At 66.3% G+C, this 57671-nt stretch carries 47 protein-coding genes, 3 tRNA genes and 2 pseudogenes (2 of these 52 cut by a window edge); 38 read left to right on the plus strand and 14 right to left on the minus strand.

All coding sequences use genetic code 11. The features are described from left to right. Positions 1–47, minus strand: partial view of a 2,5-didehydrogluconate reductase DkgB gene (dkgB, locus tag CAG41_RS21305; RefSeq protein WP_085577521.1) — the start only. Its footprint begins 757 nt before the window's first position; only the first 47 of its 804 coding nucleotides appear in the window; its start codon is at positions 45–47; its stop codon lies off the left edge, out of view. Positions 48–269: 222 nt separating this feature from the next. On the opposite strand from dkgB, the gene CAG41_RS21310 reads away from it, so the two are divergent. From CAG41_RS21310 to CAG41_RS21320, 3 genes are all read left to right on the plus strand, one after another. Then, on the plus strand, positions 270–1136 hold the full coding sequence (locus CAG41_RS21310; RefSeq protein ID WP_085577520.1) for a pirin family protein: 867 nt from the start codon (positions 270–272) through the stop codon (positions 1134–1136). 395 nt (positions 1137–1531) lie between these two features. Further along, positions 1532–2974 (plus strand): mechanosensitive ion channel family protein, encoded by a 1443-nt coding sequence (locus CAG41_RS21315; protein ID WP_085577519.1) that lies wholly within the window; start codon positions 1532–1534, stop codon positions 2972–2974. A 96-nt stretch (positions 2975–3070) separates the two neighbouring features. After that, on the plus strand, positions 3071–3511 hold the full coding sequence (locus tag CAG41_RS21320; RefSeq protein WP_085577518.1) for a carboxymuconolactone decarboxylase family protein: 441 nt from the start codon (positions 3071–3073) through the stop codon (positions 3509–3511). 76 nt (positions 3512–3587) lie between these two features. Here the strand turns inward: CAG41_RS21320 and CAG41_RS21325 are convergent, their stop codons facing one another. Then, the gene (locus tag CAG41_RS21325; RefSeq protein WP_085707451.1) at positions 3588–5180 is read right to left on the minus strand and encodes a DHA2 family efflux MFS transporter permease subunit; all 1593 of its coding nucleotides are present in this window, start codon (positions 5178–5180) and stop codon (positions 3588–3590) included. Then, the gene (locus CAG41_RS21330) at positions 5177–6298 is read right to left on the minus strand and encodes an HlyD family secretion protein (protein ID WP_085577516.1); all 1122 of its coding nucleotides are present in this window, start codon (positions 6296–6298) and stop codon (positions 5177–5179) included. The genes CAG41_RS21325 and CAG41_RS21330 overlap by 4 nt, the downstream gene beginning before the upstream one ends. A gap of 401 nt (positions 6299–6699) precedes the next feature. Here CAG41_RS21330 and CAG41_RS21335 point away from each other — a divergent pair, with 401 nt between their 5' ends. The 6 genes from CAG41_RS21335 to CAG41_RS21360 all read left to right on the plus strand — a co-directional run bounded on the left by CAG41_RS21335 (position 6700) and on the right by CAG41_RS21360 (position 18277). Continuing rightward, positions 6700–8427 carry a ShlB/FhaC/HecB family hemolysin secretion/activation protein gene (locus CAG41_RS21335; RefSeq protein WP_085707452.1) on the plus strand — a complete coding sequence of 576 codons (1728 nt, stop codon included), beginning with the start codon at positions 6700–6702 and terminating at the stop codon, positions 8425–8427. A gap of 98 nt (positions 8428–8525) precedes the next feature. Next, complete coding sequence (locus CAG41_RS21340; RefSeq protein WP_085707453.1) at positions 8526–13001, plus strand: hemagglutinin repeat-containing protein; 4476 nt, start codon at positions 8526–8528, stop codon at positions 12999–13001. A 307-nt stretch (positions 13002–13308) separates the two neighbouring features. Next, positions 13309–14136 carry a hypothetical protein gene (locus CAG41_RS21345; protein ID WP_085707454.1) on the plus strand — a complete coding sequence of 276 codons (828 nt, stop codon included), beginning with the start codon at positions 13309–13311 and terminating at the stop codon, positions 14134–14136. A gap of 94 nt (positions 14137–14230) precedes the next feature. Continuing rightward, entirely contained in the window at positions 14231–14731 is a 501-nt protein-coding gene (locus CAG41_RS21350) for a sigma-70 family RNA polymerase sigma factor (RefSeq protein WP_085577512.1), read from the plus strand. 40 nt (positions 14732–14771) lie between these two features. Next, complete coding sequence (locus tag CAG41_RS21355; RefSeq protein ID WP_085577511.1) at positions 14772–15755, plus strand: FecR family protein; 984 nt, start codon at positions 14772–14774, stop codon at positions 15753–15755. Positions 15756–15853: 98 nt separating this feature from the next. Continuing rightward, positions 15854–18277: a TonB-dependent receptor gene (locus CAG41_RS21360; RefSeq protein WP_085707455.1), complete on the plus strand. Its 2424-nt coding sequence runs from the start codon at positions 15854–15856 to the stop codon at positions 18275–18277. A 95-nt stretch (positions 18278–18372) separates the two neighbouring features. On the opposite strand, the gene CAG41_RS21365 is transcribed toward CAG41_RS21360, so the two are convergent. Next, positions 18373–19524, minus strand: a complete 1152-nt coding sequence (locus CAG41_RS21365) for an MFS transporter (protein ID WP_085631432.1) — start codon at positions 19522–19524, stop codon at positions 18373–18375. Between the two features lie 122 nt (positions 19525–19646). Between CAG41_RS21365 and CAG41_RS21370 the strand changes: the two genes are divergently transcribed. Continuing rightward, positions 19647–20636 carry a diaminopimelate epimerase gene (locus CAG41_RS21370; protein WP_085707456.1) on the plus strand — a complete coding sequence of 330 codons (990 nt, stop codon included), beginning with the start codon at positions 19647–19649 and terminating at the stop codon, positions 20634–20636. Positions 20637–20664: 28 nt separating this feature from the next. Here CAG41_RS21370 and CAG41_RS21375 read toward each other — a convergent pair whose 3' ends face one another. The 5 genes from CAG41_RS21375 to CAG41_RS21395 form a co-directional block, all read right to left on the minus strand. Continuing rightward, positions 20665–21321 carry a carboxymuconolactone decarboxylase family protein gene (locus CAG41_RS21375; protein WP_085707457.1) on the minus strand — a complete coding sequence of 219 codons (657 nt, stop codon included), beginning with the start codon at positions 21319–21321 and terminating at the stop codon, positions 20665–20667. Between the two features lie 112 nt (positions 21322–21433). Next, positions 21434–22669 (minus strand): cytosine deaminase, encoded by a 1236-nt coding sequence (codA, locus tag CAG41_RS21380; RefSeq protein ID WP_085577506.1) that lies wholly within the window; start codon positions 22667–22669, stop codon positions 21434–21436. Between the two features lie 74 nt (positions 22670–22743). Continuing rightward, positions 22744–23556 (minus strand): alpha/beta fold hydrolase, encoded by an 813-nt coding sequence (locus CAG41_RS21385; RefSeq protein WP_085631438.1) that lies wholly within the window; start codon positions 23554–23556, stop codon positions 22744–22746. 84 nt (positions 23557–23640) lie between these two features. Next, on the minus strand, positions 23641–23997 hold the full coding sequence (gene queD, locus CAG41_RS21390; RefSeq protein WP_085577504.1) for a 6-carboxytetrahydropterin synthase QueD: 357 nt from the start codon (positions 23995–23997) through the stop codon (positions 23641–23643). Between the two features lie 94 nt (positions 23998–24091). Continuing rightward, complete coding sequence (locus CAG41_RS21395; RefSeq protein ID WP_085577503.1) at positions 24092–25171, minus strand: hypothetical protein; 1080 nt, start codon at positions 25169–25171, stop codon at positions 24092–24094. Between the two features lie 250 nt (positions 25172–25421). On the opposite strand from CAG41_RS21395, the gene CAG41_RS21400 reads away from it, so the two are divergent. From CAG41_RS21400 to CAG41_RS21415, 4 genes are read left to right on the plus strand one after another with little or no spacing between them, the layout of a single operon-like run. Continuing rightward, positions 25422–25730 carry a PepSY domain-containing protein gene (locus CAG41_RS21400; protein WP_085577502.1) on the plus strand — a complete coding sequence of 103 codons (309 nt, stop codon included), beginning with the start codon at positions 25422–25424 and terminating at the stop codon, positions 25728–25730. Next, positions 25730–26050, plus strand: a complete 321-nt coding sequence (locus CAG41_RS21405) for a PepSY domain-containing protein (protein ID WP_085577501.1) — start codon at positions 25730–25732, stop codon at positions 26048–26050. Before CAG41_RS21400 ends, CAG41_RS21405 begins: the two co-directional genes overlap by 1 nt. Positions 26051–26053: 3 nt before the next feature. Beyond that, on the plus strand, positions 26054–26722 hold the full coding sequence (locus CAG41_RS21410) for a response regulator transcription factor (protein ID WP_085577500.1): 669 nt from the start codon (positions 26054–26056) through the stop codon (positions 26720–26722). Further along, positions 26719–28032 carry a sensor histidine kinase gene (locus tag CAG41_RS21415; RefSeq protein WP_085707458.1) on the plus strand — a complete coding sequence of 438 codons (1314 nt, stop codon included), beginning with the start codon at positions 26719–26721 and terminating at the stop codon, positions 28030–28032. The genes CAG41_RS21410 and CAG41_RS21415 overlap by 4 nt, the downstream gene beginning before the upstream one ends. 207 nt (positions 28033–28239) lie before the next feature. Here CAG41_RS21415 and CAG41_RS29225 read toward each other — a convergent pair whose 3' ends face one another. Both CAG41_RS29225 and CAG41_RS29230 read right to left on the minus strand, forming a co-directional pair. Next, positions 28240–28995, minus strand: a complete 756-nt coding sequence (locus CAG41_RS29225; protein WP_371856083.1) for a methyl-accepting chemotaxis protein — start codon at positions 28993–28995, stop codon at positions 28240–28242. Positions 28996–29097: 102 nt separating this feature from the next. After that, positions 29098–30387, minus strand: a pseudogene (locus CAG41_RS29230) (HAMP domain-containing protein); the annotation flags it as partial. A 397-nt stretch (positions 30388–30784) separates the two neighbouring features. Here CAG41_RS29230 and CAG41_RS21425 point away from each other — a divergent pair. The 3 genes and pseudogenes from CAG41_RS21425 to CAG41_RS29240 all read left to right on the plus strand — a co-directional run bounded on the left by CAG41_RS21425 (position 30785) and on the right by CAG41_RS29240 (position 33910). Next, entirely contained in the window at positions 30785–32104 is a 1320-nt protein-coding gene (locus CAG41_RS21425) for a Na+/H+ antiporter family protein (protein WP_085707459.1), read from the plus strand. A gap of 123 nt (positions 32105–32227) precedes the next feature. Beyond that, positions 32228–33052 (plus strand): annotated as a pseudogene (locus tag CAG41_RS29235) (cache domain-containing protein); the annotation flags it as partial. 102 nt (positions 33053–33154) lie between these two features. Beyond that, a complete protein-coding gene (locus CAG41_RS29240; protein ID WP_371916189.1) occupies positions 33155–33910 on the plus strand; it encodes a methyl-accepting chemotaxis protein in 756 nt (251 codons plus the stop codon). 152 nt (positions 33911–34062) lie between these two features. Here CAG41_RS29240 and CAG41_RS21435 read toward each other — a convergent pair whose 3' ends face one another. Both CAG41_RS21435 and CAG41_RS21440 read right to left on the minus strand, forming a co-directional pair. Further along, a complete protein-coding gene (locus tag CAG41_RS21435) occupies positions 34063–34335 on the minus strand; it encodes a hypothetical protein (protein WP_085631440.1) in 273 nt (90 codons plus the stop codon). Between the two features lie 38 nt (positions 34336–34373). Continuing rightward, positions 34374–34601: a DUF6555 family protein gene (locus CAG41_RS21440; protein WP_085577494.1), complete on the minus strand. Its 228-nt coding sequence runs from the start codon at positions 34599–34601 to the stop codon at positions 34374–34376. A 139-nt stretch (positions 34602–34740) separates the two neighbouring features. On the opposite strand from CAG41_RS21440, the gene CAG41_RS21445 reads away from it, so the two are divergent. The 21 genes from CAG41_RS21445 (at position 34741) to CAG41_RS21545 (ending at position 56675) form a co-directional block, all read left to right on the plus strand. Next, positions 34741–35520, plus strand: coding sequence for a helix-turn-helix domain-containing protein (locus CAG41_RS21445; protein WP_085577493.1), 780 nt, complete (start codon positions 34741–34743; stop codon positions 35518–35520). Between the two features lie 248 nt (positions 35521–35768). Next, positions 35769–35942: a DUF1427 family protein gene (locus CAG41_RS21450; protein WP_085577492.1), complete on the plus strand. Its 174-nt coding sequence runs from the start codon at positions 35769–35771 to the stop codon at positions 35940–35942. A 32-nt stretch (positions 35943–35974) separates the two neighbouring features. Further along, the gene (locus CAG41_RS21455; RefSeq protein ID WP_085577491.1) at positions 35975–36931 is read left to right on the plus strand and encodes a zinc-binding alcohol dehydrogenase family protein; all 957 of its coding nucleotides are present in this window, start codon (positions 35975–35977) and stop codon (positions 36929–36931) included. Positions 36932–37050: 119 nt separating this feature from the next. Then, positions 37051–38061: an aspartate-semialdehyde dehydrogenase gene (locus CAG41_RS21460; RefSeq protein WP_085631442.1), complete on the plus strand. Its 1011-nt coding sequence runs from the start codon at positions 37051–37053 to the stop codon at positions 38059–38061. Positions 38062–38269: 208 nt separating this feature from the next. After that, positions 38270–40930: a FimV/HubP family polar landmark protein gene (locus CAG41_RS21465; RefSeq protein WP_085638081.1), complete on the plus strand. Its 2661-nt coding sequence runs from the start codon at positions 38270–38272 to the stop codon at positions 40928–40930. Between the two features lie 352 nt (positions 40931–41282). Continuing rightward, positions 41283–42107, plus strand: coding sequence for a tRNA pseudouridine(38-40) synthase TruA (truA, locus tag CAG41_RS21470; RefSeq protein WP_085631446.1), 825 nt, complete (start codon positions 41283–41285; stop codon positions 42105–42107). 63 nt (positions 42108–42170) lie between these two features. Beyond that, on the plus strand, positions 42171–42803 hold the full coding sequence (locus CAG41_RS21475; protein WP_085707460.1) for a phosphoribosylanthranilate isomerase: 633 nt from the start codon (positions 42171–42173) through the stop codon (positions 42801–42803). A gap of 198 nt (positions 42804–43001) precedes the next feature. Beyond that, positions 43002–43922, plus strand: coding sequence for an acetyl-CoA carboxylase, carboxyltransferase subunit beta (accD, locus tag CAG41_RS21480; RefSeq protein ID WP_085577486.1), 921 nt, complete (start codon positions 43002–43004; stop codon positions 43920–43922). Further along, positions 43919–45226, plus strand: coding sequence for a bifunctional tetrahydrofolate synthase/dihydrofolate synthase (gene folC / locus CAG41_RS21485; protein WP_085577485.1), 1308 nt, complete (start codon positions 43919–43921; stop codon positions 45224–45226). The genes accD and folC overlap by 4 nt, the downstream gene beginning before the upstream one ends. After that, positions 45210–45887, plus strand: a complete 678-nt coding sequence (locus tag CAG41_RS21490) for an SPOR domain-containing protein (RefSeq protein WP_085577484.1) — start codon at positions 45210–45212, stop codon at positions 45885–45887. The genes folC and CAG41_RS21490 overlap by 17 nt, the downstream gene beginning before the upstream one ends. Positions 45888–45985: 98 nt before the next feature. After that, positions 45986–46546: a CvpA family protein gene (locus CAG41_RS21495; RefSeq protein ID WP_085577483.1), complete on the plus strand. Its 561-nt coding sequence runs from the start codon at positions 45986–45988 to the stop codon at positions 46544–46546. A gap of 41 nt (positions 46547–46587) precedes the next feature. After that, positions 46588–48093, plus strand: coding sequence for an amidophosphoribosyltransferase (gene purF, locus CAG41_RS21500; RefSeq protein ID WP_085577482.1), 1506 nt, complete (start codon positions 46588–46590; stop codon positions 48091–48093). 80 nt (positions 48094–48173) lie between these two features. Further along, positions 48174–49385, plus strand: a complete 1212-nt coding sequence (locus CAG41_RS21505; RefSeq protein ID WP_085577481.1) for an O-succinylhomoserine sulfhydrylase — start codon at positions 48174–48176, stop codon at positions 49383–49385. Positions 49386–49390: 5 nt separating this feature from the next. Next, the gene (locus tag CAG41_RS21510; protein ID WP_371856081.1) at positions 49391–50158 is read left to right on the plus strand and encodes an SDR family oxidoreductase; all 768 of its coding nucleotides are present in this window, start codon (positions 49391–49393) and stop codon (positions 50156–50158) included. Positions 50159–50287: 129 nt separating this feature from the next. Continuing rightward, positions 50288–50363, plus strand: a tRNA-Val gene (locus tag CAG41_RS21515). Positions 50364–50417: 54 nt separating this feature from the next. Further along, positions 50418–50494, plus strand: a tRNA-Asp gene (locus CAG41_RS21520). A 94-nt stretch (positions 50495–50588) separates the two neighbouring features. Beyond that, positions 50589–50665, plus strand: a tRNA-Asp gene (locus CAG41_RS21525). Between the two features lie 435 nt (positions 50666–51100). Further along, the gene (locus CAG41_RS21530) at positions 51101–53932 is read left to right on the plus strand and encodes a xanthine dehydrogenase family protein molybdopterin-binding subunit (RefSeq protein WP_085707461.1); all 2832 of its coding nucleotides are present in this window, start codon (positions 51101–51103) and stop codon (positions 53930–53932) included. Beyond that, a complete protein-coding gene (locus CAG41_RS21535) occupies positions 53925–54464 on the plus strand; it encodes a (2Fe-2S)-binding protein (protein ID WP_085656944.1) in 540 nt (179 codons plus the stop codon). The genes CAG41_RS21530 and CAG41_RS21535 overlap by 8 nt, the downstream gene beginning before the upstream one ends. 2 nt (positions 54465–54466) lie before the next feature. After that, complete coding sequence (locus CAG41_RS21540) at positions 54467–55702, plus strand: cytochrome c (protein ID WP_085577477.1); 1236 nt, start codon at positions 54467–54469, stop codon at positions 55700–55702. A gap of 1 nt (position 55703) precedes the next feature. After that, a complete protein-coding gene (locus CAG41_RS21545) occupies positions 55704–56675 on the plus strand; it encodes an XdhC family protein (RefSeq protein WP_085577476.1) in 972 nt (323 codons plus the stop codon). A 63-nt stretch (positions 56676–56738) separates the two neighbouring features. Here CAG41_RS21545 and CAG41_RS21550 read toward each other — a convergent pair whose 3' ends face one another. Further along, a protein-coding gene (locus CAG41_RS21550; RefSeq protein ID WP_085707462.1) for an FAD-binding oxidoreductase crosses the window boundary here: on the minus strand, positions 56739–57671 show its 3' portion. The gene runs 351 nt beyond the window's last position; the window shows 933 of its 1284 coding nt (coding positions 352–1284); the start codon falls outside the window, past its right edge — the gene reads right to left on this strand; its stop codon occupies positions 56739–56741.

The following is a 57671-nucleotide window of genomic DNA, read 5'->3' on the forward strand; positions in this document are numbered from 1 at the left end:
TGACCTTGCAGGCGAAACGTACCAAGACCGAAAGCGGGAACAGACATGCGTGACTCCAGGGTTGCGAAGGGAATGGGCGCAGTATCCGTGGCTGCCTGCCCGGGAAAAACCGCTGCCCCGGCAAAGCACTGTTGAGCGCAAGTCACGAATCGGCGGTGCGGGTACGCATTGTTCTACGTGTGGAACGATGAAGCTGCTTTTGCCTGACTAGTGCCGGATAGGTAGCGGATTTAACATCAATCCATTGAAACCACCTTTCGGGAGGCACCATGAAAGACCTCATCGGCATTTACACCAGTCCCCGTGGCCACTGGGTGGGCGACGGATTTCCGGTTCGCACGCTGTTTTCCTACGACAACCTGGCCCGGCACATCAGCCCGTTCCTGCTGCTCGATCACGCAGGTCCCGCCGAGTTCACGCCGACCCATGAGCGGCGCGGCGTCGGCCAGCATCCGCACCGCGGCTTCGAGACCGTGACCATCGTCTACGACGGTGAAGTGGAGCACCGGGACTCCACCGGCAGCGGCGGCAAGATCGGCCCCGGCGACGTGCAGTGGATGACGGCGGCGTCCGGGATCCTGCACGAGGAATTCCATTCCCGGGACTTCGCCCGCACCGGCGGCAGGATGGAAATGGTGCAGCTGTGGGTCAACCTGCCGGCCAAGGACAAGATGGCGGCGCCCGGTTACCAGACGATCCTCGACGGCGACATTCCCGACATCGAGCTCAAGGACGGCGCGGGCCGCCTGCGCTTGATCGCCGGCGAGTTCGACGGCCGCCAGGGCGCGGCGCGCACCTTCACGCCGGTGGACGTCTGGGACATCCGGCTGAACGCCGGGAAGACGCTGGACCTGGACCTGCACGAAGGGCGCAACACCGCCCTGGTGGTGTTGCGTGGTTCGGTGCAGATCAACGGACGGGAACAGGCCGCCGTCGGCCAGTTGGCGCTGTTCGAGCGCGATGGCCGGCAGGTGACGCTCAAGGCTGACGCCGACGCGGTGGTGCTGCTGCTCAGCGGCGAACCGATCGACGAGCCCATCGTCGGCCACGGCCCGTTCGTGATGAACAGCGAAGCGGAAATCCATCAGGCGTTCGCCGACTTCCAGTCGGGGCGGTTCGGCCGGATGCAGGACTGACCCCGGTTCGCCAACACCGCCATCGCCAGCAGGCTGGCTCCCACAAGGGATCCCCGGTGCCCGCAGGATTCCTGTACACCACAGAAACCTGTGGGAGTTGGCTTGCCAACGATTGGGCCATCACAGCCGACATCTCCGGTGGCTGACAGGCCGCCATCGCGGGCAAGCCCGCTCCCACAGGTATCTCAGGTGCCCGCAAAATCCCGGCACACCACAAGATCCTGTAGGAGCTTGCCTGCAAGCGATGAGGCCGGCATTGCCGACATCCCTGGTGCCTGACCCAGCGCCCTCGCCAGCAGGCTGGCGCCTACAGTTTCTATGGCGTGAATCAAATGCTCCTACACTGAACCGATCTGTGAGATCTTCTGCCGATTGGTCTCTGCCGGAGTTGTTTGATGCTGTCACTGCTCACCGATCATCCCTTGATTTGCGCGCTGATCCTGATCCTGGTCGATCTTGGGCTGTGGCGCCTGATCAGCTCCCACGGCAGCGGGTGGAAGCTGCTGGTGCGGGTGGTGATCTTCACGTTGTTCAGCATCCTGCTGTTCAACGAAGGCCTCAACCCGATGGAGACCGCGCCGTGGGCCGACAACGTGCCGCTGCACCTGGCGGCGACCGGCCTGCAGATCGGCTGGTGGCTGTTCGGCGCGCGCACCCTGACGGTGCTGATCGGCGCGGCGATGATGCAGCGGGTCGGGCACACCGGGCGGCTGCTGCAGGATCTGCTCGGGGCCGTGATCTTCCTGATCGCGGTCATCGCGGCGCTGGCCTACGTGCTCGACCTGCCGGTCAAGGGCGTGCTGGCGACGTCCGGCGCCTTGGCGATCATCGTCGGCCTGGCATTGCAGAGCACCCTCAGCGACGTGTTCTCCGGCATCGTGCTCAACACCACCAAACCCTACCAACTGGATGACTGGATCTCCATCGACGGCACCGAAGGCCGGGTCACCGACATCGACTGGCGCGCCACCCGCCTACAGACGTCCCAGGGCAGCATGGCGGTGATCCCCAACTCGCTGGCGGCCAAGGCCAAGATCATCAACTTCAGCCGGCCGAGCAACATGTTCGGGGTGTCCGTCAGCGTGCAGGTGAGCCCCCATTCGCGGCCCAACACGGTGCTTGAGGCGCTGGAACGGGCCGTGCAGGGGTGCCGCTTCCTGTTGGACGACCCGGCGCCCAGCGTGGCGATGAAGAACGCCACCAGCACCGGCGTGGAATACGAGATCGGCGGCTTCGTCGCGTCGATGAGCGAGAAGCGCTCGGTGCGCAACCAGCTGTTCGACCTGGCGTACCGGCATCTGCAGGCCTCCGGGGTCAACCTGCTGTCGAGCGTCGAACCTCTGGCGCCCGCCGACCTGTCGCGGCCCCGGGCCCTGCTGGAGAGTTCGCCGATCTTCTCCACCCTGCGCGAGGAAGAAAAGGACACGTTCAGCCAGAACATGACCCTGCAGACCTTCCGTGCCGGCGAGGTGATCCTGGAGGCGGGGCAGGTCAGCGACCATCTGCTGATCATCGAGTCCGGCGTGCTCTCGGTGACGCTGCTGCGCCACGGAACGCCGTTCGAGTCCGGGCGCATGGGGCCGGGCGAGGTGATCGGCGAGGCCGGCATCCTGAGCGACTCGGCCTTGCCGGCGACGTTCTCGGCCAAGACCTATTGCACGCTGTACCGCATCGAAAAGGCTTACCTCAAGCCCTGCCTGGATGCCCGCCACGACATCAGCGACGCCATGAAGGCGTTGCTGGATTTCCGTCTGCTCAAGGCCAAGAGCCTGACCCAGGAGGTGCCGGCGGTGGTGCCGAAGAAGGGGTTCCTGCACTGGCTGCGGCATCGTGCGTAAGGCAGTGGTCACCCGGACTTCTGCCGGATTGGCTATTTGTGCGCCGGGGCTGCGGGATTAACGTAGCCGCACATTCACTTGACCCGGAAACCTGCCATGAAAGCCCGCATCGATTTCTACACCGCTTCCCCCGACGCACTCAAAGCGATGATGGCCCTGGAAAGCGCCGTCTCCAAACTGCCGCTGGAAAAGAGCCTGATCGAACTGGTCAAACTGCGCGCTTCGCAGATCAACGGCTGTGCGTTCTGCATCGACATGCACACCAGCGATGCGATCAAGGGCGGCGAGACCCCGCGTCGGCTGTTCGCCGTGACCGCCTGGCGCGAGGCCCCGTTCTTCACCGACCGCGAGCGCGCCGCCCTGCTGTGGACCGAATCGCTGACCCAACTGAGCCTGACCCACGCACCGGACGAAGACTACGAAACCGTCAGCGCCCAGTTCTCGCCCAAGGAAATGGTCGACCTGACCGTGGCCATCAGCACCATCAACAGCTGGAACCGCCTGGCCGTCGGTTTCCGCAAGACCCCGCAGGCCTGATCCGACTGCCTTGACCCTGCCCGGCGGTGGCTTCACTGACGCCATCGCCAGCAGGCTGGCTCCTACAGGTATCCCTTCAATGTGCATCGGCACTCGGTGCGGGCGGCGGCAGCACCTTGCGCATCAAGGGCACCATCGCCGTGGCGAGGCCGAAGCACACCATGATCACCAGAAACGTGTCGCCATAGGTCTGCGTCTGCGCCTCACGGTAAGTCAGCAGCCACAATTGGCGCAGGCTGGCGGTCATGCCCGCGTCCCCGTGCTGCCCCCACGCGGCGAGGTTGCCGCCGACCTGGCCCAGCCATTGGTTCAGCGCTTCGTTGCGGCTGTTCAGGTGCTCCGCCAGCCGGGTGAAGTGCAGGTTGGTGCGGTCGTTGAGGATGGTCGCGCAGGCTGCGATGCCGATGGCGCCGCCCAGGTTGCGCATCAGGTTGAACAGGCCCGAGGCATGCTTGAGCCGTGCCGGCGCGAGGCCGCCCAACGTCAGCGTCACCGCCGGCGGCACCGCCAGTTGCTGGGCGATCCCGCGCAGCGCCTGCGGCAGCAGCAGTTCTGCGGCGCCCCAGTCGTGGGTGATCGGGCTGAACTCCCACATCGACAGCGCGAACAGGGCCAGGCCGGCCATCATGATCCAGCGCAGGTCGACGCGGTTGGCCAAAAAGGCGTACAGCGGAATCGCCATGATCTGGAACACGCCGGTGGAGAACACCGCCAGGCCGATGTCCAGCGCGCTGTAGCCGCGCACCCGGCCGAGGAACAGCGGCGTCAGGTAAATGGTGGCGAACAGGCCGATGCCGGTGACGAACGAAAAGAAGCAGCCCAGGGCGAAGTTGCGGTCCTTGAGCGCCCGCAGATCGACGATCGGATTGGCCACCCGCAAGGTGCGGCCGATGAAGGCCAGGCCGGCCAGGCCGCTGATCCACGCGGTGGTGAGGATGGTGCGGTCGCTGAACCAGTTCCAGCGCGGGCCTTCTTCGAGGGTGTACTCAAGGCAGCCGAGAAACAGCGCCAGCAGGATCATGCTCGGGTAGTCCGCGCCCTTGAGCAGCGACAGTTCCGGCCGGTCGATCTTCACCAGCATCGGCACCGCCACGGCGACGAAGATCCCCGGCAGCAGGTTGATGTAGAACAGCCAGTGCCAGGACGACAGGTCGGTGATCCAGCCGCCGATCACCGGGCCCAGCGTCGGCGCCAGCGAGGCCACGGCGCCGATGGTCGCGGCCGCGATGACCCGTTGCTTGCCGGTGAAGAAAAAGAACGCCGTGGTGAACACCAGCGGGATCATCGAACCGCCCAGGAAACCCTGCAGCGCCCGGAACGCGATCATGCTCTGGATGTTCCAGGCGATGCCGCACAGCAGGCTGGCGAGGGTGAAGCCGACCGCCGAGGCGCAGAACAGCCAGCGAGTGGAAAACACCCGGGACAGCCAGCCCGACAGCGGAATCACGATGATTTCGGCGATCAGGTAGCTGGTCTGCACCCACGCCGTCTCGTCGGTGCCGGCGGACAGCCCGCCGCCGATGTCGCGCAGGGAGGCCGAGACGATCTGGATGTCCAGCAGCGCGATGAACATGCCGATGCACATCGTGGCGAAGGCGAACACCTTGGTCGCCGTCGCCATGTCGGCGGCATTGAACGCGGGCGCGGGGACGGCCTGGGCGCGGCTCATGGTGCACTGGCCACGGCGGCGGTGTCGGGCCGGGCGCGGGTGTCGACCTCGGCGGTCACCGACAGCCCCGGCCGCAGGTGGCCGAGCACGCCGTCGGCGGGGTCGAGCAGGATCCGCACCGGCACCCGCTGGACGATCTTGGTGAAGTTGCCGGTGGCGTTCTCCGGCGGCAGCACGCTGAACTGCGAACCGGTGGCCGGGGCGAGGCTGTCGAGGCGACCGTGGAACTCCTGCCCGGACAGCACGTCGGCGCGGATGCTCACGCGCTGGCCGGGTTTCATCCGGGCCAGCTGGTCTTCCTTGAAGTTGGCGTCCACCCACAGGCCGCTGGCCGGCACCACCGACAACTGCTGCGAACCCGCCTGGGCATAGGCGCCGACCCGGGCGCGGCGGTTGCCGATCACGCCGTCCACCGGCGCACGCAGCTCGGTGTAGCCTAAGTTCAGTTGCGCCAGGTCGCGTTCGGCCTTCGCCTGCATCAACGCGGCGCGGGCCTGCTGCTTGCGGGTTTCGATGACCGAGAGCTGGCGCTGCGCGGCGAGCAGTTCGGCCTGGGCGCGAGCGCTCTGGGCCTGGGCGGTCTTGAAGGTGGCGTCGGCCCGTTGCGCGCTTTCCACCGAGACGGCGTTGCTGCTCACCAGCCGCTTGTAGCGTGCGTTGTCGTCCCGCGAGCGGGCGGTTTCGGCACCGGCGGCGTCGATGCCGGCGCGGGCCTGGCCGATCACGGCTTGCTGCAGTTGTTCGGTGGCGTCGAGGTTGGCCAGCAGCGCCTCTTCGGCGGCGACCGCACCTTCGGCCTTGGCCAGGCTGGCGCGGTAGTCCCGCGAGTCGAGACGGATCAATACGTCACCGGCCTTGACCGGTTGGTTGTCGCTGACCAGCACTTCTTCGATGTAGCCGGAGACCTTCGGCCCGATCACCGTGACGTCGCCGCCGATGTAGGCATCGTCGGTCTCTTCCAGGAATCGCCCGGCGCTCCACCAATGGGCGGCGTACAGTCCGGCGAACGCCAGGACGGCGATCCCGGCGGCGGGCAACAGCAGGCGCTTGAGCAGGGGCGATCGGGCGGCGCCGACCGGGACGGCGAGGTCGGGTTCGACGGTGGGCATGCTGGTCATGGGAATGTACCTGTGGAAGCGGGCTGTTATTACGCCTGTAATATGACGCAGGTAATATTTTGTGGCAATTCATTTCTGTCGCCGGCCGTCAGGTGGTCACCCGACCGGTTCGCCCCACGGGCAAACGCCTCAGGCAATGGAGCATGCCGCCGCCGCAATGACGAATCCCGTCAATCGCTCAACACCCTTTGAGCGCTGCTTCGAGCCCCGCATCAGGCCCTCAGGGAAACCCTGAGGGTACGCAGATCCCTCCGTGATTACGGTCGATGACGGCAAATCACTGAATTGTTTAAGAAATGTAACCACTGTAGGAAGCGTCTTGCATTTGCGTAGGAGGGCTCCGACTATCACGAACATTGATGAAGTGGCATTACGCCATTTGATGATTGCAAGGAAGTTGAGTGCCGTATTCGTTCCGCGCTGTTTCCCGTTGCCGTTCCCTGCGTCGCCCGTTGTTGTCGGCTTTTGTGTTGGGCGTGTGCGCCTTCCCGGCCGGGGCTGCCGAACCGGCGTCCGCCGGCCAGGAAGCGCTGCGTCAGCAGCAACAGCAACAGCGCGACCTGCAACAGCTGCAACTGGAACAACGGCGCCGGCAACTGGAACGTGGCGCGTTCGGCCCGGCGCCGGCCTCTACGGCCACCGCCCAACCCGTCACCCCCGACGAGCGCTGCTGGCCCCTGAGCGGCACGCGCATCGGCGGCGTCACCCTGATCGACAGGGACGCGCTCAATGCGCGGATCAAACCGCTGCTGGCGCCGTGCATGGGCGTCAACCAGATCAATCACCTGCTGGCGAACATCACCGCGATCTACGTCGAGCAGGGCTACATCGCCAGCCGTCCCTATTTGAGCAGTGCGCCGGCGGCGGGGCAGTCGCTGGACATCCTGGTCGACGAGGGCTACGTCGAATCCATCGAACTGGCCGACCAGAGCCTGCCGGTGTCGCTGGGCGGCGCCTTTCCCCACATGCTCGGCAAGCCGCTGAACCTGCGTGACCTGGAGCAAGGGCTGGACCAACTGAACCGCCTGCGGTCGGTGGACCTGACCGCCGACATCGCCCCCGGCAGCCAGCCCGGCGCTTCGCGGGTCGTCCTGCGTTCGCGCAGCGCCGGGCAATCGCGCTGGGCCCTGGGGCTGGGCGCCGACAACCTCGGCAGCGCCAGCACCGGGCGCGACCGCAACACCGTCAGCCTGAGCCTCGACAGCCCGCTGGAGCTCAACGACCTGTTGAGCCTCAGCGCCAGCGACACCCTCAACCGGGGTGACCGCTACAGCCGCAACGCCAGCCTGTACTACGCGATTCCCTACGGCTACTGGACCTACAGCGCGTTCGCCAGCCACGCCGAGTACCGGGCGCCGTTCAAGCTCAGCACGACGACCCTGTACAGCACCGGCATCACCGACCAGCTCAGCCTGCGCGCCGACCGCGTGCTCTGGCGCGACCAGAGCCACCAGCTCAGCGCCAACCTGCAACTGGCCCACAAGGACGTCGACAGTTACCTGGCGGACGCGCGCCTGGGCATCCAGAGCCCGACGCTGACCGTGGCCGAAGCCGGGCTCAACCTGTTCTGGCTCGACCGCGCGGTGTGGAACCTGGACGTCAACTATGCCCAGGGCCTGCGCTGGTTCGGTGCCGACGATGACGGCGCGCGCCAGGTCAGCAACCTGCCCAAGGCGCAGTTTCGCAAGTACCGCGCCGGTCTCAGCCAATGGCGCAACGGCCGGCTCGGCGATCAGGCCTGGCAATGGCAGAGCCAGCTCAACCTGCAATACAGCCCCGACCCGTTGCCGGCCATCGAACAGATGCTCGGCACCGACGATTCCGCCGTGCGCGGTTACCGGGTCGCCAGCGCGTCCGGCGCCAGCGGCGCGATCTGGCGCAACACCCTGCGCCTGCCGCTGGCCACGGGCGGGCCTGTGCAGGTCACCCCGCGCCTGGGGCTCGACCACGGCTGGATCAAGGCCGACCACGGCGCGCCGGGCCAACGCCTGAGCGGCGCCAGCGTCGGCCTCAATCTGGGCTGGAAGAGCCTGCAGGTGGACGTCGATTACCAGCGCAGCCTCAACACCCCCAGCGGTTTGCCCCATGAGCCCGACGCCTGGCTGATGCGGGTGGGGGTGCAGATATGAACAACGCAGTGAACCCACAGCCGACGGATCTGAGCGCGACAGCCCCGGCCAAGACCAAAACGCGCGACGTGATGCCGTACTTACATGGAGACGTTTTTATGCCAGCACACACCTTCGCATTCAACCTTTCGCCCCGGGGCCAATTGCGCTGGGCCATCGCCAGCCTGTTCCTGGCCGTCCACCTGCCCAGCGCCCTGGCCGGCGGCGTGGTGGTCGCCCCCGGCCCCGGCGGCACCGCGCAAGTGCAGACCCAGGGCGGAGTGCCCATCGTCAACATCGTCGCGCCCAACGGCTCGGGCCTGTCGCACAACCAGTTCCTGGACTACAACGTCGACCGCCAGGGCGTGGTGCTGAACAACGCCCTGCAGGCCGGGCAATCGCAGCTCGCCGGGCAACTGGCGGCCAACCCGCAACTGCAGGGCCAGGCCGCGAGCGTGATCCTCAACGAAGTGATCAGCCGCAACCCGTCGGCCATCAACGGCGCCCAGGAAATCTTCGGCCGCGCCGCCGATTACGTGCTGGCCAACCCCAACGGCATCTCGGTCAACGGCGGCAGTTTCATCAACGCACCGAACGCCAGCCTGGTGGTCGGCCGTCCGGAGCTGAACGACGGCAAGCTGCAATCGCTGAACACCCGCGACGCCAGCGGCCAGTTGCAGATCCAGGCCGGCGGCCTGCGCAACGGCGAAGGTTCGGTGAACCTGATCGCCCCGCGCATCGACAGCCAGGGCAACCTCAGCGCCCGTGACCAATTGAACGTCACCGTCGGACGCAACCAGGTGGATTACGCCAGCGGCCAGGTGAAGACCGTGGACCCGAGCGGCCACACCGCCGACCAGCGGATCGACGCCAGCCTGTTCGGCGCGATGCAGGCCGGGCGCATCAATATCGTCAGCACCGCCGAAGGCGCCGGCGTGAAGGTGGGGGCGGTGCAGGTGGCCGGGCGCGACGGCGTGCAGATCCGTTCGGCCGGCGACCTGAGCGTCAGCGGCCAGGCCGTCGCCGACAGCCTCGACGTGACCCGTGCCGGCATTCGCAGCAGCCAGGGCGATGTCGGCCTGCACAGCGGCAAGGACCTGACCCTGGCTGCCGCCGATGTCAGCGGCCGCGACGTGAAGGTCGACGCCAACCGCAACCTGACCCTCACCACCGTGGAAAGCCGCAAGCTCCAGGAACAGCGTGAGAACTGGAGCAACAACACCATCGGCATCACCTGGGAAACCTACGAACGCACCCGCACCGACAGCGATTCGCGCCAGCACGGCAGCCAGATCGTCGCCAGCCGCGATGCGCAACTGTCGTCCGGCAAGGACACCGAACTGAACGCCGCCAAGGTCGAAGCGACCGGTGACCTGAGCGTGCAGAGCGGCGGCGACCTGCGCCTGACGGCCGCCACCGAGCGCCACGTGCAGACCGACCAAGGCAAGCACCGCAAGCACCTGTGGAAGGCCGACTGGGACAGCAGCAGCGAGACCCAGCGCAGTGTCACCAGTCAATTGACGGGCGGCAACATCGCCCTGCAGACCGCCGCGCTGCTGCGCTCCGAAGGGGCAGAGCTGACCAGCCGGGGCGACCTGCAACTGGCCGGCAAACAAGTGGACATCACCACCGCCAGCCGCACCGACCGCAGCAGCGACAACCGCTACGCGGGCGATCTGGTGGGCGGCGGCTTCTTCGGCAAGACCGGCGACGCCGACAAGGGCCAGACCCGCCACCAGGGCAGCAAGGTCAACGCGAGCGGCAAACTGACGGTCAAGGCCGACGACGTGCGCATCAGCGCCAGTCAGGTGCGCGGCGGCACCGATGCCAGCGTGATCAGCGACAGCGGTTCGCTGATTGTCGATGGCGTGCAGGACACCTCCCACAGCAACAGCCACGACAAGGACAGCAAGTTCTTCGGCATCACCAAGGACGAGTCCCGGCAGAACGCCAAGGACAGCACCACGGTGCGCAGCGAACTGGTGTCCGACAGCAACCTCAAGCTCAAGAGCGCCAAGGACATCGAAGTCGCCGGCGCCTCGGTCAAGGCCGGTGGGGCGCTGACCGCCGACGCGGCGGGCGATGTGAACGTGAAGGCTGCGCAAGACACCCGCGAGCGCAGCGACAGCATCCAGACCCGCGGCTTCGACGCCTACGCCAAAGAGAACGCGCCGGACGCCGGGCAGTACCGCGCCGGCATTCATTACGAAGACAAGCAGAAGACCGTCACCGCCAACGATGTCAGCCAGCAGGGCGCAAGCCTCACCGGTGGCACCGTGCAGGTGAAGGCCGGCGGCGACCTGACGGTCAAGGGCGGCGAGGTGAAATCCACCGCAGGCGATACGACCCTCAGCGGCAAGAATGTGTCGCTGCTGGCGGAGCAGGACAGCCATCAGACCTCCACCGACACCGCCAACACCGGCGGCGGCTTCTACTACACCGGCGGCCTTGACCGCGCCGGCAGCGGCATCGACTTCGCCCGCGACACGGCGCACGACGCCACCCGCAAAACCACCGCGCAGACCACCGGCGTGCAGAGCAGCGGCGGCCTGACCATCAATGCCGGCACACTCGTCACCGAAGGCGCGCAGCTCAAGTCCGGCAACGGCCTGAACGTGGTCGCCAACGAGGTGGACAACCGTGCGGCCGGCAACACCTCCAGCAGCACCCACGACGAGAGCCACTGGTCGGCGGACATCGGCGCCAACGTCGAGTACAAGGACATCGCCCGGCCGGTCGTCGCAGCGGTCAAGGACGTGCTCGCCGGCAAGGTGCCGGACAAGGACGCCCTGAGCAACCTCGGGCAGCCGAACGTCGGCATCGATGTCGCAGTGGGCCACGCCAGCGCCGGCAAGACCGAGCAGGGCAGCACCGCCGTGGTCAGTCGCTTCGATGGCGCCACCGTGGACGTGAACGTCGCCGGCACGCTGAAGGACCAAGGCACCCAATACAACGCAAGCGCCGGCAAGGTGAACATCGGCGCGGACAAACTGGTGGCCGACGCGGCCGCCGATACCCGCAGCAGCAGCGACAAGGCGGTGGACGCCAAGGTCGATGTGCGCGTCTACACCAAGACCGGCGAAGACGTGAACGTCGCCGGCAGCGGCGCCGGCGGCAGCAGCCAGACTCGCAAGGACAGCGCCACGGCGGTGGTCGGCGGCTACGCTGGCAGCCAGGGCGTGAACATCAACGTGCGCGGCGACGCGCAGTTCGAGGGCAGCCGCTTCGACGGCGGCCAGGGCGGCGTCAGCGTCAAGACCGGCGGCGACCTGGCCCTGAACCAGGCCAACGACCGTCAGGGCAGCGACACTTCCAGCCTGCGCGGCAACGGCTCGCTGACCGTCGGCACCTTGCCGGGCACCGACGGCACCAACGTCGATCTCGGCGCCGGGTTCCAGCTCGACCACACCGGCAAGCAGGTCAACGACAGCCAGGCCCGTGTGGCGAGCGTCCAGGGCAACGGCCCTGTGCAGTTCACCAGCGGCGGCAACCAGGTCCAGCAAGGCGCGAAGATCGACAGCGCAGGCGCCATCGACCTGAAGGCCGGCGGCACCCTCGACCTGCAAGCGGCCACCGACACCCACGTCGCCACCGGCGGCAACCTCGGCGGCGGCCTGAAGGCGGGCGGCAGCAAGACCAGCAGCGAGAAGAGCCGCGATCAGGGTGGCAACCTCAGCGGCAACTTCAACATCGGCCGGGTGAACGAGAACACCCAGACCCTCAAGGGCGGCCAGCTTGACAGCCAGACCAGCATCGCCCTGAGCGGCGATTCGGTGCGCCAGCAAGGCACCCAGGTCGGCGCGCCGAGCGTGAGCCTCGACGCCGGCAAGGGCGGCATCGCGCTGGAATCCGCGCAGTCCAGCGACAGCCGCAACAACTGGAACGTCGCCCTGAACGCCGGCGGCAACCTCAGCCAAAGCACACCGACCGCCGCCGATGAGAAGGCCACCAGCGACCAAGGCTTCAACGCCGGGGCCAAGGTGGGCGTGGACTATGTTCAGGGCACCACGCAGCAGAACAGCCGGATCAAGGCCGATGCGGTGGTGTTGAACAGCGCGGGCGACGCCCGTCTGAGCGGTGCGCAGGTCGAGGGCAAGACCGTCGGCGGCAACGTTGCCGGTGACCTGACCGTCGAAAGCCGCCAGGACACGCAGAACCACGCCAAGGTCGATGTGGATCTGGGCCTGACCGGCAAGAAGAACCCGCCGAGCGACAAGAAGGAACTGGCCGGCACCGACTACAAGCCGACCCTCACCGCCCAGGGCGAATACGCCCACAAGGACAGCGTCGGCCAGGCGTCCGGCATCAGCGGCCAGCAAGGCGTGAACCTGAACGTCGGCGGCGCCACGCAACTGACCGGCGCGCGGGTCTCGGCGGCGGGCGGCCGGGTGCACCTGGGCGGCTCGCCGGTCGGCAAGACGGATCTGGACAACCGCGACTACGGGGTCAAGGCCGGCCTGACCCTGCCGCACAAGGCTGAAGAGAACGCACCGAAGGTCTCGGTTGAGAACGGCACGCTGAAAGCCGGCCCGGTCACCGTCAGCGGTCATTTCGACAGCCAGACGCTGCAGGCCGGCATCGACGAACGCGGCTGAAGCCCCCATGGTGGATGAGCCCTATCCACCGTCCAACCCTGCAGGAGCGAGCTTGCTCGCTCCTGCATTCTTCAGGCCTCAACCCAAACGACAAGCATGCCCCTGTGGGAGCGAGCCTGCTCGCGATGGCGTCGGACCAGTCACTGCAAAGGTGCCTGTTCCATCGCCATCGCGAGCAGGCTCGCTTCTACAGGGGGGCATGGTCTGGTCTGCGTCGATTTCTTCGCCCCCGCTGGAAAACCCGCAGGCCTGCAACTAGCGTGTGAGAACGGACGCTCACTGCAAGGGACTGACGGGGTGCAACGACATGGGCAAGAAGTTCGGCAACGGCTGGTGGATCGATGAAGGGGTGTTGATGTCCGACGAGCGCGCGACGGATCTCGAAGCCGCCGCCGGGCATTTTCCGGACGAATACGACCCGATGATCTTCCTTACCGGCGATGCCCACCGCGAGCCGCCGTTCCAATGGGCGGCGCAGGGCGTCTGGGCGAACTTCTTCGCACCGCTGATCGAAGACAACAAGATCGTCTGCCATGTCGAGCAGTACCCCAGGGCGGTCACCCGTGATTCGGTGCCGCCGCTGTTCGGCCCGGTGTTTGACCACGGCAAGGTGTTCGGCTGGGAGCATGCGGTGTTCCCGATCCTCGAAAACCTGATGAAGAACTACTACAACCGGGCGCAGGACTTTCCCGCCAACATCACCGTCGGGTTTGTCCGCGGTGCGTTGGGCGACAGCGCCAAGGTCGCGCAGATGGGTTTTCTGAAAACCGAGCATCAGGCGTTCGTGGACTTCGCCAAACCCTACGTCGAGGAAAAGACCGGCCTGAAGGCCATCTTCAGTTCCACCCCGTCGTCGACGACGCGGCTGTCGGCAACGGACGGCGCCAAGTTCAAGGAACTCTACTCGGCCTACGTGCGGGCCGGCATGGAGCTGCGCACGGGCATCCATCCTTACATCGCCCCCGCGATCCAGCGCCTGATCGACACCTACCGCGACCACATCCACCTGATCACCTGCGGTGACGCGCACCTGCTGGTCAATCCGCTTTATCAGTATCTGCATCCGCCGGAGGGGTGTTTCGGCATCGTCGATCCGGACCAGGGCAAAGGAACGGGCAAGATCAAGGCCAAATAGGGCGCATGCCGCCTCCCGTCGACAGGCCCAAGGAACGATTGCCGGGCGTAATACGAAACATTACTATTCACGCCACTTTCCTCAGCACGCCGCCATGATCCCCATGCTGCCCCGCAGACCCGGCTTTTTCGAGCATTACGAAGAGTTGATCGGCACCTGGACCCGTCGCCTGCGCAATCGTCAGCAGGCCGAGGACCTGGCGCACGACACCTTCGTGCGGGTGCTCGAAACCGATGCGGCGACAGTGCAGCAGCCACGGGCGTACCTGCACCAGACCGCACGCAACATCGCGGTGGACGGCTTTCGGCGTGAGGACCGACGGGGCGCCATGGAGTCGGAGGCGATCGATCTCAGTGAGTCGCCGACCGGCGACCCGGAGCATTACATGCATGCGATCCAGTTGGCCGATTCCATCGAGCGGGCGCTCGCGGAGCTGCCGGTCAACTGCCGGCGGATCTTCGTCTGGCAGAAGCTCGAAGGCCTGACCCAGGCGGAAATCGCCGAGCGCCTGGGGCTGTCCAGGAACATGGTGGAAAAGTATATGATCCGCACCCTGCGGCACCTGCGCGACCGTCTGGACGGGTTGCAGCCATGAGCGGGCGCCGTCATTCATCCCCGGCCAGACAGGACATTCCATGATGCAGACCCGTGATTGCGCGTGCGGGCAGGCAACGGTGCGCGATGAGGCGGCACGCTGGTTCGTGCGCCTGCAGGAGGCGGCCGTCAGCGTGGACGAGCGGCAGCGCTTCGACGCCTGGCTGAACGAACATGCCTCGCACCGCGACGAGTTCCTGTTGCTGCAAGGCGTGTGGACCGCCGCCGACCTGCTGCCGGCGCCACGCCTGAAGGCCTTGTGCGACGAGCCGCCGGCCCGCCGCGGGCGCCGGCCGGCGCTGCGCTATGCGGTGGCCGCCGGGGTGCTGGCGGTGGCGGTCGGGCTGGGGCTGTTCAGCGGGCTCACCCCACCGGCGGGCTACAGCGCCGAATTCGCGACGAAGACCGGCGAACGGCGGCATGTGGCGCTGCCTGACGGTTCGGTCGTCGACCTCGACAGCCGGAGTGCCTTGAAGGTGCGCTTTGAAAAGGATCGCCGCGTCGTCGAACTCACCGAAGGCGAGGCGATGTTCAGTGTCGAGCACGACACCTCGCGTCCGTTCGTGGTCGAGGCCGGCAGCGGCAAGGTCACGGTCACCGGCACCCGCTTCGACGTGCGCCGCGACCCGGCGCAGACCCGGGTCGCGGTGGAGCAGGGCACGGTCAAGGTGCAGGGCCGCAACGCGCCGGACAACGCCTTCGTCAGCCTGACCGCCGGCCTGGGCACCCATGTCGACGCCCAGGGCGCCGTCGCGCCGGCCTACGCGGTCAACCCGGCCGAGCTGACCGCCTGGCGCAGCGGCAAACTGGTGTTCAACAACGCCAGCCTGAGCGATGTGGCGGCGCAGGTGTCCCGTTACCGCGACAAGCCTCTGAAGGTCTCCGGCCCCGCCGTGGCCAACCTGCGCCTGACCAGCGTGTTCCGCACCGACAACACCGACGCCTTGCTCAAGGCCTTGCCGAACATCCTGCCGGTGGCCGTGCGCACGCTGGCCGACGGCAGCCAGGAAATAATTTCAAAATAAAATTCAGGTTTTTTTCGAGTTCATCGTCTTCCTGTTCAACTGCAACTGGTTTGCATTAACAGACGCATACACTTGCGATCCACAGGACTACGTTCGACGTGAAAAACACCAACGCCAACAACAAGAAATCCCCTTGGCTGCCGCTGGCCCTCGCGCTGGCGGTCAACGCTGCCGTGCCGCTGGCGTTCGCCGCCGATGTCATTCACATCCGCGCGCAGCCGCTGGGCCAGGCCCTGAGCGAATTGGGCCAGCAAACCTCGCTGCAAGTGTTTTTCAGTCCTGACCTGGTCGCCGGCAAACAGGCCCCGGCGGTGGACGGCAACCTCTCGCCGGAACAGGCCCTGCGCCAATTGCTGCAGGGCAGCGGCCTGGACTACCAGATCAACGAAGGCTCGGTGACGTTGTCACCGGCGCCGACGGCCGCCGCCAACGGTCCGCTGGAACTGGGCGTGACCGACATCAAGGTGGTCGGCGACTGGCTCGGCGACGCCGACGCCGCCGTGGTGCAGAACCACCCCGGCGCACGTACTGTGATCCGCCGCGAAGCGATGGTGGAGCAGGGCGCCATGAACGTCGGCGACGTGCTGCGCCGGGTGCCGGGCGTGCAGGTGCAGGAGGCCAACGGCACCGGCGGCAGCGACATCTCGCTGAACGTCGGCGTGCGCGGCCTGACCTCGCGCCTGTCGCCGCGCTCCACCGTGCTGATCGACGGCGTGCCGGCGGCCTTCGCCCCTTACGGCCAACCGCAGCTGTCGATGGCGCCGATCTCGTCGGGCAACCTCGACAGCATCGACGTGGTGCGCGGCGCCGGTTCCGTGCGCTACGGGCCGCAGAACGTCGGCGGCGTGATCAACTTCGTCACCCGCGCCATCCCCGAAAAGGCCACCGGTGAAATCGGCACGACGCTGGAGACCTCCCAGCACGGCGGCTGGAAACACATCGACACCGCCTTCCTGGGCGGTACCGCCGACAACGGCCTCGGCATGGCGCTGCTGTACTCCGGCGTCAACGGCAACGGTTACCGCGAGCGCAACAACGGCAACGACATCGACGACGTCATCCTCAAGACCCATTGGGCGCCGACCGAGCAGGACGATTTCAGCCTCAACTTCCACTACTACGACGCCAGCGCCGACATGCCCGGCGGCCTGACCCAGAAACAGTACGACGACAAGCCGTTCCAGTCCGACCGCGACTACGACGGCTTCAGCGGGCGGCGCAAGGACGTGTCGTTCAAGTGGATCCGCCAGATCGACGAGCGCACCCAGGCCGAAGTGCTGACCTACTATTCCGACAGCTTCCGCGGCAGCACCATCGCCGCCCGCGACCAGAAGACCCTCAGCTCGTTCCCGCGCTCCTACTACACGCTGGGCATCGAGCCGCGCGTGTCGCGGGTGTTCGACGTCGGCCCCACCACCCAGGAAGTCAGCGTCGGCTACCGCTACCTGAAAGAGGCCATGCACGAGCAGTCCAGCCGCCTGGCCCTGGTCAACAACCAGCCGGTGGTGACCAAGACCTCCGACGGCCACGTGTTCCAGGACCGCACCGGCGGCACCGAGGCCAATGCGGTGTACGTCGACAACAAGATCGACGTCGGCAACTGGACCGTGACGCCGGGCATCCGCTTCGAGCACATCAGCACCGACTGGCACGACCGCGCGGTGCTCGACACCGCCGGCAAGCGCGTGCCGGAGAAGAACCGCAGCATCGAAAGCAACGAGCCGCTGCCGGCCCTGAGCGTGATGTACCACCTGTCCGATGCGTGGAAGCTGTTCGCCAACTACGAGACCTCGTTCGGCAGCCTGCAGTACTTCCAGCTCGGCCAGGGTGGCTCGGGCGACCAGACCGCCAACGGCCTGAACCCGGAAAAGGCCAAGACCTACGAGATCGGCACCCGCTACAACGATGACGTGTGGGGCGGCGAGGTGACGCTGTTCTACATCGACTTCGACGACGAGCTGCAATACATCAGCAACGACGTGGGCTGGACCAACCTCGGCGCGACCAAGCACCAGGGCGTCGAAGCGTCCGTGCACTACGACATGGCCGCGCTGGACCCGCGCCTCGACGGCCTGACCGCCAACGCCGGCTTCACCTACACCCGGGCGACCTATGAAGGGGAGATCCCGGGCTTCAAGGGCCGAGACCTGCCGTTCTACTCGCGCCAGGTGGCCACCGTCGGCCTGCGTTACGACATCAACCGCTGGACCTACAACCTCGACGGTTTCGCCCAGTCCAAGCAGCGTTCGCCGGGCACCGGGGTCAACGCCGACGGCAGCTTCAGCGGCAACTACATCACCGAAGGCACGGCGGACGGGCAATACGGCGACATTCCGGGCTACGTGACCTGGAACGTGCGCGGCGGCTACGACTTCGGCGCGCAACTGTCGAACCTCAAGCTGGGCGCCGGGGTGAAGAACATCTTCGACAAGCAGTACTTCACCCGCTCCAGCGACAACAACTCGGGGATCTACGTGGGCACGCCGCATACGTTCTTCGTGCAGGCCAGCGTCGGCTTCTGACGACTCCCGCAGCGCCCCCGCTCCCCCTGTGGGAGCGGGCTTGTCCGCGATGACGGCGGCCCGTCCAGCACCTATGTGCCAGCCAGGCCGCTCGTTCAGACCTTCAGCACTTTGCCGCCGATCGCCACCGCCACCAGCAGCACCGCCATCAGACCGAAGGCGAAGCTCAGGCTGCTGCCGTGGGCGACGAACCCGATCACCGCAGGTCCCGCCAGAATCCCCGCATAGCCCAGGGTGGTGATGGCCGGCACCGCGATGCTTTCCGGCATCACCGTCTGCTTGCCCACCGCCGTGTACAGCACCGGCACGATGTTCGAGCAACCGGCCCCGACCAGCGCGTAACCGATCAGGGCCGCCTGCCAGGACGGCGCGAACGTGGCCAGGAACAGGCCCGCCGCCGCGGTCAGCCCGCCGACCAGGATCACTCGCGTCGCCCCCAGGCGCCGGACGATGCGGTCGCCGGTGAGGCGGCCTGCCGTCATGGTCAGGGCGAACGCGGCGTAGCCCAGGCCCGCGTAGGCCTTGTCGATGCCGCGTTCCTCGGCCAGGAACACCGCGCTCCAGTCCAGCGCAGCGCCTTCGGTGAGGAACACGATGAAGCACATGCCGCCGATGAACAGGACGATGCCGTGGGGCACCGCAAACGCCGGCCCCGAGCTTTCGCTGCCGTAGGGCAGCATGTGCGGCACGGCCTTGAACAGGGACGCGACCAGCAGCGCGACCACCACCAGCATCGCCGCCAGCGGCGACAGGCCGAGGCCCAGCAAGCCGCTGACCCCCGCCGCGCCGACGATGCCACCGAGGCTGAACAGGCCGTGGAACCCGGACATCATGTTTTTCCCGCTGGCCCGCTCGACGATCACCGCTTGCAGGTTCACCGTCGAGTCCACCGTGCCCAGCCCGGCGCCGAACATGAACAGCGTGGCGATCAGCGCCGGAACCGACGACACCGTCGCCAGCAACGGCAACGCCGCGCAGATCAGCAGCGTGCCGCCGGTGGCCACCTTGCGGCAGCCGAACCGGGTGGCCAGGATGCCCGCCAGCGGCATCGCCAGGATCGACCCCACCCCCAGGCACAGCAGCAACAGGCCCAGCGTGCCTTCGTCGAGCCCGGCCCGGGCCTTGGCGTACGGCACCAGCGGCGCCCACGCCGCGATGCCGAGGCCGGCGATGAAGAAGGCGATGCGGGTGGACATCTGTTGCAGGCGTCCGGGAACGAAAGCGGCTTGGGCGTTGAGGTCGGTCATGGGAATCCTTGGCAGAATCGTTACAGCAGGCGGACATCCTTGCACAGTGAGCCCGCAGGCGCGAGCAGGCGCGCGCCCACACGAGGTACAGTGGTGCCTTTGAACCATCCAGGGATCGACCGATGACGCCGCTTTACGATGCACGGGGCAACCTTTACGCCGTCGTTTCACCCAAGGCGCTGCGGGACGCCGGCGTGCCGTTGCCCGCCACGGCGCAAGATTGCGCGGCGTCGCGGCCGTCGTGGAGCCGCGCTGCGGTGGCGGCCTGCTGCGAGTGGCCCGACGGCGAGCGTCCGGCGGGGGCCAAGGCGCACCGCAGCGATGGTTTGCTGATCGGTCCGTTCCAGTCCGCGCCGCCGTTCGACCTGCTGATCGTCAACACCGACGGCTCGTTGGCCGAGCGCAGCGGCAACGGCCTGACGATCTTTTCCCAGGCGCTGCTCGAACAAGGCCTGATGCCGCAAGAGGGGGCGTTGCTGCGGGTGCACCATGACAAGCAGGACGCGGTCTCGCCTGTGGCCACCTCGGTCAAACCGGCGCAGGTCGAAGCCGTGCAAGGCTTCTGGCTGGACCTAGGCCGGCCAAGCTTCGGCCCGGCGGCGGTGGGCGCGCAAGGCGTCGAAACGGTGATGTTCGAGGGCCGCGAACTCAGCCGGGTCGAACCGCTGGCACGCCTCGATCCGGCCTGGGGCCGCAGCCAGTTCGTGCGCATCGGCAATCCCCATGGCGTCACGCTGGTGGCCGACGGGGCGCACCTGCCGGACAACGAACAACTGCGCGATGCGCCGCTGAACGAGCCCCTGACCCGGATCGCCTACGCCATGCCCGAAGGGGCCGGCCAACCCTGTCCGGCCGGGGTCAACCTGCAATGGGCGCAGCGCGGCGGCGAACAGCGTGTCATCGCACGGGTGTTCGAGCGCGGCGAAGGCCCCACGGCGTCCTCCGGCACCAGCGCCAGCGCGGTGGCGTGCGCGGCCTGGCGGGTCGGTTGGGTGAAGGCAGGGCAGGTGCAGGTGGTGATGCCCGGCGGCACGGCGCCGGTGCTGCTGGAGGCGTGCGGCGACGAGTTGACGGGCGTGCGCCTGTTCGGCACTGCGCACGCCCGGGCTTGATGCCGGCCCGGAAGAGTGGCCGGCCGTTTCAGTGGGCCTTGAACAAGGCGACGCTCACGACGGTTTCGCCTTCCACGTTCAGGTGAAGCAAGGCTTGCGGATCAGTGTCGATGCCGTCGAAGCACTCGACCACGACGGCGCTCGCTGAGGTGGCAAACAACGCCAGGCGTTCGGCCCGGCACAGATGACGCTTGACCGCCTCGCTGACCGGCATCGGCGGACGGCCCTCGCGCACCAACCCGCAGAATGCCAGGGCAACTTCGCGGGGAGGAGCGGGTGGAGGCGACGGCAGGCCCGCGTCGGCAAACAGGCGGTTGAGCTGGTCGGCGGCGCTCACTGCCCGGGGGAAACCGGCGAAGGCCGAGGCCTGCAAAAGCACCTCCGTCAGTTCGCCGGGCGCGAGGCCGGAGGCCAGGCCAGTCTTGAGGTGCACGCTCAACGGCGGCCCGACCATGCCGGACGCCACGATCGCCGCAAACGACACCGCTTCGCGCAAGCGGGGATCCAGGCCCGGCCGGGCGTGCAGGTGCCCGTACACCACGCCGACCGCCAGCTCACCCAAGGCGGGTGCGGTATGGAACAGTGCATCGAGGCGGGATCCGCCATCGGGCACCAGGTCGATGAATGTGTGGCGGCCTTCGCAGTAGAGCGTGGCCATGGGATCGGAAGGGGAGTGATGATTCATGTCGCGTCCTCACGTTCGAATGAGGATGGCAGCAGAGCAACTTCGCACAAATTACGGCATGACACGGCGTCCATCGGGAGATCGGCGCCGGGATGGCGCCGATCCCTGAACCTTAGACGAATTCCACCACCGGCATCTGCCGCTTCATCAGCACCTTGCCCCCGCGGATCGAATACAGCGGCAGGCCCTGGCTGCGGATCACTTCGTAGTCGCTGTCCGCCGACAGGATCAGCAGGTTCGCCGGCCGCCCAGGCTCCAGCCCGTAGCGTTCGCCCAGGTGCAGGGCCTTGGCGCTGTTGTCGGTCACCAGGTCCAGGGCGTTCTGCAGGTTGCGGTAGCCGAGCATGTGGCAGATGTGCAGCCCGGCCTCCAGCACCCGCAGGATGTTGCCGTTGCCCAGCGGATACCACGGATCGACGATCGAGTCCTGGCCGAAGCAGACGTTCATACCCGCCTCCAGCAGTTCGTTGACCCGGGTCACGCCCCGGCGTTTGGGGAAGGTGTCGAAGCGCCCCTGCAAGTGGATGCTCTCGGTCGGGCAGGAGACGAAACTGATGCCCGAGTGCCCGAGCAGGCGGAACAGCTTGGCGCAGTAGGCGTTGTCGTAGGAACCCATGGCCGTGGTGTGGCTGGCGCTGACCCGGGCGCCCATGCCGCGGCTGCGGGCCTCTTCGGCCAGCACTTCGAGAAAGCGCGAATGCGGGTCGTCGGTCTCGTCGCAGTGCACGTCCACCAGGCAGCCGGTGCGCTCGGCCAGGTCCATCAAAAACTTCACCGAGCTCACGCCCTGGTCGCGGGTGTACTCGAAATGCGGAATGCCGCCGACCACGTCGGCGCCCAGGCGGATGGCTTCTTCCATCAGGTCGCGACCGTTGCGAAACGACTCGATGCCTTCCTGGGGGAACGCGACGATCTGCAGATCCACCAGGTGACGGTTTTCCTCGCGCACCTCCAGCATCGCCTTGAGCGCGGTGAGCTGCGGGTCGGTGACGTCGACATGGGTGCGCACATGCTGGATGCCGTGGGCGGCCAGGGCCTGGAGGGTTTTTCCGGCGCGGGTCTTGGTGTCTTCGAAGGTGATGGTGGCCTTGCGTTCGCCCCAGCATTCGATGCCTTCGAACAGCGTGCCGCTCATGTTCCAGCGCGGCTCGCCGGCGGTCAGGGTAGCGTCGAGGTGGATGTGCGGTTCGACGAACGGCGGCACCACCAGGTTGCCGCCGGCATCGAGGTCGTCGGGGCCCAAAGTGGGGGCTTCGGTCTGGCGGGCGACGCTGCGGATCAGGCCGTCTTCCAGGTGCAGTGCGTGCAGGCCTTCCTGGTTGCGCAAGCGGGCGTTGATGATGTGCATCGGCTCATCCTTTTCATGGATCGGGTGCGGTCACTGCGTCGTACCTTAGCGCAATACCCGCCCCTGCTGGGACATCAGAGAAAACGCAGCAGGGCCGCGACGATGGCCTCCGGGGCATCTTCCTGGACCAGGTGCCCGGCGTTCGGGATGGCGTGGAACCGCGATCCGGGAATCATCCCGTGCAACGCCCGGCCGCGCTCGATGGGGATCCACTGATCGTCCTCGCCCCAGAGGATCTGCACCGGGCAGCGGATCGTCGGGTACAGGTCCTGCACCTGGCGGGTGTAGCGCTCGTCCATCTGCGCGATCTGTCGGTAGAACGCCGCCTGGCCCGGATCGCCGAGCCAGGGCTGCACGTAGGGGGCGAGTTCGTCGTCGGGCATGTCGCGGTGGACGGCGCCACGGATGTAGGCCGGAACGACGGCCCGCTGAATGTAGTCGGGCAGGCCGCTGAACGCGGCCTCATGCTGGCGCACGTGCTGGACGAACGGCGAGCCCCAGGGCGACAGCGCGACCGGGTCGATCAGCGTCAGGGTGCGGTACTCCTTGCCGTTGAGCAGGTGCGCGCGCAGGGCGGTGGCGCCGCCGAAGTCGTGGGCCACCACGTCCGGACGTTGCAGGTTCCAGTGATCCAGCAATTGCGCCAGCAGTTCGTTCTGCACCCCGAGGGACACGTCGGCGTCAGGCTTTTCGGACTGCCCGTAGCCCAGCAGGTCGAAGCAGTGCACCCGGTGAGTCCTGTAGAAGTGCGGGGCGATGCGGTGCCATACATAGGACGAAAACGGGGTGCCGTGCACGAACACCAGCGGCGGCCCGTCGCCGCGGACGGCATGGCGAACGCCTCGCCCGTTGAAGTCAAAGACCTGATCCAGCAGCCAGTCCGTCATGGGTCTGTCCTCTTGGCGGGTTGAGCCAAAAAGCATAGGCACAAAAAAACCACCGTTCCCGGTGGTTTTTTTAGGCCGCTGGGCTCACTCGCCGCGGTAGATGCAGCCGCTGGTGCAGGTCTCGTGGATGCGGATCGCGCTGAGTTCCGGCAGCAGGGGCTTGAGCTCGTTCCAGATGAACTTGGCCAGCACTTCGCTGGTCGGGTTCTCAAGGCCCGGGATGTCGTTCAGGTAGTTGTGGTCCAGGCGCTCGTACAGCGGCTTGAAGATCGCCTTGATCTCGGAGAAGTCGCGGATCCAGCCGGTGTGCGGATCGATGTCGCCGCTCAGGTGGATGGCCACCTTGAACGAATGGCCGTGCAGGCGTCCGCACTTGTGGCCGTCCGGCACGTGGGGCAGGCGGTGGGCGGATTCGAACGTAAATTCCTTGAAGATTTCCACGGTGATGTCGGCTCTGTTCAGATGGCGTCGCGTCAGCGATTCGGGCAGGCGGCGAGTTTACCAGCTTGTCTGCGGCCGTGCGGCAAAACGCTGACTAAAGGGTCAGCAGGCGTTCGGCGAGGCGACCGTTGGCGGCCAGTTCGAGAAACTCGTCGCCCAGCCGCCGGCTTTCGTCCATCGCCGCGCGCCAGTATTTCTGCCGGGCGGGCGCATCGCCCATGAAGCGCTTGAAGTCGTTGCGGTCCGGCAGCTTGCCGTAGGGCAGGCGCGCCAGGTATTCCTTCGACGGGGCGAGCAGCAGCACGTCTTGCAGGCGCTGGGTCGACGCCCGGCGCCAAGGCAGGGTCTTGTCGAACCAGCCGGGGATGACCCGGTCGGTGAAGTGCGGATACAGCACGATGCCGTCGCCGCTGTAGGGCAGGTCGAGGTGATAGTCCAGCAGGCCGCCGTCGCGGAACGTGCCGGCGCCGGCTCCCGGCAGGTCGCGCACACCCTCCATCACCATCGGGATCGAGCCCGAGGCCAGCAGCGCCTGGCGCAGGTTGCCGGCGTCCAGGGCGATGAAGCGCGACGGGAAGTCGTTCAGCGCCTCCACCGGCGGCGCCAGGCGCGGGTCGTGGATGATCAGCCGCTCGAAGTGCCGCGCCAGCCGCGCCCGGCCGCGCAGGTTGTCGGCGATCACCGAGCCCAGCGCCAGGCCCAGCCGGCCGCGGTGATCGTCCGCCAGCCGGCCGTGGCTTTTGACCACCATGATGTTGAGGCGGTAGTGGGGGTTGTCGAGCAGGCGCGCGTCGCGGCCGTCGAGCAGGTCGTCGAGCATGCGCCGGGAACTGCGGCTGACCTCGGTGACGGTGACGCCCTTGTTGAAGTTTTGCTCGGTGTACAGGTGACCGAGACGGCGGATGCCTTCGGCGGCGTCCGGCAGGCAGGCGCTGGCGAAGCGCCAGGAACCCACCGACGCACCGATCAGCGAGCGCTCCCGGGGCGCCGCCGGCAGCCATTCGCCGAACAGTGCCAGATCCAGCCCCTGGATCCCCAGCGCCTTCGGCCCGCCGGCGGCGCCGGGCAGGGTGCCGACGTCGGCGGCGCTCAGGCCCCGGGCGCGGATGCGCGCCATGGCCCGGGGGCCGGCCTTGAGGGTGAGGGCGGGGAACTTGATGTGGATGGCGGTCATGTCGGCCTCGGTCGATGGCGAGCGGGGATTATAGAGCCACTGCGAACCCTGTGGGAGCTGGCTTGCCAGCGATGACGGAAGGACAGTCACTGCGATGTCGCACGCAGAATCGCTATCGCTGGCAAGCCAGCTCCCACAGGAAGTCCCGCAGGAGGTCGTGTCGGGCAGGGCAATGATGGCCATTCAGTTTCAATTAAGTTCACCCCGCTAAGGTGACGCCCCGCAGCACATAAAAATACGGAGACACCCCATGAAGACCCTGACTGCCCTGTCCATCGCCTCGATCATCGGCCTGACCGCGAGCCTCGCCCACGCCCGCGACCTTGGTCCCGATGAGGCCCTTCGCCTGCGCGACGCTGGTACTATCCAGTCTTTCGAGAAGCTCAACGCCGCAGCGCTGGCCAAACACCCAGGTTCGACGGTCACCGACACCGAGCTGGAAGAGAAGTACGGCAAGTACCTCTACCAGATCGAACTGCGCGATCCGCAGGGCCAGGCGTGGGACATGGAACTGGACGCGGTCAGCGGGCAAGTGCTCAAGGATCATCAGGACACGTAATGAAGCCGTATTTTCTGCATCCGCGCGTCGGGAGCCGTCTGGCCCTGGCGCTGTTGGCGTTCTGCTCGCTGGCGGCGGCCCGCGACCTCGACCAGGACGAGGCCCTGCGCCTGCGCCAGCAGGGCGTGATCCTGCCGCTGGAACAGGTGCTGCAACAAGCGCTGGACCGCTATCCCGGCGCCAAGCTGCTGGAGGTCGAGCTGGAAGAGAAGCACGACGTCTATGTTTATGAAGTCGAGCTGCTGACGGTCGAAGGGGTGGCCCGCGAGCTGCACCTCAAGGCCGACACCGGGCAACTGATCAAAGACAAGGAAGATTGACCGATGCGTCTGCTATTGGTGGAAGACCACGTACCGTTGGCCGATGAACTGCTCGCCGGCCTGCAGCGCCAGGGCTATGCGGTCGATTGGCTGGCGGACGGGCGCGATGCGGTCTATCAGGGCGGCAGCGAGCCCTATGACCTGATCGTCCTCGACCTCGGCCTGCCCGGCGTGCCGGGGCTGGAGGTGCTGGCGCAGTGGCGGGCCGGCGGCCTGGCCGTGCCGGTGCTGATCCTCACGGCCCGGGACTCCTGGGCCGAGCGCATCGAAGGCCTGAAGGCCGGGGCCGACGACTACCTGACCAAGCCGTTCCATCCGGAAGAACTGTTCCTGCGCATCCAGTCGCTGCTGCGCCGCTCCAAGGGCCAGGCCAACCAGCCGACCCTCAAGGCCGCCGGCCTGCACCTGGACGAAGGCCGCCAGTGCGTCACCCGCGACGGCGCCGACATTCAGCTGACCGCCGCCGAATTCCGCCTGCTGCGCTATTTCATGCTCCATCCGCAGCAGATCCTGTCCAAGAGCCACCTTGCCGAACACCTCTACGACGGCGAGACCGAGCGCGATTCCAACGTGCTGGAAGTCCACGTCAACCACTTGCGGCGCAAGCTCGGCAAGAGCGTGATCGAAACCCGCCGCGGCCAGGGTTACCTGTTCGGCGGGCAGGCTTCGTGAGGTCGATCCAGCGGCGCCTGAGCCTGGGCCTGATCAGCGTGATGGTGATCGTCGGCCTGGTGCTGGCGCAGGTCAGCCTGTGGCTGTTCGAAGTGGGCCTGCAGCGTTACCTCGAAGCCGGCCTGCGCAACGACAGCGAAAGCCTGCTGGTGGCGCTGGTGCGCGGCCCGCAGGGCTTGCAGCTGGATGAGCGGCATCTGTCGCCGGCCTATCAGCGGCCGTTCTCCGGGCATTATTTCCGCATCGACTTCGCCGACAGCCACTGGCGCTCGCGCTCGCTGTGGGATCAGGATCTGCCGCTGCTGGATCACCCCGGCCTGCACAGCAACCTGCAACTGGGCCCCGGCGGCCAGCAGTTGCTGGTGCTGCGCTCGGACTACCGGCGCCTGGGCCAGTCGATCTCCATCAGCGTCGCCCAGGACTACACCCCGGTGCGCGAGAGCTTCCGGCGCATGCGCCAGGTCGGGCTCGGGCTCGGGCTGGCCGGCCTGTTGCTGATCCTGTTGCTGCAACGGCTCACCGTGCGCCGGGCCCTGCGCCCGCTGGAAACGGCACGGGAACAGATCGCCCAGTTGCAGCAGGGCCAGCGCTCGCAGCTCGACGAGCAAGTGCCGACCGAGCTGGAACCCCTGGTGGCGCAGATCAACCATTTGCTGGCCCACACCGAAGACAGTCTCAAACGCTCGCGCAACGCCTTGGGCAACCTCGGTCATGCGCTGAAGACGCCGCTGGCGGTGCTGCTGAGCTTGGCCTCAAGCGAACGGCTCGACGGGGACCCGCAGCTGCGCAAGATGCTCACCGAGCAACTTGCGCAGGTGCAGCAGCGGCTCAACCGCGAGTTGAACCGTGCGCGGCTGTCCGGCGATGCGCTGCCGGGGGCGCTGTTCGATTGCGGTGCGGAGCTGCCGGGCCTGCTGGCGACGTTGAACATGATCCACGGCGAACACCTGGCGTTGAGCTTCACGGCGCCTGCGGGCCTGCAACTGCCGTGGGACCGGGAAGACTTGCTGGAACTGCTCGGCAACCTGCTGGACAACGCCTGCAAATGGGCCGACGCCGAGGTGCGCCTGAGCGTGGTCGAGTCGGCGGGTGGTTTTTTGCTGAACGTCGAGGACGACGGCCCAGGCATCCCCGAGGCCCAGCGCGATCAGGTGTTCAGCCGCGGCACCCGGCTGGATGAGCAGACCGACGGCCATGGCCTGGGGCTGGGGATCGTGCGGGACATCGTCGAGGCCTGGGGCGGGACGCTGGCGTTGCGCGAGAGCGAGTGGGGCGGGTTGAGCGTGGTGATCGAACTGCCCAAGCGCTGAGGGCAGGCGGGAGCTGCGGCGGCGCCTTTACCGACGCCATCGCTGGCAAGCCAGCTCCCACAGTGTTTTGCGGTGTGCACAGGTTCTGCGAACACCTAGGCCTCCTGTAGGAGCCAGCCTGCTGGCGATGGCGGCGTCACGTTCAGCCTTAAGGTGACTGACCGGACGCCATCGCGAGCAGGCTCGCTCCTACAGGTTTTCCAATGGTCAGACGCGGAACTGGTCCATCAGGCCCTGCTGCTGGTTCGCCAAACTGTTGAGCGACTGGCTCACCCGCGCCGATTCGTTGGCCTGGCCGGACAGCGATTCGGTCACGTCGCGAATGGTCGCCACGTTGTTGTTGATCTCCTCGGCCACGGCGCTTTGCTCTTCCGCCGCGCTGGCGATCTGCAGGTTCATGTCGCTGATCACCGTCACGGCGTCGCCGATCTGGCGCAGGGCCGTCACGGCCTGGCCGACTTGCTCCACGCTGCCCTGGGCCTGGCGGTGGCTGTTGCCCATCGAGCCGACCACGTCCTGGGTGCCGTTCTGCAATTGCTCGATCACTTGGCGGGTCTCCTCCACCGACTCCTGGGTGCGGCGGGCGAGGTTGCGCACTTCATCGGCGACCACCGCGAAGCCACGTCCGGCCTCTCCGGCGCGGGCCGCTTCGATGGCGGCGTTGAGGGCCAGCAGGTTGGTCTGCTCGGCGATGGCGCGGATGGTCTCCAGCACGGTGCCGATCTTCTCGCTGTTGGCGGCCAGGCCTTCGACCTGCGCCATCGCCGCGCTCATGTCGGCGGCCAGGGTGTCGATGCTGGCGGTGGTGCGGTCGATCACAGTCAGGCCCTGACGGGTGGCGCGGTCGGCGTCCTTGGCCGCTTCGGCGGCTTGCGCCGCGCTGCGGGCGACGTCCTGGGCGGTGGCGCTCATCTCGTGGGACGCGGTGGCGACCTGATCCACCTGGCGGTACTGCTGCTCCATGCCGGCGCTGGTCTGGGTGGCGATGGCCGAGGACTGGTCGGCGGTGTTGCGTGCGTCCTGCACCGAGCGTTTCACCTGGGCGATGATCGGCTGCAGTTTGTCGAGGAAGCGGTTGAACCAGCCGGCCAGCTGGCCCAGTTCATCGTTCTTGTCGTAGGCCAGGCGCCGGGTCAGGTCGCCTTCGCCGCTGGCGATGTCTTCGAGCATGTGCGCCACGCCGAGGATCGGCTTGGTCACGCTGCGGGCCATCAGCCACACCAGCAGCAGGCCGAGCAGGGCGGCGAGGGCGCCGAGGCTCAGCTCGATCAGCGTGCCCGAGCGGTTGCTGGCGTCGAGTTGCTGCTTGAGGGCTTCGGCGCGGCTGACCAGCACCTTTTCCGGCACATCGAGCAGCACGCCCCAGGACGGCCCGCCAGGGATCGGCTGGAACGGCGACAGCACCTTCAACTGCTGGTTGCTGTGCAGGCTGCTCACGGTCTTGCTGGAGGCGAGCAGGCCCAGCAGTTCGGCGCCGCTGGCCTTGTCCACGGCGTCCAGGCGCTGGCTCAGCTTGCCGGCGTCCGGGCTGTGGCCGGCGAGCAGGCCGGCGGGGCTGATGATGCTCACGGCGGTCTGGCCGTCGTACAGCTTCTTGCTGGCGTTCTGGCTGATGGCCTGCAGGCTGTTGAGGTTGATGTCCACCGACAGCGAGGCGATGACTTTGCCGTTGACCGTCAGCGGGAACACGATGCTGGTCATCAGCACCTTCTGGCCGTCGATCACATAGAAGTAGGGTTCGATCACGCAGGGCTTGAGCGTGGTGCGCGGGCAGGTGAACCAGGCGTTGGCGGCCTGGCCGCTGGGGCCGGTGCTGGTGTCGGCCATGTCGCTTTCCGGCAGTGCCATGGACGTGACCTTGCCCGGCGTCGGCTGCGACCAGTACAGGGCGAAGCGGCCCTTGTCGTTGCTGCCCAGTTCCGCCTGGCCGGCGAACAGTTCGTCCTTGCCGTCCAGCGCGTTGGCCTCGAATACCAGCGACAGGCCCAGCAGCTCAGGGTTGGCCTGCAGGGCCGACTTGACCTGACGGGTCATGTCCTCGCGCAGGTCGAAGGCATCCAGGAAGCGTTTCTCGGCCTGTTCGCGCAGGAACAGTACCTGGCGCGAAAAGCCGTGGCCGTATTGGTAGGCGTCCATGAACTGCTGGCGGATGAACGCCGCCTGCACTTCGCCCTGGGATTCGATGCGGGCCTGGGCCGACTCGGTGAGCATTTCCATGCTCGACGCCTTCACCAGCTCGGAACTGTGCTCCATGCGGTACAGCGAAAGACCCACCAACAGGGTCACGATACCGGCCAGGCAGAGCCCGGCGAGCAGGGTGATTTTCCATTGGATGGAAAGTTGTCTGAGCGACATGGAGACGTCCTTATTCGATATTTATCTGAGACTTTGCACTGTAACGGCAGCGCGGCGGTTTTCTTTATGGCGCAAACGCAATAGGACCGATTGCCGCATCCGGCGGCAGTGCCACGTATGTTCCTGTGGCGAGGGAGCCTGCTCCCGCTCGACTGCGCAGCAGGCGCGATGCGGGCCACCCCCCACGGCGGGAGCAAGCTCCCTCGCCACGGATTCATCGGTTGTTACAGGACAATGCAGCCCCTCGCTTTGACACTGCGGCCACTCTGCGGCACAGTGCGCGCCCTTCTAACAAGACCCTCGATCCAAATTCGCTGGCGGCCTCCGGGCGTTGCCGGGCGGACTCATCCTGTCTGGCGGTGAAGCGCATCCATCGCCGTGTTTTTGAGGTAGTGAAATGAATGCAGTGATTGCTGCGGTCGGCGTCATGCTGATCCTCAGCCTGTCCCGTGTGCACGTGGTGATCGCGTTGATCGTCGGTGCGCTGGTCGGTGGCCTGACCGGCGGCCTGGGCATCGACGCCACGCTCAAGGCGTTCAACAGCGGCCTGGGCGGCGGGGCGACGGTGGCGTTGTCCTACGCGCTGCTGGGCGCGTTCGCGGTGGCCATCGCCAAGTCCGGCCTGGCCCACGCGCTGGCCGACAAGGCCCTGGCCATGGTCGACCGCCAGCACGCCACCGGCGGCGGCAGCGTCAAGTGGCTGCTGATCGGGCTGTTGTGGGTGGTGGCGATCGCGTCGCAGAACATCCTGCCGATCCACATCGCGTTCATTCCGCTGCTGGTGCCGCCGTTGCTGTATGTGCTGACCAAACTGCAACTGGACCGGCGCCTGATCGCCTGCGTGATGACCTTCGGCCTGATCACCCCGTACATGGTGTTCCCGGTGGGGTTCGGCAACATCTTCCTCAATCAGATCCTGCTGGCCAACGTCAGCAAGGCCGGGGTGGACATCAGCCAGGTCAACGTCATGCACGCGATGGCCATTCCGGCGGCGGGCATGGTGTTCGGCCTGCTGCTGGCGGTGTTCTTCAGCTACCGCAAGAAGCGGGTCTACGACCTGGAGAAGATCGAGCAGGTGGAGCAGGTCAGCGTCGCCTATAACCCGATGACCCTCGGGATCGCCTTCTTGGCCATTGCGGCGGCGTTCATGATTCAGTTGCTGCTGGACTCGATGATTATCGGGGCGCTGGCCGGGTTCCTGATCTTCTCCGCCTCCGGCATCGTGAAGTGGCGCGAGACCGACGGCCTGTTCACCGAAGGCATGAAGATGATGGCGATGATCGGCTTCATCATGATCTCGGCCTCAGGCTTCGCCGAGGTGCTGAAGGCCACGGGCGAGGTGCGCACGCTGGTGGAGAGCGCAGCGACGTGGATCGACCACAGCCAGGCCATCGGCGCGCTGCTGATGCTGCTGGTGGGGCTGATGGTGACCATCGGCATCGGCTCGTCGTTCTCCACGGTGCCGATCCTGGCGGCGATCTTCGTGCCGCTGTGCGTGCAGCTGGGCTTCAGCCCGATGGCGATCGTCTGCATCGTCGGCACCGCCGGCGCCCTGGGCGACACCGGCTCGCCGGCCTCGGACTCGACCCTGGGCCCGACCTCCGGCCTGAACATCGACGGCCAGCACCACCACATCTGGGACACCGTGGTGCCGACCTTCCTGCACTACAACCTGCCGCTGCTGGCGGCCGGGTGGCTGGCTGCGATGGTGCTCTGACCACCAGCGGTCACTTGTTGGCTCCCGCATCGGCACGGGTGGGAGCCTCCGGCTCAACTTTTGGTTCGGCAGGCCGTTAACGCCTTTATCCACGCCAATAAAACCAAAAGAGTGAGCCCGTCCATGCGTCTGAGCCTCAAGGCTAAAGTCCTGTCCCTTGCCGTCCTTCCGGTGTTGCTCTTTGCGCTGGTGATCAGCCTGACCGTGCTGTTCATCCTTCAGGAACAGGCGCACAAGGAAGTCGAACAGACCCGCGAGCGCCTGCTCGGCGACGCCAAGGCCACGCTGCAGAGCTACGTCGCCGTGGCCATGACCACGATCAAGCCGCTGTACGACGCCGCCGCCCCCGGCGACACCGCCGCCCGGGCCCAGGCGATCAAGCTGCTGTCGAGCATCAAGTACGGCAAGGACGGCTACTTCTTCGGCTACGACTCCGAGACCGTGCGCCTGTTCAAGGCCAACGACCCCGACGGCGTGGGCAAGAGCTTCAAGGACAACCGCGACCCGAACGGCGTCTACGTCAACCGCGACCTGGTGAAGGTGGCGAAGGACGGCAGCCATTACCTGCAATACAGCTCGCCGCTGCCGGGCAATGCCCAGGTGCTGGTGCCTAAGCTTGGCTACACCGAATACCTGGCCAAGTGGGACATGGCGGTCGGCACCTCGGTGAACCTGGACGGCATCGAAGCGCAAGTGGCGGCGGTCGAGGCCACGGTGCAGGAGCGCATGCGGGGTGTGGTGCTGAGCATCGTCGGCGTGGCCGTGGTGGTGCTGCTGGTGATCGCCGCGGCGGGCATGCTGCTGGCCAACACCATCCTGCGCCCGTTGAACCTGATGAAAGCCAACCTCGACGACATCGCGGCGGGCGAGGGCGACCTGACCCGCCGCCTGGCCATCACCAGCCAGGATGAGCTCGGCGAACTGGCCGGCTCGTTCAACCGCTTCGTCGACAAGATCCACGGCCTGGTACGGCAGATCACCGAAATGACGTCCCAGCTTACTGGCCTGGTGACCCAGGTGTCGGACCAGGCACACCGTTCCGATCAGGCCATGGAGCGCCAGCGCCACGAGACCGATCAGGTCGCCACGGCGATCAACGAGATGTCCGCCGCCGCCCAGGAAGTGGCCAAGAGCGCGCAGAACGCCGCCGTCGCCGCCCGTCAGACCGACGAGGAAGGCCAGGCCGCCAAGCGGGTCGTGGCCGGCAGCATCCAGCAGATCCATGCGTTGGTGGACGACATCCGCCACAGCGGCGTGTCCCTCGACAGCCTGCAGCAGGACGTGTCCTCGATCGTCGGCGTGCTCGGGGTGATCCGCTCCATCGCCGAGCAGACCAACCTGCTGGCGCTGAACGCCGCCATCGAGGCGGCGCGGGCCGGGGAGGCCGGGCGCGGTTTTGCGGTGGTGGCGGACGAAGTGCGGGCGCTGGCCAGCCGCACGCAGATCAGCACCCAGGAAATCCAAGGCATGATCGACCGCCTGCAGGCCGGCACCCAATCGGCGGTCGAGGCCATGCGCCGTTCCAGCGAGGCCGGCGACGGCACGTCGGCCCAGGCCAATCAGGCCGGCGCATCGCTGGATGCGATGGCGGAACTGATCGCGACCATCAACTCGATGAACGCCCAGATCGCCAGCGCCGCCGAAGAGCAGACCGCCGTGGCCGAAGAGATCAACCGCAGCGTGCACCAGATCGCCGTGGCCGTGGACAGCGTGGCGGACGAGACCCAGCTCGGCGCCCAGACCTCGCGCAGCCTGGCCGAGCTCGGTCAGCGCCTGGGCCGGCTGGTGGGGCAGTTCCGCATCTGAAACCCATACGGCGCCCGGCCGGGCGCCATCGCCGGCAGGCTGGCTCCCACCGGTTTCGGCGCGTGCGCACCTGCAGTGAAAGACTGGACATCCGCGGCAACTTCTACAGGGTTGCAAATGCGCCCACGGAGCTGATGCCGGGTAAGTGGGGCCTAATCGGGCTCCACTTCCAGTCTCAGGCGCGTGTCGTCCAAGCGTTTGATCCGCAGGACAGCGCCTTGCAGGCGTCGGCCCTGCACCCGCACGTCCACGGTCTTGGCCTGGTCCAGGTCTTGCGGCAGCGGGGCGGATACGCACAGCGCAAACCGGTAGGGATCGCCCTCGACCGGTTCCAGCCCGACCTGGCACTCGACGCTCTTGATGACGTACCCGGCCGGCGTCTCCAGCCCGTAGTCGAGCCGCGCCGGGCTCCTGATCGATGTCATGGCGGCTATCCCCCGTGTCTGCCGGTGAGCGGACAAGCTTAGCTTGCCGGTCGCCAGGTGACGTTCTCCACGCCGAATTTCTCCGCCATCGGCTTGCTGGTCTTTTGCACCTTTTCCCGGCCGAAACGCGGGATCCGGCCGACGCCGGCGTCGCAGCTCGCCCAGTGCCAGGCCTCGACGTTGTCCATCTTTTCCGAGCGGATGATGAACGACTTCGGCGCGCCGTGGAGGGTGTATTCGATGACAAACAGTTTTGCGTTGTTCATAAAGCCCCGGTTCCTCCCTGTTGTTATAGAGGGATCGCGGCGGGCCGGGAAAATTCATTCGGATTGTCCGGCGGCGCGTTGGCGGGCGGATCGGCGACTGGTTACCATGGCGCTTCCCTCAAACCGATGAACCCCTGCCATGGCCCTTGCCGCGCCTCCCGACCTGAGCGATACCGACGTGCCGGTGCAGCCGCTGGCGCGCACCTACCCGCGCGGCCTGTTCATCGAGCCCCACGAGCATGTCTGGGGCCAGTTGCTGTATGCGATGAGCGGGGTGATGTGGGTCGAGACGCCTCACGAGGCGCTGGTCGTCCCGCCGCAACGGGCGGTGTGGCTGCCGCCGGGCGTGCCCCATGGGATCCGCGTGGTGTCGGACCTGCAGATGCGCAACATTTACCTGCGCCCGGCGCTGGCGGCGACGCTCGACGCCACGGTGCAGGTGATCGAGGTCGGCGGCCTGCTGCGCGAGCTGATCGTCGGGCTGGTGGAGGAGGGCGACAGCGGCGATCCGGCCTATTACGACGCGCTGGTCGGCCTGGCCCTGCTGGAGCTCAAGCGCGCCCGGCGCTCGCAGCTGAAAATCCCGCTGCCGGACGATTCCGACCGGCGCCTGATGAACCTGTGCCAGGCGGTCATGGCCGCGCCTTCGCTGGACATTCCGTTCGAGCGGCACGCGGAGAACGCCGGGGCCAGCGTGCGCACCCTGGCGCGGCTGTTCAAGGACGGCCTGGGCATGGGCTTCGCCGAATGGCGGCGGCAGGTGCAACTGGCGACCGCGGCGGCGGAGCTGATCCAGGGCGTGCCGGTCAGCGCCATCGCCCGGGAGCTGGGCTATTCGCCGAGCAGCTTCAGCGACATGTTCCGCCGTGAGCTCGGCGTGGCGCCTTCACAGTACGGCGCAGGCGCCGGCTCCGGTTGATCGCGATCCCTTGTGGGGGCGAGCCTGCTCGCGATGGCGGTCTGTCAGTCGAAGCCGGTGCCGGATGTTCCGCCGCTCCCACAGCGGTCGCGCGGGATCCGGACCTTTGACCGAAATCCAATAGGCGGCTGGCGATGGCGCCATTCAGGGCGCCGAAGGATTGGCCGAAATTCGGAAGTCCTTGGCCGATGCCGCCGCACGCCTTTCCCTAGACTCTGCCCATTCCCTTTCTCAGGCGGAGCTGTCCCATGAATTACCTGATTTCCCTGGCGGTCGGCCTGGGCGTCGGCCTGCTCTACGGCGCGCTGGATGTCCGCTCCCCGGCGCCGCCGACGATCGCGCTGGTCGGCCTGCTGGGCATGCTGGCCGGTGAGCAGCTGTGGCCGATGGGCCGGCAACTGGTGGCCGGCTGGCTGTCCTGAATCCCTTCCTTTTCCATTCGGTGGATGTACCCATGAAAGCATTGCAATTCGATCAAACGGGCGATTTGGCTTCCCTGCGCTTCGTCGAGGTGCCGACCCCGGTGCCGGGCGCCGATGAGGTGCTGGTGCAGATCAAGGCGGCGGGCCTGAACCCCAGCGACGTGAAGAACGTGCTCGGGCGTTTTCCCTACACCACGCTGCCGCGCATCCCTGGTCGGGATTTCGCCGGGGTCGTGGTCGAAGGGCCGTCGGCGCTGATCGGCCAGGAAGTGTGGGGCACGGGCCGTGAGCTGGGTTTCTTCGCCGACGGTTCCCATGCGCAGTTCGTCAAACTGCCGGCCAACGGCGTGGCGCATAAGCCTTCGCACCTGAGCTTCACCCAGGCCGCCAGCCTCGGCGTGCCGTACACCACGGCGTGGGACGCGCTGGAACGCAGCCTGGTGAGCGCCGAAACGCGGCTGCTGGTGATCGGCGGCGGGGCGGTGGCCACGGCGGCGCTGGCCTTGGCCAAAGTGCGCGGCGCCCAGGTGCTGGCGGCGGCGCGTCGGCCGGAGCAGGTCGAGGCTTTGCAGGCCCAGGGCTACCGGACGATCCTGCTCGACACGCCGGAGTCGCTGGGCGCCCAGGTCAATGCGGTGTACCGCGGCGGCGCCGATGTGATTTTCGACACCACGGGCTTCTGGCTGCCGGCTTCGGTGGCGGCGCTGGCGACGTTCGGGCGGATCGCGATCATCGCCGCGCCGGTGGACGGGCATGTGCAGTTGCCGGCGCTGGCCCTGTACCGCAAGGGCGGGTCGGTGGTCGGGATCAACTCGCTGCTGTACGGCGTGCAGGCCTGTGCGGCAATGCTGGAGCAGTTCGGCCGCTACTTCGACGAGGGCCTGCTGCCGTTGCCGCAGGGGCTGGTGGAGGCGCCGCTGGAGCAGGGGCTGGCCCGTTATGCCGAGGTGAATCAGGGCGGCGGGGACAAGATCATCCTGATGCCTTGATGGGTGGTCTCCGGGGAGGGCGGGGCGGTCGCCGGCATGGCCGGGCTTCGGCAGAAATTGCCTGTGTGCCGGCCACCCGGTAAAGTGCCGCTCCCCCCCGTTCTGCCTGAGGTCGCACCATGAGCCAGCCCATCGATATTGCCGTGATCGGCGCCACCGGCACCGTCGGCGAAACCCTTGTGCAGATTCTTGAGGAGCGCGACTTCCCGGTCGGCAACCTGCACCTGCTGGCCAGCAGCGAATCCGCCGGCAGCTCGGTGCCCTTTCGCGGCAAGAACGTGCGGGTGCGGGAAGTCGATGCGTTCGACTTCGGCAAGGTCAGACTGGCGTTTTTCGCCGCCGGCCCCGCCGTCACCCTGAGCTTTGCCGACCGCGCCCATGCCGCCGGCTGCTCGCTGATCGACCTGTCCGGCGCCTTGCCGGCCGAGCGGGCGCCGCAGGTGGTGCCGGAAGCCAACGCCAGCGTGCTGGACGGCCTGAAGGCGCCGTTCCAGGTCGGCAGCCCGAGCCCGTCGGCCACGACGCTGGCGGTGGCGCTGGCGCCGTTGCGCGGTCTGCTCGACCTGCAATCGGTGCATGTCACCGCCAGCCTGGCGGTGTCCGCCCTGGGGCGCGAAGGCGTCACCGAGCTGGCGCGCCAGACCGCCGAGCTTCTGAACATGCGCCCTCTGGAGCCGTCGTTCTTCGACCGTCAGATCGCCTTCAACCTGCTGGCCCAGGTCGGCACGCCGGACGCCGACGGCCACACCTCCCTGGAAAAACGCCTGGTGCGCGAACTGCGTCAGGTGCTGGCCAACCCTTCCTTGAAGATTTCCGCGACTTGCATTCAAGCCCCGGTGTTTTTTGGCGATAGCTTTAGCGTGACCTTGCGGTCAGCGGACGCGGTCGACCTGGAAAAGGTCAACGCCGCGCTCGAAGACGCGCCGGGCATCGAGTTGGTCGAAGCCGGCGATTATCCGACGGCGGTCGGTGACGCGGTGGGGCAGGACGTGGTCTATGTCGGGCGGGTGCGCGGCGGTGTCGATGAGCCGGCGGAACTAAATCTGTGGCTGACGTCAGATAACGTACGCAAAGGCGCGGCCCTCAACGCGGTGCAGGTCGCCGAATTGTTGATAAAAGGCCTGCTGTAAAAGATACTTGGCAACAATTTGTCGACTGATTCTAGCCGGGCGCTATGCTTGGCCGGAGCGCTTGGCAACGAGTCACTCTCCGGGACTTTCCGGGGCATCAAAGAAATGATCGCGCGCGGCCCGTTCCCGTCGTCGCGCGCAATGCCTTGCGGCAGCGGTATTCAAGACTTCTCGCTGGCCGAGGAATGTTCAGACAAAGGAAGAGGCTATGGTTCAAGTTCGCAAACTGGTGTTAGCAATAGCGGCCGCCTCGGCGCTGTCCTCCGGTATGGCGCATGCCCTCGGGCTCGGGGAGCTGACCCTGAAGTCGACCCTGAACCAGCCGCTGGTGGCGGAGATCGAGCTGCTCGACGTCAAGGACCTCACCGCTGCCGAAGTGGTGCCGAGCCTGGCCTCGCCCGAAGACTTCGCCAAGGCCGGCGTCGACCGCCAGGCCTTCCTCAACGATCTGACCTTCACCCCGGTGCTCAACGCCAGCGGCAAAAGTGTGCTGCGCGTGACGTCCAGCAAGCCGCTGTCCGAGCCGATGGTGAAGTTCCTGGTGCAGGTGATGTGGCCCAACGGCCGCCTGCTGCGCGACTACAGCGTGCTGCTGGATCCGTCCAAGTTCTCCCAGCAGACCGCCGACGCCGCCCAGCAGGCCCCGGTGCAGACCATCACCGCACCGACCACCGGCGCCACTCACCCGGCGCAGTACACCACGACGCCGCGCGACACCCTGTGGGAGATCGCGGCCAAGGCGCGCAACGGCGGATCGGTGCAGCAGACCATGCTGGCGATTCAGGCCCTCAACCCGGATGCGTTCATCGACGGCAACATCAACCGCCTGAAGACCGGCCAGGTGCTGCGCCTGCCGGACTCGGTGCAAAGCACGGCGCTGCCGCAATCGAAGGCGATCGCCGAAGTCGCGGCGCAGAACACCGCCTGGCGCCAGGGCCGCCGTTACGTGGCCAAGCCGGGCACCGGCCAGCAGCAACTGGACGCGACCAAGCGTGGCCGCGGCAATGCCGGCGCTGCGCCGAACCCCAAGGACAACCTGAGCCTGGTCTCCGCCGAAAGCGGCAAGGCCCGCGGCAAAGGCCCGGCGGGCGACGCCAAGGCCCTGAGCAACAAGCTGGCGGTGACCCAGGAAAGCCTCGACACGACCCGTCGCGACAATGCCGAGCTGAAAAGCCGCATGGCTGACCTGCAGAGCCAGCTGGACAAGCTGCAACGCCTGATCGAACTGAAGAACAATCAACTGGCGAAGATGCAGGCCGAAGGGGCTGCGCCGGCCGCCGCACCGGAAGTTGCGCCTGCGCCGGCTCCGGTGCCGGCCATCACCGCCGAGCTGGCGACCACGCCGCCGGTCGCTCCGGTGCAAACTGCTCCGGCTGCGCCTGCGCCCGAGGCAGCTGCGCCTGCGCCCGCCGAGCCTGTGGTCGAGCCGAAACCGGCCGCCGATGACGACAAGGCCTTCAACGAACTGCTGACCAACCCGATCCTGCTGGGTCTGGCCGGCGGCGGCGCCATCGTCCTGCTGCTTCTGCTGTTGCTGCTGGCCCGCCGGCGCAAGGCCCAGCAGGAAGCCGAGAAGCACCTGCGCATGGCCCGGGCCCTGGAGGAGCAATCCTTCGAGCCTGAGCTCGATCTGCCGGAAAGCAGCTTCGAAGGCTTGGAAACGCCGGCGGCGAGCGTCAAGCTGAACCCGGCACCTGCTCCGGCGCCAGCTCCAGCCCCGGCGCCGGCCGTCGAGCCTGTCGTCGTGGCGCAGCCGATCGCTGCGCCGCTGGTCGCGCCGGCGGCCGAACGCACCGATGACGTACTGGCCAAGGCCCAGTCGCACATCGACGGCGGTCGCCTGAACCAGGCCGCCGCGCTGCTGGAGGAGGGCGTGAGCCTGGAGCCGCAGCGCAGCGACCTGCGCCTGAAACTGATGGAAGTCTACGGCCGCCAAGGCGACCGCGACATGTTCGTCGGCCAGGAACGTCAATTGGTCGCCAACGGCGAGAACTTCGCCAAGGTCGAAGAGCTCAAGAAGCGCTTCCCGGCCATGGCGGTCGTTGCCGCCACCGGGCTGGCCGCTGCGGCCATGGCCGCCGAGCTGGATGCCGAATACGTCAAGGAACTGCTGCTCGACGAGCCGCAGGCCCCGGCCGAAACCGACAACGAGCTGGACAGCGCGTTCGACCTGAGCCTCGACGATCTGGACAACATCAAGCCGGTGGAGCCAGCGGTGGCTGAGCCTGCACCTGCTGCGGCCATCGAGCCGGAAGCACCGGTCGAGCTGGACGAGTTTCCGGCCGATGACGACCTGAGTTTCGAGTCCGTGCTGCAGCAGCAGACCGAAATCAAGGAGAACCTCGACGACCTGCCGGAGTTCGACCTGGATCTGGACCTGGGCGCCGAAGCGTCGCCGGCCACGTTGGCCGAAGACGATTTCCTGCTGGATCTGGATGACGGCATGAAGGATCTGCCGCCGGTCGAAGCGCCGGCCGTGGCCCAGGCGCCGATCGACGAGCTGGATCTGCCGGCCGATTTCGACCTGTCCCTGGCGGACGAAATGGACGCGGCCCCGGCTGAGCCGGATGCGTTTTCCGCCGAGCTGGACGACGTCAACGCAGAGCTGGACCGCCTGTCCCAGAGCCTCGGCGAGCCGAGCTTCAGCGAAGCTGACGCGGCCATGGGCGGTGATCTCGGTGAACTGGGCGAGGATGACTTCGACTTCCTCTCCGGCACCGATGAGGCCGCCACCAAACTTGACCTGGCCCAGGCCTACATCGACATGGGCGACAACGACGGCGCGCGCGACATCCTCAACGAAGTGCTCAGCGAGGGTGACGACAAGCAGAAGAACGAGGCCCGGGAGATGCTTTCGCACCTGGCCTGATCCGGCGTTCGGCGGTAATGAGAACGGCAGCCCATTGGGGCTGCCGTTTTTTTTTCGCTTTAGATCGGTAAGCCCTCTTCTGTGCTCAGGCTTGAAGGGGAGCGTGCAGATAAAACTGTGGGAGCCAGCCTGCTGGCGATGACGGCGGCACATCCGGCATCGATATGCCAGGCAGGCCGCCATCGCCAGCAGGCTGGCTCCCACAGGTAATCGGTGCTGCAGGTGAGGCTGTGGGCCGGCGGCGGTCGCTGGAGAACTTTCTGGCATCCCCCATCCATGGCCTTATAATGCCCGCCTTTGTGCATCTGCAGGCTGTCCCGCTTTGGCAAACATAGATAACCCGGCCGCCGAAATGGCCCCCGAAGGCTTTTTCCGCATCGCCCTGGGCGTTGAGTACAAAGGTTCGCGCTACCGTGGCTGGCAACGCCAGGCCTCGGGTGTGCCGTCCGTGCAGGAAGAGTTGGAGAAGGCCCTGTCGAAGGTCGCCGATTCGCCGGTGGCGATCCAGTGCGCCGGCCGCACCGACGCCGGGGTGCACGCCTGCGGGCAGGTGGTGCATTTCGACACGCAGGCTGTACGGTCGCTGAAGGCCTGGGTCATGGGCGCCAACATCAATCTGCCCCACGACATCAGCGTCAGTTGGGCTCAGGTGATGCCGGCCCACTTCCATGCGCGCTTCAAGGCTATCGCCCGACGTTACCGGTACGTGATCTACAACGATCAGATCCGTCCGGCGCATCTCAATGAGGAAATCACCTGGAACCACCGTCCGCTGGACGTCGAGCGCATGGCGCAGGCGGCGCAGTACCTGGTGGGCACCCACGATTTCAGCGCGTTCCGCGCCGGCCAGTGCCAGGCCAAGTCGCCGGTCAAGAAGCTCCACCACCTGCGCGTGACCCGTCACGGCAAGATGATCGTGATCGACATCCGCGCCAGCGCGTTCCTGCATCACATGGTGCGCAACATCGCCGGGGTGCTGATGACCATCGGCGCCGGCGAGCGCCCTGTGGAGTGGATGAAAGAGGTGCTGGAGAGCCGTGAACGGCGCTCCGGAGGGGTGACGGCGCACCCGTTCGGGCTGTATCTGGTACAGGTCGAGTACCACGACGAGTTCCCGCTGCCGGAGCGTTTCATCGGGCCGCATTTCCTGACCGGTTTCGCTGAACTGGACGGCTGACGCCCTCGAATGCATTTGCTACCATCCGGGACTTTCTCGGATTTGCCTTGGGGTTCTATCGACATGTCAGCCGTTCGCAGCAAGATTTGCGGGATTACCCGCTTAGAGGATGCGCTGGCGGCCGTCGAGGCCGGGGCCGACGCCATCGGTTTCGTGTTCTACGCCAAGAGCCCGCGGGCGGTGACCGTGCAGCAGGCGCGGGGGATCATCCGGGCGTTGCCGCCGTTCGTGACCACGGTGGGTCTGTTCGTCAACGCCAGCCGTTGCGAGCTGGGGGAGATCCTCGACGCCGTGCCGCTGGATCTGCTGCAGTTCCATGGCGACGAGACCGCCGCCGAATGCGAAGGCTGGCACCGGCCGTACATCAAGGCCCTGCGGGTCAAGGCCGGCGACGACATCGCCGCCGCCTGCAATGCCTACCCGAGCGCCAGCGGCGTGCTGCTCGACACCTACGTCGAAGGCGTGCCGGGCGGAACCGGCGAGGCGTTCGACTGGTCTTTGATTCCGCAAGGTTTGAGCAAGCCGCTGATCCTCGCCGGCGGCCTGACGCCGGACAACGTCGCCGACGCCGTCGCCCGGGTGCGGCCGTACGCCGTCGACGTCAGCGGCGGGGTGGAAGCGAGCAAGGGCATCAAGGATCACGCGAAGATCCGGGCGTTCATCAACGCCGCACGCGGCAACGCAGCACCGATGTGACGGCTGGCAGACTGCCGCCGTCCATAACTGCACTTGCAACAAGCAGGCGCGGCTGAGGATGTTTGGATTGCGCGCAAGGTCGCTTCACGCCGACCCGGCAGTCCACCGGTCATCGCCGCACACAATGAATTTAGCTGAAGGGCATACGCGGGGCCGCGAACCAGAGCGTTCGGGCCGCCGGTACTGGAGAAAGAAAGCATGAGCAACTGGTTGGTAGACAAACTGATCCCTTCGATCATGCGTTCGGAGGTCAAGAAGAGCTCGGTGCCTGAAGGCCTGTGGCACAAGTGCCCGTCCTGCGAGGCTGTGCTGTACCGTCCCGAGCTGGAAAAGACCCTGGACGTTTGCCCCAAGTGCAACCACCACATGCGCATCGGCGCACGTGCGCGCATCGACATCTTCCTGGATGCCGAAGGCCGCAGCGAACTGGGCGCCGACCTGGAACCGGTCGACCGCCTGAAGTTCCGTGACGGCAAGAAGTACAAGGACCGCCTGACCGCTGCGCAGAAGCAGACCGGCGAAAAAGACGCCCTGATCTCCATGAGCGGCACCCTGCTGGGCATGCCGGTGGTGGTGTCGGCGTTCGAATTCAACTTCATGGGCGGCTCCATGGGCGCCATCGTCGGTGAGCGCTTCGTGCGCGCCGCCAACTACGCCCTGGAAAACCGTTGTCCGATGATCTGCTTCGCCGCCTCCGGTGGCGCGCGCATGCAGGAAGCCCTGATCTCGCTGATGCAGATGGCCAAGACCTCGGCGGTGCTGGCGCGCCTGCGCGAAGAAGGCATTCCGTTCATCTCCGTGCTGACCGACCCTGTCTACGGCGGCGTTTCCGCTAGCCTCGCGATGCTCGGCGACGTGATCGTCGGCGAGCCGAAGGCCCTGATCGGCTTCGCAGGCCCGCGCGTGATCGAACAAACCGTGCGCGAAAAACTGCCGGAAGGCTTCCAGCGCAGCGAGTTCCTGCTGGAGCACGGCGCCATCGACATGATCGTCGACCGCCGCGAGCTGCGTCCGCGCCTGGGCAACCTGCTGGCGCAACTGACCGGCCAGCCGACGCCCACCTACGTCGCCGCTCCGGTCGAGCCGATCGTCGTTCCGCCGGTGCCTGCCAACGTATGACCGAGCGCACCCTTGGCGAGTGGCTCGCCTACCTTGAGCAGTTGCATCCCTCGGCCATCGACATGGGCCTTGAGCGTTCGCAACAGGTAGCGTCCCGCATGGGGCTGGGCCAGCCGGCGCCTCGGGTGATCACGGTCACCGGCACCAACGGCAAGGGTTCGACCTGCGCATTCGTGGCCTCGCTGCTGCGGGCGCAGGGCCTGAGCGTCGGTGTCTACAATTCTCCGCACCTGCTGCGCTACAACGAGCGGGTGCAGCTCAACGGCGTCGAAGCCACCGACGCGCAGCTGTGCGAAGCCTTTGCGGCGGTCGAGGCAGGGCGCGGCGACACTTCCCTCACTTACTTCGAAATGGGCACCCTGGCGGCGTTCTGGCTGTTCCAGCGCGCGGGGCTCGATGCGGTGGTGCTGGAAGTCGGCCTGGGCGGGCGCCTGGACACGGTCAATGTGGTGGACGCCGATCTTGCGCTGGTCACCAGCATCGGCGTCGATCATGCCGATTATCTGGGCGATACCCGCGAATCCGTGGCCTTCGAAAAGGCCGGCATCTTCCGCCCAGGCAAGCCGGCGCTGTGCGGCGACCTGAATCCTCCGCAGCCGTTGCTCGACAAGGCCCGTGAGCTGGCGTGCCCGTTTTTCCTGCGCGGGCGCGATTTCGATCTCGGCGTGACCGAGCGGAACTGGCAATGGCGCGGTACGGATGCCCAGGGGCAGGCTGTCGAATTGCGAGACTTGCCGCTGCTCGACTTGCCGATGGAAAACGCCGCGCTGGCGCTGCAGGCCTATCTCGTGTCGGGTCTGCCGTGGGATTCTGAGCGGATCGTCAGTGCGTTGCAGGCGACCCGCGTGGTCGGCCGGCTCGACCGGCGCTCGTTCGACTGGCACGGCAAGCGTCTGAACCTGTTGCTGGATGTGGGCCACAACCCGCATGCGGCGGAGTACCTGGCCCAGCGCCTGGCGGCGCGGCCACCGGTCGGCAAGCGCCTGGCGGTGTTCGGCCTGCTGGCGGACAAGGATCTGGATGGCGTCGTCGGCGCGTTGAATGCTAGTGTCCAGCACTGGGCCGTGGCACCGCTGGATTCGGCGCGGGCCCGTCCGGTCGCCGAACTGCATGCGGCGTTGCAGGGGCTCGGTGCGTCGGTCACGTCCTACGACAGCGTGGCGGCCGCCCTGGAAGGGCAGTGCGCCGTGGCCACGGACGAAGACGAGATTCTGTTGTTCGGATCATTTTATTGTGTTGCCGAGGCCCTCGAATGGCTGGCCCGGCGCTCCACGGAGGAAGCGGCAGATGGCATTGCTGGATAAGGCGTACAAACAGCGCATGGTCGGCGCCCTGGTGCTGGTGGCGCTGGCGGTGATCTTTTTGCCGATGCTGTTTTCCCGTCAGGACGAGCAGCGTCAGGTGACCGTCGATGCCCCGTCCGCGCCGCAGGCGCCTGCCGTGGCGCAAGTGCAGATGGAGCCGGTGGCGGTGCCTGAGCCGCAAGCCTTGCCGCAAGAGCCGGTGCCGAGCGATGAAGACGTCGCCGAGCAATCGGCGCCTGCGATGCCGATTGCGCCGGCCGCGCCTGCACCAGCCCCTGCACCGGCCGCGCCGGTCGCGGCGGCGAAGCCGGTGGCCCCTGCGCCGGCGCCGGTGGTGAAGCCGGCCCCCGCTCCGGCCCAGCCGATTGCCGCGGCAGCGGCCAAACCGGACACCAGCGCAAGCCGCGTCGATGCGAACGGCCTGTCGGTGAGCTGGTCGGTGCAACTGGCCAGCCTGTCGAGTCGCGCCAGTGCCGAAAGCCTGCAGAAAACCCTGCGCAGCCAGGGCTACAACGCCTACATCCGTTCCGCCGACGGCAAGAACCGGGTGTTCGTGGGGCCGCTGATCGAGCGCGCCGAGGCCGACCGTCTGCGGGATCTGCTCAGCCGCCAGCAGAACCTCAAGGGGTTCGTCGTGCGTTTCCAGCCTGAGCGCGGCTGAAAACTATCGTCCCGATTGAAATGCACTGACAATCGCAGCTTACCGACAGCCCTGGGCTCTGCTAAAATGCGCCGCCTTATCCGTCTGTAGGCTGCACTGTGCCATTTACCTGGGTTGACTGGGCGATCGTTGCAATCGTCGCCATCTCCGCTTTGATCAGTCTGAGCCGCGGCTTCGTCAAGGAAGCGCTATCGCTGGTGACCTGGATCATCGCAGGAGCGGTTGCCTGGATGTTCGGTGGCTCACTGTCCGAATACCTCGCCGGATACATCCAGACTCCGTCGGCCCGTGTGATCACGGGCTGTGCCATCATGTTTGTCGCCACGCTGATCGTGGGCGCAATGATCAATTACCTCATCGGCGAACTGGTTCGCGTCACCGGACTGTCCGGCACCGACCGGTTCCTGGGCATGGCCTTCGGCGCGGCGCGTGGCGTGCTGCTGGTGGTCGTGGCCGTCGGGCTCTTGAGCCTGGGGCCGGTGCAGCAGGACGGGTGGTGGAAAGAATCACAGCTCGTGCCAAAGTTTCTATTGGTCGCCGACTGGTCCAAGAACCTGATTCTCGGGTGGAGCAGTCAGTGGCTTGCCAGCGGTATCAGCGTACCCGCTGAAATACCGTTCAAGGAGCAGCTCTTGCCGTCGGCCAAAACGCCGCAGTGAGTGTTGTTCAGTTCAGATCCATTAAGTAGGGGTTGCGTCGCATGTGTGGCATCGTCGGTATCGTCGGTAAGTCGAACGTCAATCAGGCGCTGTATGACGCGCTAACCGTGCTCCAGCACCGCGGCCAGGACGCTGCCGGTATCGTGACCAGCCATGACGGCCGGTTGTTCCTGCGCAAGGACAATGGCCTGGTGCGTGACGTGTTCCAGCAGCGTCACATGCAGCGTCTGGTGGGCCACATGGGGATCGGCCACGTCCGTTACCCGACCGCCGGCAGCTCGACCTCGGCCGAAGCCCAACCGTTCTATGTGAACTCGCCTTACGGCATCACCCTGGCGCACAACGGCAACCTGACCAACGTCGAACAGTTGGCCAAGGAGATCTACGAGTCCGACCTGCGCCACGTCAACACCAGTTCCGACTCGGAAGTGCTGCTCAACGTGTTCGCCCACGAGCTGGCCCAGCGCGGCAAGCTGCAGCCGACCGAAGAGGACGTGTTCGCCGCCGTGACCGACGTGCACAACCGTTGCGTCGGCGGTTATGCGGTGGTGGCGATGATCACCGGCTACGGCATCGTCGGTTTCCGCGATCCGCACGGCATCCGCCCGATCGTGTTCGGCCAGCGTCACACCGACGAAGGCGTCGAGTACATGATCGCCTCCGAAAGCGTTTCCCTGGATGTGCTCGGTTTCACCCTGATCCGCGACCTGGCGCCGGGCGAGGCTGTATACATCACCGAAGACGGCAAGCTGCACACCCGTCAGTGCGCGACCAACCCGTCCCTGACCCCGTGCATCTTCGAGCACGTCTACCTGGCGCGTCCGGACTCGATCATCGACGGCGTGTCGGTGTACAAGGCCCGTCTGCGCATGGGCGAGAAGCTGGCCGAGAAGATCCAGCGCGAGCGTCCGGACCACGACATCGACGTGGTCATCCCGATCCCGGACACCAGCCGCACCGCCGCCCTGGAGCTGGCCAACCACCTGGGCGTGAAGTTCCGCGAAGGCTTCGTCAAGAACCGCTACATCGGCCGTACCTTCATCATGCCCGGCCAGGCCGCGCGCAAGAAATCGGTGCGCCAGAAGCTCAACGCCATCGAACTGGAGTTCCGCGGCAAGAACGTGATGCTGGTGGACGACTCCATCGTGCGCGGCACCACCTGCAAGCAGATCATCCAGATGGCCCGAGAAGCCGGCGCGAAGAACGTCTACTTCTGCTCCGCGGCCCCGGCCGTGCGCTTCCCGAACGTGTACGGCATCGACATGCCGAGCGCCCACGAGCTGATCGCCCACAACCGTTCGACCCAGGACGTGGCCGACCTGATCGGCGCCGACTGGCTGGTCTACCAGGATCTGCCTGACTTGATCGAAGCCGTCGGCGGCGGCAAGATCAAGATCGAACAGTTCGACTGCGCGGTGTTCGACGGCAAGTACGTCACCGGCGACGTCGACGAGGCGTACCTGAACAAGATCGAGCAGGCGCGCAACGATGCCTCCAAGGCCAAGACCCAGGCGGTCAGCGCGATCATCGATCTGTACAACAACTGAGTTTCCACCGGCCCTGAGGGGCCGGTTTTGCATCTGTCGCAAGACGTTCATTTATCAGGATCAGGGCAAGGAGTGACAGCATGAGTCAGGAATGGGATGCCGGTCGGCTGGACAGCGACCTCGAAGGCGTAGCGTTCGATACCCTGGCCGTACGTGCCGGTCAGCACCGTACGCCGGAAGGCGAGCACGGCGATCCGATGTTCTTCACCTCCAGCTACGTGTTCCGCACCGCGGCCGATGCGGCGGCGCGCTTTGCCGGGGAAGTGCCGGGCAACGTCTATTCGCGCTACACCAACCCGACCGTGCGCGCGTTCGAAGAGCGCATCGCCGCGCTGGAAGGCGCCGAACAGGCGGTCGCCACCGCCACCGGCATGGCCGCGATCATGGCGGTGGTGATGAGCCTGTGCAGCGCGGGCGACCATGTGCTGGTCTCGCGCAGCGTGTTCGGCTCGACCATCAGCCTGTTCGAGAAGTACTTCAAGCGCTTCGGCGTGGAAGTCGATTACGTGCCGCTGGCGGACCTGTCGGCATGGGACGCGGCGATCAAGGCCAACACCAAGTTGCTGTTCGTCGAGTCGCCGTCCAACCCGCTGGCGGAACTGGTGGACATCGCCGCGCTGTCGGAAATCGCCCATGCCAAGGGCGCGATGCTGGTGGTCGACAACTGCTTCTGCACCCCGGCCTTGCAGCAGCCGCTGAAGCTGGGCGCGGACATCGTCGTGCATTCGGCGACCAAGTTCATCGACGGCCAGGGCCGTTGCATGGGCGGCGTGGTCGCCGGCCGCAGCGAGCAGATGAAGGAAGTGGTCGGTTTCCTGCGCACCGCAGGGCCGACCCTGAGCCCGTTCAACGCCTGGGTCTTCCTCAAGGGCCTGGAAACCCTGAACCTGCGGATGAAGGCGCACTGCGCCAACGCCCAGCAACTGGCCGAATGGCTGGAGAAGCAGGACGGCATCGAGAAAGTGCACTACGCCGGCCTCGAAAGCCATCCGCAGCATGAGCTGGCCCGTCGTCAGCAGAAGGGTTTCGGAGCGGTGGTGAGCTTCGAGGTCAAGGGCGGCAAGGAAGGGGCGTGGCGCTTCATCGACGCGACCCGGCTGGTGTCGATCACGGCCAACCTGGGTGACAGCAAGACCACCATCACCCACCCGAGCACCACGTCCCACGGTCGCCTGGCGCCGCAGGAGCGTGAGGCGGCGGGCATCCGCGACAGCCTGATCCGCGTGGCGGTCGGCCTGGAAGACGTGGCGGACCTGCAGGCCGACCTGTCCCGCGGGCTGGCGGCATTGTGATCGAGCTGCCGGCTCAGGTCGCAGGCGCCCATGGCCGTGTCGCACTGGTCACGGGCGCGGCGCGCGGCATCGGTCTGGGTATCGCGGCCTGGCTCATCAGCGAAGGCTGGCGGGTGGTGCTGACCGACCTGGATCGCGTGCGCGGCGCCAAAGTGGCCAAGGTGCTGGGCGAAAACGCCTGGTTCATCGCCATGGACGTGGCGGACGAGGGGCAGGTGGCGACGGGCGTGGCCGAGGTGCTGGGGCAGTTCGGCCGGCTGGACGCGCTGGTGTGCAACGCGGCGGTGGCCGATCCGCACAACATCACCCTGGAAAGCCTCGATCTGGCCTGGTGGAACCGGGTGCTGGCGGTGAACCTCAGCGGCCCGATGCTGCTGGCCAAGCACTGTGCGCCGTACCTGCGCGCGCACAGCGGCGCCATCGTCAATCTGGCGTCGACCCGTGCGCGGCAATCGGAACCGGACACCGAGGCCTATGCGGCGAGCAAGGGCGGCCTGCTGGCCCTGACCCATGCGCTGGCCATCAGCCTCGGGCCGGAGATCCGCGTCAATGCCGTCAGCCCCGGCTGGATCGATGCGCGGGATCCTTCCGTGCGTCGCGCCGAGCCGTTGACCGACACCGATCACGCTCAGCATCCGGCGGGCAGGGTAGGGACGGTCGAAGATGTGGCGGCGATGGTGTCCTGGCTGCTGTCGAAGAACGCCGGGTTCGTGACGGGCCAGGAGTTTGTGGTCGATGGCGGCATGACCAAGAAGATGATCTATTCCGAATAGGTGGCGGGTTTGGAGGGCGCTTCGCGGTGCCCTGATTGAAACGATTTCGTCTTTTTCAGAAAAACTTCAAGCAGGGTATTGACTTAGCTTCGGCACCTGCGTAAATTTCGCGGCCTCGGAGATGCAAACGGGTGATTAGCTCAGCTGGGAGAGCGTCTGCCTTACAAGCAGAATGTCGGCGGTTCGATCCCGTCATCACCCACCACTCCCGAGAGTCTTGCGAAAGCAAGATGGAAGGCTGAAATGCCTCCACCGACGCGCAGCGGTAGTTCAGTCGGTTAGAATACCGGCCTGTCACGCCGGGGGTCGCGGGTTCGAGTCCCGTCCGCTGCGCCATTTTTAACGAGTCAGGCAATGCCTGGTTCGCGATTGCAAAGCACCGAAGCTTTCAATCAAAACGAGTTATCCGGACGCAAGTCCACAGCGATACGCAGCGGTAGTTCAGTCGGTTAGAATACCGGCCTGTCACGCCGGGGGTCGCGGGTTCGAGTCCCGTCCGCTGCGCCATATCTGTTTCGAGGACTACTGAACGCCTCGAAGCGCCGAAGCAAGCCAACTGGCTGATTCGGATCGATAACAAAGACCCTGGTCGAAAGACCGGGGTTTTTTGTGCCTGAAATTTGTCCTTCCTCCATTCCCTCCCTCATGCCGCCCGCATTCAACACCAATCCCGGTGGGGGCGAGCCTGCTCGCGATAGCGTTCTCTCAGTCGATGCAGATGCGGAAAAGTCCGAAGACTTCGCAAGCAAAATTTTTGATTCTTTAGTCAAATTTTTGTGTCCAGTTGTTTGCTGCTGGCGCAGAAACCTTTAAAGTTAACCTTTCGGTCAGCTTTGCATGCTCATCACAGCCCTTCGCTTCGCCAGAAAGGGCTTCAGCAAGACTCGAGATTCCCCGTAGATAACCAGAAGGGCGGATTCATAACCGCCCAAAGGATGATCCATGTCCAACCGTGAAATATCCCGGCGTTCGTTCCTTCAGGGCGGGCTCGTAGCCGGCGTGAGCGTCACGCTTGCGCCGATCGGCAGCCCGGCGCTGGCCGCCTTGATGGAAAACAGCGTGACCGTGCCGTCCGAGCAGTGGCTCGGCCACAACGGCAAGGCGCGCCAACGCAACGATGCCTTGTCCAAGGTCTGCGGCAGCAAGGTCTTTGCCCGCGACATCCGTGCCAAGGACATGCCGGGCTGGCCCGGCCAGCAGGGCCACGCCATGCTGCTGAAGACCATCAAGGCCGACCGCATCTATGACGGTTACGACCTGTCGTGGCTGGGTGCCGAACTGCAGCCTGACCGCATCGTCACCGCCGCCGACCTGGACAAGGACGGCATCGTGTTCCCGGAAGAGCACGCTCCGGATCCGCTGCTGCCGCCGGGCAAGGTGCCGATGTTCATCGGTCACCCCGTGGCGATCCTGATCTGGAACGACTTCGAGCGCTTCCGTCGGGCCAAGACCAAACTCAAGTTCAATGACAAAGCGATCCGCTACGGCGCCCAGGTGCCGTTCTACGAAGGCGATCCTTACGGCAGTTTCCGCTACGTGCGCGTCGGCGGCCCGACCTCGGCGGACGAGGACGAGTTCGCCAGCCTCAAGGATTCGATCCTGTTCCCGATGCTGCGCAACCGCCGTCCGGTCTGGAACGCTCAGCCGAACCTGCACGGCAACCTGACCGAGCGCGGCCTGTTCTACGCCGAGCGCATGAAGCAGCAGATCGACACGCCGCCGGACAACTGGCTGGTGTTCGACGAACGCTACAAGACACCGTCGATCGAGCCGGCCGCCATGGAGCCGGACAACGGCAACGGCTGGTACGACCCGGCGACCAAGACCCTGCACTTCGTGGTCGCTACCCAATGCCCGCTGGAAACCGCCACCGAGACCGCGAAGATGATCGCGCCGTCGCGCTTCGGCCTGGCCCATCTCAACCTGCACCCGGGCTACACGGTGGGTTACGGCTCCAAGGACCACAATATTTTCGTCTACTACGCAGCCCTGGCCGCGCTGTACGGCGCCGGTGTGCCGGTGCGCCTGGCCAACGACCGCTACGAGCAGTTCCAGAGCGGCATCAAGCGCCATCCGTTCGACATCCGCTATCAGCTGGCGGTGGACAAGGACGACCACAGCTTCAAGATCTTCCGCGCCGAGATGAGCGTCGACGGCGGCGGCCGCATCAACTACAGCCCTTCGGTGGCGGCGGTGGGCGCCACGGCGGCGCAGTCGATCTACTACATGCCGCAGAACGACCTGCAGGTCACCGCTTACCATTCCCGCGCCGTCGAGGCCGGCTCCATGCGTGGTTACGGCACCCTGCAGAGCATGGCCTCCACCGAAATGATGGTCGATGAAATCGCCGGCCGTCTCGGTGTCGACGCCATCGACCTGCGCCGCAAGAACGCGCTGCGCTCGGGGATGAAGAACACCCAGGGCGCGATCCCGGCCGGTGCGCTGCGCCTGCACGAGATTCTCGACAAGGCCTCGCTGCACGAAGTCTGGCGCAACCGCGACGCGATCAAGAAACAGCGCGAGGCGGCGGATCCGGACAACTGGTACGGCGTCGGTTTCGCCATCTGCCAGAAAGACTTCGGCACCGGTTCCGAGGCGCCGATGGCGAGCATCGAGTTCACGGCCGACGGGCGCATTTCCCTGCGCCACATCGGCATCGAGATCGGCACCGGCATGTCCACTTCGCAGGCGCTGGTGGTGGCCGATTTCCTCGGCAGCCCGGCCCACGACGTGAAGACCGGCGAAACCGAATGGAAGGAAATGCAGCTGGTCACCGCAGGCAACCCTTACATCATGAGCCAGGCCGAGCAGGATAACTTCCTGCGCAACCCGCGCTGGGTCGGCAAGCTGGCGTCGGCCTCCTCGGCGACCAACTCCGCGTACTACTTCAGCCATGCCACCCGTGAAGCGGCGCGTGTGCTGTTCAACCATGGCCTGTGGCCGGCAGCGCTGGAGATCTGGCGTCAGGGCCCGTACGGCGGTCAGGCCAACCCTTACGTGGTGCGCCGTGAAGATGCGCATTGGGTCGACGGCAAGCTGACCGCCAACGGCATGCAGCCGTTGAGTTTCGAAGAGCTGGCCCGGCGCGCCCACGAGCGCGGCCTGGTGACCGGCGCCACGGTGCACGGCTTCAACCGCTGGAGCTGGGCCGAGGCCGAATTCAGCATCGACGGCGTGCGCGAGCGCCTGCCGCTTGACGGCCTGGCGGTGAAGTACGGCGACGGCGCGCCGAAGGCGAAACAGGCGCAGATGACCAGCGCCGGTTTCCACCTGCTGGATCGGCAGAACGTCGCCTATCCGGTCGTTCAACTGAACAACGCGGCCGTGACCTACTACAGCCCGGTGGCGACGCTGGTGGAGCTGAAGGTCAACAAAGGTTCGGCCGAAGTCGAAGTGCTCAACCACCATTCGTGGCTGGAATGCGGACGGGTGCTGGTGGAGGAACTGGTCAAGGGGCAGCTCGAAGGCGGCATCGCCATGGGCATCGGTCACGCCTTGATGGAAGAGATGCCGTTGTACGAAGGCGGGCCGGGGGAGGGCGACTGGAACTTCAACCGCTACCGCTTGCCGATGGCGCGTCACGTGGCTGTTTGGAAGCAGACGGCGGAAATCCTGCCGCCGCTGTCGCCGAGCGACCCGTCCAAGGGCATCGCCGAGGTGGTGATGATCCCCGTGGTCGGCGCCATCGGCAACGCCGTGGCCCATGCCATCGGTAAACGTGTCCGCGACTTGCCTATCACCGCTGCCCGCATCAAGGAGGCCCTCAATGGCTAACCGTCCGCTTCAACTGACCCTCAACGGTCAACCCGTAGGTCCAGTGGACATCCCTGATGACCTGCCGATGATCGACTACCTGCACGAGCACGAAAACCTGACCGGCTCGCGCCTGGGCTGCGGCCAGGGCATCTGCCATGCCTGCGTGGTGATCGTCGACAACCCGGACGGCACCAGCGAGGAAGTGCGCACCTGCATCACCGGTGCGCATTACTTCGAGGGCAAGAAAGTCCGCACCATCGAAGGCCACGCCAAGCGTGACGAGCAAGGGCGCGTCAGCGAGCTGAACCCGATCCAGCAGCGTTTCGTCGATGAGTTCGCCTTCCAGTGCAGCTACTGCGCACCGGGCTTCGTCAACGCCGCGACGGTGCTGGTGGAAAAGCTTCAGCGCCAGCCAGTGGCCAAAAGCAAGCTGGAACAAGTCATCGAGGACAGCCTCGGTCATCACGTCTGCCGCTGCACCGGGTACGTGCGTTACTACAACGCCACCCGCAACGTGCTGACCGATCTCGGCCTGGTCAAGGAGGGTTGAGCATGAAGCGTACATTGACCCGTCTGGCCCTGGCGGTCGGGCTGGCTGCGCCGGCGTTCCTGGCCCATGCGGACGACCAGGCCAAGCGCGGCGAATACCTCGCCCGCGCCGCCGACTGCATGGCCTGCCATACCGCGCCGGGCGGCGCGCCGTTTGCCGGCGGGCTGCCGATCGTGTCGCCGTTCGGTACGATCTACGGCACCAACATCACGCCGAGCAAGGAGCATGGCATCGGTCTCTACACTGATGACGAGTTCTTCGCTGCGCTCACCGAAGGCAAGCGCCGTGACGGCGCCAACCTGTATCCGGCGATGCCGTACACCTCGTATCACCTGATGCCGCGTGCGGACTCGGACGCGATCCATGCGTACCTGAAGACCATCGAGCCGATCGAGCGTCCGGCACCGGTGACCAGCCTGAGCTTCCCGTTCAACGTGCGCCTGGGCCTGATGGGCTGGAACATGCTTTACGGCAAGGACGTGAAGCTGGAGTCCGGTGAAGGCAAAAGCGAGGCCTGGAAGCGCGGCCAGTACATGGTCGACGTCCTCGGCCACTGCGGCGAATGCCACACGCCGCGCGGCCTGCCGGGCGCGATGCAGCAAGACAAACGCATGACCGGCGGCATCCTCAACGGCTATCTGGCGCCGAGCCTGCTGGCCACCGACCTGGCGGCGCGTGGCTGGAATCACCAGGACCTGAGCGCGTTCCTCAAGCACGGCATGAGCGCTCAGGGCACGATGTTCAACGAGATGTTCCCGGTGTTCCACAACAGCACCCAGGGCCTGAACGATCCGGACCTGGCGGCGATGGCGACGTTCCTGCTCGGCGATCAGCCGCCGAAGGCAAAAGAGTTGGCTGAGGTGCCGCTGGACAAGCTCAGCCCGAGCGCCCAGCGCGGCCGTCAGGAATACCTGAACGTCTGCGCCGGTTGCCATGCCGCCGGCGGCGAAGGCAAACCGCACATCGCGGTGGCCATGCGCGGCAACACCACGCTGCGGCTGGAGGATCCACGCAACCTGCTGCGGGTGATCGATGACGGCATCGGCGAGCAGAAGTTCGCCGGCTTCGAACACATGCAGCCGATGCCGGGCTTCGCCGACAAGCTCAGTGCCGAGCAACTGACCGACCTGCTTAACTACCTGCGCGAAGGCTGGGGCGGTCAGGCCGGGGATCTGGCCGTGGGCGACGTGCAGAAGCTGCGGGCCGATGCGCCGTCCGTCGAGCACAAGGCGCACTGACATGCAGCATCTGGACCTGCAAGTCGTGCGTCGGGCGCTGGAGTGGTCCGTCGCCGGCCAGCGCCTGTGGTTGTGCACGGTGCTGGCCACCTATGGCTCGGCGCCCCGTGCGCCGGGCTCGCTGCTGGCGGTCAACGACAGCGGGCAGTGGATCGGTTCGTTGTCCGGCGGATGCGTCGAGGAAGACTTTCTCGAACGGGTTGCCGAAGGTGCGTTTTTCGAGGCGGTGAATGTGGTGCGCTACGGGGAGGGCGAGGATCCGCGTTCGCGGGTCAGCCTGCCCTGCGGCGGCATTCTCGATGTGTTGGTAGAGAAATTTGACGCCGGTTGCGACGTGCAGGCGCATTTGCGCGAACTGGAGTCGGCGCTGCTGGGGCATTCCCGTCTGATCCGTGAGGTCGACCTGGCCAGCGGTGCCCGTGCAGTGTTGGCCGATGCCGAGCAAGGCGCGCGGATCGAACGTGAAATCGACCGGGTCAGGATCCGTATCGGCGCCGCGCAGCGCTTGCTGCTGGCGGGCTACTCCAGCGTGGCGCAGGCGTGTGCCGAGTTTGCGCTGGGCCTCGGCTTCGAGGTGATCCTGTGCGATCCGCGGGACGAGGTGCTGGAGGGGGTGGTGCTGGAGGGTGTGGAGATCCGTCGGCAACTGCCGTCGGTGTTCATCGCCGAAGGCGGCTGCCATCGTGACACTGCAGTGGTAGCCCTGACGCACGATCCGCGCATCGATGACCTGGCGATGATGGAGGCGGTGCGCACCGAGGCGTTCTACATCGGCGTGATGGGGTCGGTGCAGACCTCGCAGAAGCGTTTCGAGCGCTTGCGCCGGATCGGCGGCTTGGGCGAGGCGCAGCTTGCGCGGATCCATGCGCCCATCGGGCTCAACCTGGGCAGCAAGACGCCTGCCGAAATTGCCTTGGCGGTGCTGGCCGATATCTTGCGGATCCGCAGCGGCATCGCTCGGGACAGCCTCTGAAACAATTGCGGCGAGGGAGCAGATGCCCTCGCCGCAAGTGTTTCTGCCGTCAGGTAATGGTGGTCAGACGCCCAACTTGTCGCGCAATCCGTAATACCAGGCGCCCAGCGCCGCGAACGGCGTGCGCAGCATCTGGCCGCCGGGGAACGGGTAGTGCGGCAAGTCGGCGAACGCATCGAAGCGCTCGGCCTGGCCGCGCAATGCCTCGGCCAGCACCTTGCCCGCCAGGTGCGTGTAGGTCACGCCGTGGCCGCTGCACCCTTGGGAGTAATAGATGTTGTCGCCCAGGCGCCCCACCTGCGGCAAGCGCGACAGCGTCAGCAGGAAGTTGCCGGTCCAGGCGTAATCGATCTTCACATCCTTGAGCTGCGGGAAAGCCTTGAGCATTTTCGGGCGGATGATCGCCTCGATGTTGGCCGGATCCCGGGCGCCGTACACCACGCCGCCACCGAAGATCAGGCGCTTGTCGCCCGTCAGGCGGTAGTAGTCCAGCAGATAGTTGCAGTCCTCGACGCAGTAGTCCTGCGGCAGCAGTGACCTGGCCAGTTCCTCGCCCAGCGGTTCGGTGGTGATCACCTGAGTGCCGCACGGCATCGATTTGGCCGCCAGCTCCGGCACCAGGTTGCCAAGGTAGGCGTTGCCCGCGACGATGATGAACTTCGCCCTGACCTTGCCTTGCGGTGTGTGCACCACCGGATTGGCGCCGCGCTCGATGCGCACGGCAGGCGACTGCTCGTAGATAGTGCCGCCCAGAGACTCCGCGGCGGCCGCTTCGCCCAGTGCCAGGTTCAGCGGATGGATGTGGCCGCCGCTCATGTCGAGCATGCCGCCGACGTATTGATCGCAAGCCACCACTTCGCGGATGCGGCGTTGGTCGAGCAGTTCCAGCTGGGTATGGCCGAAACGCTCCCACAGGCGCTTCTGCGACTCCAGGTGGCCCATCTGCTTGGCCGAGAGCGCGGCGAACACGCCGCCGTCCTTCAGGTCGCACTGAAT

Source organism: Pseudomonas sp. B35(2017) (assembly GCF_002113645.1).
GTDB lineage: Bacteria > Pseudomonadota > Gammaproteobacteria > Pseudomonadales > Pseudomonadaceae > Aquipseudomonas > Aquipseudomonas ekonensis.

Bases quoted from the DNA above. Each gene is read 5' to 3' on its own strand.
- CAG41_RS21325 (WP_085707451.1), bottom strand. From the start codon at position 5,180: ATGAGCCGCGCCCAGGCCGTCCCCGCGCCCGCGTTCAATGCCGCCGAC.
- CAG41_RS21465 (WP_085638081.1), top strand. From the start codon at position 38,270: ATGGTTCAAGTTCGCAAACTGGTGTTAGCAATAGCGGCCGCCTCGGCG.
- CAG41_RS21400 (WP_085577502.1), top strand. From the start codon at position 25,422: ATGAAGACCCTGACTGCCCTGTCCATCGCCTCGATCATCGGCCTGACC.
- purF (WP_085577482.1), top strand. From the start codon at position 46,588: ATGTGTGGCATCGTCGGTATCGTCGGTAAGTCGAACGTCAATCAGGCG.
- CAG41_RS21445 (WP_085577493.1), top strand. From the start codon at position 34,741: ATGGCCCTTGCCGCGCCTCCCGACCTGAGCGATACCGACGTGCCGGTG.
- CAG41_RS21475 (WP_085707460.1), top strand. From the start codon at position 42,171: ATGTCAGCCGTTCGCAGCAAGATTTGCGGGATTACCCGCTTAGAGGAT.
- CAG41_RS21435 (WP_085631440.1), bottom strand. From the start codon at position 34,335: ATGACATCGATCAGGAGCCCGGCGCGGCTCGACTACGGGCTGGAGACG.
- CAG41_RS21535 (WP_085656944.1), top strand. From the start codon at position 53,925: ATGGCTAACCGTCCGCTTCAACTGACCCTCAACGGTCAACCCGTAGGT.
- truA (WP_085631446.1), top strand. From the start codon at position 41,283: ATGGCCCCCGAAGGCTTTTTCCGCATCGCCCTGGGCGTTGAGTACAAA.
- CAG41_RS29240 (WP_371916189.1), top strand. From the start codon at position 33,155: ATGGAGCGCCAGCGCCACGAGACCGATCAGGTCGCCACGGCGATCAAC.
- CAG41_RS21345 (WP_085707454.1), top strand. From the start codon at position 13,309: ATGGGCAAGAAGTTCGGCAACGGCTGGTGGATCGATGAAGGGGTGTTG.
- CAG41_RS21460 (WP_085631442.1), top strand. From the start codon at position 37,051: ATGAGCCAGCCCATCGATATTGCCGTGATCGGCGCCACCGGCACCGTC.
- CAG41_RS21365 (WP_085631432.1), bottom strand. From the start codon at position 19,524: ATGACCGACCTCAACGCCCAAGCCGCTTTCGTTCCCGGACGCCTGCAA.
- CAG41_RS21455 (WP_085577491.1), top strand. From the start codon at position 35,975: ATGAAAGCATTGCAATTCGATCAAACGGGCGATTTGGCTTCCCTGCGC.
- CAG41_RS21355 (WP_085577511.1), top strand. From the start codon at position 14,772: ATGATGCAGACCCGTGATTGCGCGTGCGGGCAGGCAACGGTGCGCGAT.
- CAG41_RS21385 (WP_085631438.1), bottom strand. From the start codon at position 23,556: ATGACGGACTGGCTGCTGGATCAGGTCTTTGACTTCAACGGGCGAGGC.
- accD (WP_085577486.1), top strand. From the start codon at position 43,002: ATGAGCAACTGGTTGGTAGACAAACTGATCCCTTCGATCATGCGTTCG.
- folC (WP_085577485.1), top strand. From the start codon at position 43,919: ATGACCGAGCGCACCCTTGGCGAGTGGCTCGCCTACCTTGAGCAGTTG.
- CAG41_RS21450 (WP_085577492.1), top strand. From the start codon at position 35,769: ATGAATTACCTGATTTCCCTGGCGGTCGGCCTGGGCGTCGGCCTGCTC.
- CAG41_RS21490 (WP_085577484.1), top strand. From the start codon at position 45,210: ATGGCATTGCTGGATAAGGCGTACAAACAGCGCATGGTCGGCGCCCTG.
- CAG41_RS29225 (WP_371856083.1), bottom strand. From the start codon at position 28,995: ATGGAGCAGCAGTACCGCCAGGTGGATCAGGTCGCCACCGCGTCCCAC.
- CAG41_RS21330 (WP_085577516.1), bottom strand. From the start codon at position 6,298: ATGACCAGCATGCCCACCGTCGAACCCGACCTCGCCGTCCCGGTCGGC.
- CAG41_RS21315 (WP_085577519.1), top strand. From the start codon at position 1,532: ATGCTGTCACTGCTCACCGATCATCCCTTGATTTGCGCGCTGATCCTG.
- CAG41_RS21340 (WP_085707453.1), top strand. From the start codon at position 8,526: ATGCCAGCACACACCTTCGCATTCAACCTTTCGCCCCGGGGCCAATTG.
- CAG41_RS21395 (WP_085577503.1), bottom strand. From the start codon at position 25,171: ATGACCGCCATCCACATCAAGTTCCCCGCCCTCACCCTCAAGGCCGGC.
- CAG41_RS21530 (WP_085707461.1), top strand. From the start codon at position 51,101: ATGTCCAACCGTGAAATATCCCGGCGTTCGTTCCTTCAGGGCGGGCTC.
- CAG41_RS21425 (WP_085707459.1), top strand. From the start codon at position 30,785: ATGAATGCAGTGATTGCTGCGGTCGGCGTCATGCTGATCCTCAGCCTG.
- CAG41_RS21545 (WP_085577476.1), top strand. From the start codon at position 55,704: ATGCAGCATCTGGACCTGCAAGTCGTGCGTCGGGCGCTGGAGTGGTCC.
- codA (WP_085577506.1), bottom strand. From the start codon at position 22,669: ATGCACATCATCAACGCCCGCTTGCGCAACCAGGAAGGCCTGCACGCA.
- CAG41_RS21440 (WP_085577494.1), bottom strand. From the start codon at position 34,601: ATGAACAACGCAAAACTGTTTGTCATCGAATACACCCTCCACGGCGCG.
- CAG41_RS21540 (WP_085577477.1), top strand. From the start codon at position 54,467: ATGAAGCGTACATTGACCCGTCTGGCCCTGGCGGTCGGGCTGGCTGCG.
- CAG41_RS21310 (WP_085577520.1), top strand. From the start codon at position 270: ATGAAAGACCTCATCGGCATTTACACCAGTCCCCGTGGCCACTGGGTG.
- CAG41_RS21350 (WP_085577512.1), top strand. From the start codon at position 14,231: ATGATCCCCATGCTGCCCCGCAGACCCGGCTTTTTCGAGCATTACGAA.
- CAG41_RS21375 (WP_085707457.1), bottom strand. From the start codon at position 21,321: ATGAATCATCACTCCCCTTCCGATCCCATGGCCACGCTCTACTGCGAA.
- CAG41_RS21410 (WP_085577500.1), top strand. From the start codon at position 26,054: ATGCGTCTGCTATTGGTGGAAGACCACGTACCGTTGGCCGATGAACTG.
- CAG41_RS21370 (WP_085707456.1), top strand. From the start codon at position 19,647: ATGACGCCGCTTTACGATGCACGGGGCAACCTTTACGCCGTCGTTTCA.
- CAG41_RS21505 (WP_085577481.1), top strand. From the start codon at position 48,174: ATGAGTCAGGAATGGGATGCCGGTCGGCTGGACAGCGACCTCGAAGGC.
- CAG41_RS21405 (WP_085577501.1), top strand. From the start codon at position 25,730: ATGAAGCCGTATTTTCTGCATCCGCGCGTCGGGAGCCGTCTGGCCCTG.
- CAG41_RS21320 (WP_085577518.1), top strand. From the start codon at position 3,071: ATGAAAGCCCGCATCGATTTCTACACCGCTTCCCCCGACGCACTCAAA.